53 protein-coding genes, 1 tRNA gene and 2 pseudogenes are annotated in these 50,110 nt (G+C 69.3%); 34 read left to right on the top strand and 22 right to left on the bottom strand.

All coding sequences use genetic code 11. The features are described from left to right. A partial coding sequence (locus tag AAW14_RS33300) for an RDD family protein (RefSeq protein WP_265568166.1) occupies nt 1-593 on the top strand: 593 nt, incomplete at its 5' end. 41 nt (nt 594-634) lie between these two features. On the opposite strand, the gene AAW14_RS33305 is transcribed toward AAW14_RS33300, so the two are convergent. Beyond that, a complete protein-coding gene (locus AAW14_RS33305) occupies nt 635-922 on the bottom strand; it encodes a hypothetical protein (RefSeq protein ID WP_265568167.1) in 288 nt (95 codons plus the stop codon). Nucleotides 923-1,559: 637 nt separating this feature from the next. On the opposite strand from AAW14_RS33305, the gene AAW14_RS33310 reads away from it, so the two are divergent. Then, entirely contained in the window at nt 1,560-1,889 is a 330-nt protein-coding gene (locus tag AAW14_RS33310) for a hypothetical protein (RefSeq protein ID WP_265568168.1), read from the top strand. A gap of 36 nt (nt 1,890-1,925) precedes the next feature. Here the strand turns inward: AAW14_RS33310 and AAW14_RS33315 are convergent, their stop codons facing one another. Both AAW14_RS33315 and AAW14_RS33320 read right to left on the bottom strand, forming a co-directional pair. Further along, on the bottom strand, nt 1,926-2,510 hold the full coding sequence (locus AAW14_RS33315; protein ID WP_265568169.1) for an isochorismatase family protein: 585 nt from the start codon (nt 2,508-2,510) through the stop codon (nt 1,926-1,928). A gap of 245 nt (nt 2,511-2,755) precedes the next feature. Continuing rightward, on the bottom strand, nt 2,756-4,108 hold the full coding sequence (locus AAW14_RS33320) for a nicotinate phosphoribosyltransferase (protein WP_265568170.1): 1,353 nt from the start codon (nt 4,106-4,108) through the stop codon (nt 2,756-2,758). A 126-nt stretch (nt 4,109-4,234) separates the two neighbouring features. On the opposite strand from AAW14_RS33320, the gene clpS reads away from it, so the two are divergent. From clpS to AAW14_RS33360, 9 genes and pseudogenes are all read left to right on the top strand, one after another. Next, nucleotides 4,235-4,552: an ATP-dependent Clp protease adapter ClpS gene (clpS, locus tag AAW14_RS33325; protein WP_265568171.1), complete on the top strand. Its 318-nt coding sequence runs from the start codon at nt 4,235-4,237 to the stop codon at nt 4,550-4,552. An 11-nt stretch (nt 4,553-4,563) separates the two neighbouring features. Continuing rightward, nucleotides 4,564-5,169 (top strand): DUF2017 domain-containing protein, encoded by a 606-nt coding sequence (locus AAW14_RS33330; protein WP_265568172.1) that lies wholly within the window; start codon nt 4,564-4,566, stop codon nt 5,167-5,169. 342 nt (nt 5,170-5,511) lie between these two features. Further along, nucleotides 5,512-6,959, top strand: a pseudogene (locus AAW14_RS33335) (amino acid permease). 75 nt (nt 6,960-7,034) lie between these two features. Continuing rightward, a complete protein-coding gene (locus tag AAW14_RS33340) occupies nt 7,035-7,457 on the top strand; it encodes a M67 family metallopeptidase (RefSeq protein WP_265568173.1) in 423 nt (140 codons plus the stop codon). Nucleotides 7,458-7,536: 79 nt separating this feature from the next. Continuing rightward, complete coding sequence (locus AAW14_RS39550) at nt 7,537-7,632, top strand: putative leader peptide (RefSeq protein WP_322741148.1); 96 nt, start codon at nt 7,537-7,539, stop codon at nt 7,630-7,632. Nucleotides 7,633-7,754: 122 nt separating this feature from the next. Next, nucleotides 7,755-8,096 (top strand): MoaD/ThiS family protein, encoded by a 342-nt coding sequence (locus AAW14_RS33345; protein ID WP_265568174.1) that lies wholly within the window; start codon nt 7,755-7,757, stop codon nt 8,094-8,096. A 6-nt stretch (nt 8,097-8,102) separates the two neighbouring features. After that, complete coding sequence (locus tag AAW14_RS33350) at nt 8,103-9,053, top strand: PLP-dependent cysteine synthase family protein (protein ID WP_265568175.1); 951 nt, start codon at nt 8,103-8,105, stop codon at nt 9,051-9,053. Between the two features lie 355 nt (nt 9,054-9,408). Continuing rightward, nucleotides 9,409-11,487, top strand: a complete 2,079-nt coding sequence (locus tag AAW14_RS33355; RefSeq protein WP_265568176.1) for a putative Ig domain-containing protein — start codon at nt 9,409-9,411, stop codon at nt 11,485-11,487. Nucleotides 11,488-11,633: 146 nt separating this feature from the next. Then, nucleotides 11,634-12,176, top strand: coding sequence for a hypothetical protein (locus AAW14_RS33360; RefSeq protein ID WP_265568177.1), 543 nt, complete (start codon nt 11,634-11,636; stop codon nt 12,174-12,176). Between the two features lie 6 nt (nt 12,177-12,182). Here AAW14_RS33360 and AAW14_RS33365 read toward each other — a convergent pair whose 3' ends face one another. Continuing rightward, nucleotides 12,183-12,623: a type II toxin-antitoxin system PemK/MazF family toxin gene (locus AAW14_RS33365; RefSeq protein WP_265568178.1), complete on the bottom strand. Its 441-nt coding sequence runs from the start codon at nt 12,621-12,623 to the stop codon at nt 12,183-12,185. 246 nt (nt 12,624-12,869) lie between these two features. Here AAW14_RS33365 and AAW14_RS33370 point away from each other — a divergent pair, with 246 nt between their 5' ends. Then, nucleotides 12,870-13,622, top strand: a complete 753-nt coding sequence (locus AAW14_RS33370; protein ID WP_265568179.1) for an MBL fold metallo-hydrolase — start codon at nt 12,870-12,872, stop codon at nt 13,620-13,622. A 63-nt stretch (nt 13,623-13,685) separates the two neighbouring features. Here the strand turns inward: AAW14_RS33370 and AAW14_RS33375 are convergent, their stop codons facing one another. Further along, nucleotides 13,686-14,942 (bottom strand): PTS transporter subunit EIIC, encoded by a 1,257-nt coding sequence (locus tag AAW14_RS33375; protein ID WP_265568180.1) that lies wholly within the window; start codon nt 14,940-14,942, stop codon nt 13,686-13,688. Nucleotides 14,943-15,109: 167 nt separating this feature from the next. Beyond that, entirely contained in the window at nt 15,110-16,405 is a 1,296-nt protein-coding gene (locus AAW14_RS33380; RefSeq protein ID WP_265568181.1) for a PTS transporter subunit EIIC, read from the bottom strand. Between the two features lie 166 nt (nt 16,406-16,571). Between AAW14_RS33380 and AAW14_RS33385 the strand changes: the two genes are divergently transcribed. The 4 genes from AAW14_RS33385 to rdgB all read left to right on the top strand — a co-directional run bounded on the left by AAW14_RS33385 (nt 16,572) and on the right by rdgB (nt 18,943). After that, nucleotides 16,572-16,805: a glucose PTS transporter subunit EIIB gene (locus tag AAW14_RS33385; RefSeq protein WP_055495256.1), complete on the top strand. Its 234-nt coding sequence runs from the start codon at nt 16,572-16,574 to the stop codon at nt 16,803-16,805. 96 nt (nt 16,806-16,901) lie between these two features. After that, a complete protein-coding gene (rph, locus tag AAW14_RS33390; RefSeq protein WP_265568182.1) occupies nt 16,902-17,633 on the top strand; it encodes a ribonuclease PH in 732 nt (243 codons plus the stop codon). Nucleotides 17,634-17,810: 177 nt separating this feature from the next. Next, a complete protein-coding gene (locus AAW14_RS33395; RefSeq protein ID WP_265568183.1) occupies nt 17,811-18,209 on the top strand; it encodes a hypothetical protein in 399 nt (132 codons plus the stop codon). A 131-nt stretch (nt 18,210-18,340) separates the two neighbouring features. After that, on the top strand, nt 18,341-18,943 hold the full coding sequence (rdgB, locus tag AAW14_RS33400; RefSeq protein WP_265568184.1) for an RdgB/HAM1 family non-canonical purine NTP pyrophosphatase: 603 nt from the start codon (nt 18,341-18,343) through the stop codon (nt 18,941-18,943). A 52-nt stretch (nt 18,944-18,995) separates the two neighbouring features. On the opposite strand, the gene AAW14_RS33405 is transcribed toward rdgB, so the two are convergent. From AAW14_RS33405 to AAW14_RS33415, 3 genes are all read right to left on the bottom strand, one after another. Then, a tRNA-Leu gene (locus tag AAW14_RS33405) sits at nt 18,996-19,079 on the bottom strand. Nucleotides 19,080-19,334: 255 nt separating this feature from the next. Continuing rightward, entirely contained in the window at nt 19,335-19,676 is a 342-nt protein-coding gene (locus AAW14_RS33410; RefSeq protein ID WP_265568185.1) for a GroES family chaperonin, read from the bottom strand. A gap of 43 nt (nt 19,677-19,719) precedes the next feature. Further along, on the bottom strand, nt 19,720-20,058 hold the full coding sequence (locus AAW14_RS33415; RefSeq protein ID WP_265568186.1) for a DUF3618 domain-containing protein: 339 nt from the start codon (nt 20,056-20,058) through the stop codon (nt 19,720-19,722). A gap of 164 nt (nt 20,059-20,222) precedes the next feature. On the opposite strand from AAW14_RS33415, the gene bcp reads away from it, so the two are divergent. Beyond that, entirely contained in the window at nt 20,223-20,690 is a 468-nt protein-coding gene (gene bcp, locus AAW14_RS33420) for a thioredoxin-dependent thiol peroxidase (protein WP_265568187.1), read from the top strand. Between the two features lie 93 nt (nt 20,691-20,783). On the opposite strand, the gene AAW14_RS33425 is transcribed toward bcp, so the two are convergent. Further along, nucleotides 20,784-23,270 (bottom strand): transglycosylase domain-containing protein, encoded by a 2,487-nt coding sequence (locus AAW14_RS33425; protein WP_265568188.1) that lies wholly within the window; start codon nt 23,268-23,270, stop codon nt 20,784-20,786. A gap of 202 nt (nt 23,271-23,472) precedes the next feature. On the opposite strand from AAW14_RS33425, the gene AAW14_RS33430 reads away from it, so the two are divergent. The 7 genes from AAW14_RS33430 (at nt 23,473) to AAW14_RS33460 (ending at nt 30,821) form a co-directional block, all read left to right on the top strand. Then, nucleotides 23,473-24,273, top strand: coding sequence for an ABC transporter permease (locus AAW14_RS33430; protein ID WP_265568189.1), 801 nt, complete (start codon nt 23,473-23,475; stop codon nt 24,271-24,273). Between the two features lie 88 nt (nt 24,274-24,361). Then, nucleotides 24,362-25,126: an ABC transporter permease gene (locus tag AAW14_RS33435; protein WP_265568213.1), complete on the top strand. Its 765-nt coding sequence runs from the start codon at nt 24,362-24,364 to the stop codon at nt 25,124-25,126. A 7-nt stretch (nt 25,127-25,133) separates the two neighbouring features. Beyond that, a complete protein-coding gene (locus AAW14_RS33440; RefSeq protein ID WP_265568190.1) occupies nt 25,134-26,132 on the top strand; it encodes an ABC transporter ATP-binding protein in 999 nt (332 codons plus the stop codon). A 33-nt stretch (nt 26,133-26,165) separates the two neighbouring features. Next, nucleotides 26,166-27,095, top strand: a complete 930-nt coding sequence (locus AAW14_RS33445) for a DUF1707 SHOCT-like domain-containing protein (RefSeq protein ID WP_265568191.1) — start codon at nt 26,166-26,168, stop codon at nt 27,093-27,095. A 284-nt stretch (nt 27,096-27,379) separates the two neighbouring features. Then, complete coding sequence (locus tag AAW14_RS33450; protein ID WP_265568192.1) at nt 27,380-28,753, top strand: DUF445 domain-containing protein; 1,374 nt, start codon at nt 27,380-27,382, stop codon at nt 28,751-28,753. 73 nt (nt 28,754-28,826) lie between these two features. Beyond that, nucleotides 28,827-30,293: an MFS transporter gene (locus AAW14_RS33455; protein WP_265568193.1), complete on the top strand. Its 1,467-nt coding sequence runs from the start codon at nt 28,827-28,829 to the stop codon at nt 30,291-30,293. Nucleotides 30,294-30,365: 72 nt separating this feature from the next. Continuing rightward, nucleotides 30,366-30,821 carry a hypothetical protein gene (locus tag AAW14_RS33460; RefSeq protein ID WP_265568194.1) on the top strand — a complete coding sequence of 152 codons (456 nt, stop codon included), beginning with the start codon at nt 30,366-30,368 and terminating at the stop codon, nt 30,819-30,821. Nucleotides 30,822-30,909: 88 nt separating this feature from the next. Here AAW14_RS33460 and AAW14_RS33465 read toward each other — a convergent pair whose 3' ends face one another. Further along, nucleotides 30,910-31,449 carry a levansucrase gene (locus AAW14_RS33465; protein WP_265568195.1) on the bottom strand — a complete coding sequence of 180 codons (540 nt, stop codon included), beginning with the start codon at nt 31,447-31,449 and terminating at the stop codon, nt 30,910-30,912. 35 nt (nt 31,450-31,484) lie between these two features. Next, nucleotides 31,485-31,940, bottom strand: a complete 456-nt coding sequence (locus AAW14_RS33470; RefSeq protein ID WP_265568196.1) for a DUF2269 family protein — start codon at nt 31,938-31,940, stop codon at nt 31,485-31,487. Between the two features lie 254 nt (nt 31,941-32,194). Between AAW14_RS33470 and AAW14_RS33475 the strand changes: the two genes are divergently transcribed. Beyond that, the gene (locus AAW14_RS33475; protein ID WP_265568197.1) at nt 32,195-33,166 is read left to right on the top strand and encodes a GlxA family transcriptional regulator; all 972 of its coding nucleotides are present in this window, start codon (nt 32,195-32,197) and stop codon (nt 33,164-33,166) included. A gap of 214 nt (nt 33,167-33,380) precedes the next feature. Here AAW14_RS33475 and AAW14_RS33480 read toward each other — a convergent pair whose 3' ends face one another. Beyond that, entirely contained in the window at nt 33,381-33,683 is a 303-nt protein-coding gene (locus tag AAW14_RS33480) for a hypothetical protein (protein ID WP_265568198.1), read from the bottom strand. Nucleotides 33,684-33,943: 260 nt separating this feature from the next. On the opposite strand from AAW14_RS33480, the gene AAW14_RS33485 reads away from it, so the two are divergent. Beyond that, entirely contained in the window at nt 33,944-34,417 is a 474-nt protein-coding gene (locus AAW14_RS33485; RefSeq protein ID WP_265568199.1) for a carboxymuconolactone decarboxylase family protein, read from the top strand. Between the two features lie 38 nt (nt 34,418-34,455). On the opposite strand, the gene AAW14_RS33490 is transcribed toward AAW14_RS33485, so the two are convergent. Beyond that, nucleotides 34,456-34,998 (bottom strand): ALF repeat-containing protein, encoded by a 543-nt coding sequence (locus AAW14_RS33490; protein ID WP_265568200.1) that lies wholly within the window; start codon nt 34,996-34,998, stop codon nt 34,456-34,458. Nucleotides 34,999-35,009: 11 nt separating this feature from the next. Continuing rightward, nucleotides 35,010-35,135 (bottom strand): annotated as a pseudogene (locus AAW14_RS39915) (IS701 family transposase); the annotation flags it as partial. A gap of 244 nt (nt 35,136-35,379) precedes the next feature. Between AAW14_RS39915 and AAW14_RS33500 the strand changes: the two are divergent. Beyond that, a complete protein-coding gene (locus AAW14_RS33500; protein ID WP_265568201.1) occupies nt 35,380-35,853 on the top strand; it encodes a hypothetical protein in 474 nt (157 codons plus the stop codon). Between the two features lie 136 nt (nt 35,854-35,989). Here the strand turns inward: AAW14_RS33500 and AAW14_RS33505 are convergent, their stop codons facing one another. The 4 genes from AAW14_RS33505 to AAW14_RS33520 form a co-directional block, all read right to left on the bottom strand. Continuing rightward, complete coding sequence (locus AAW14_RS33505; protein ID WP_265568214.1) at nt 35,990-36,166, bottom strand: DUF397 domain-containing protein; 177 nt, start codon at nt 36,164-36,166, stop codon at nt 35,990-35,992. Between the two features lie 32 nt (nt 36,167-36,198). Beyond that, nucleotides 36,199-37,047 carry a helix-turn-helix domain-containing protein gene (locus AAW14_RS33510; RefSeq protein WP_265568202.1) on the bottom strand — a complete coding sequence of 283 codons (849 nt, stop codon included), beginning with the start codon at nt 37,045-37,047 and terminating at the stop codon, nt 36,199-36,201. A 582-nt stretch (nt 37,048-37,629) separates the two neighbouring features. Beyond that, nucleotides 37,630-40,800: a DEAD/DEAH box helicase gene (locus AAW14_RS33515; protein ID WP_265568203.1), complete on the bottom strand. Its 3,171-nt coding sequence runs from the start codon at nt 40,798-40,800 to the stop codon at nt 37,630-37,632. A gap of 252 nt (nt 40,801-41,052) precedes the next feature. Continuing rightward, nucleotides 41,053-42,066: a hypothetical protein gene (locus AAW14_RS33520; protein ID WP_265568204.1), complete on the bottom strand. Its 1,014-nt coding sequence runs from the start codon at nt 42,064-42,066 to the stop codon at nt 41,053-41,055. A gap of 514 nt (nt 42,067-42,580) precedes the next feature. Between AAW14_RS33520 and AAW14_RS33525 the strand changes: the two genes are divergently transcribed. Continuing rightward, complete coding sequence (locus tag AAW14_RS33525; protein WP_265568205.1) at nt 42,581-43,378, top strand: hypothetical protein; 798 nt, start codon at nt 42,581-42,583, stop codon at nt 43,376-43,378. A gap of 66 nt (nt 43,379-43,444) precedes the next feature. On the opposite strand, the gene AAW14_RS33530 is transcribed toward AAW14_RS33525, so the two are convergent. Continuing rightward, nucleotides 43,445-43,780 (bottom strand): helix-turn-helix domain-containing protein, encoded by a 336-nt coding sequence (locus AAW14_RS33530; protein ID WP_265568206.1) that lies wholly within the window; start codon nt 43,778-43,780, stop codon nt 43,445-43,447. A 369-nt stretch (nt 43,781-44,149) separates the two neighbouring features. Here AAW14_RS33530 and AAW14_RS33535 point away from each other — a divergent pair, with 369 nt between their 5' ends. The 5 genes from AAW14_RS33535 (at nt 44,150) to AAW14_RS33555 (ending at nt 47,914) form a co-directional block, all read left to right on the top strand. Continuing rightward, on the top strand, nt 44,150-44,917 hold the full coding sequence (locus AAW14_RS33535) for a class E sortase (RefSeq protein ID WP_265568207.1): 768 nt from the start codon (nt 44,150-44,152) through the stop codon (nt 44,915-44,917). Between the two features lie 68 nt (nt 44,918-44,985). Further along, nucleotides 44,986-45,519, top strand: coding sequence for a winged helix-turn-helix transcriptional regulator (locus AAW14_RS33540; protein WP_265568208.1), 534 nt, complete (start codon nt 44,986-44,988; stop codon nt 45,517-45,519). A gap of 108 nt (nt 45,520-45,627) precedes the next feature. Beyond that, the gene (locus tag AAW14_RS33545; protein WP_265568215.1) at nt 45,628-45,939 is read left to right on the top strand and encodes a DUF6412 domain-containing protein; all 312 of its coding nucleotides are present in this window, start codon (nt 45,628-45,630) and stop codon (nt 45,937-45,939) included. Between the two features lie 254 nt (nt 45,940-46,193). Further along, nucleotides 46,194-46,904, top strand: coding sequence for a YidC/Oxa1 family membrane protein insertase (locus tag AAW14_RS33550; protein ID WP_265568216.1), 711 nt, complete (start codon nt 46,194-46,196; stop codon nt 46,902-46,904). Nucleotides 46,905-47,056: 152 nt separating this feature from the next. Continuing rightward, entirely contained in the window at nt 47,057-47,914 is an 858-nt protein-coding gene (locus tag AAW14_RS33555; protein ID WP_265568209.1) for a fumarylacetoacetate hydrolase family protein, read from the top strand. An 82-nt stretch (nt 47,915-47,996) separates the two neighbouring features. Here AAW14_RS33555 and AAW14_RS33560 read toward each other — a convergent pair whose 3' ends face one another. Beyond that, entirely contained in the window at nt 47,997-48,467 is a 471-nt protein-coding gene (locus AAW14_RS33560; protein ID WP_265568210.1) for a heme-degrading domain-containing protein, read from the bottom strand. Further along, nucleotides 48,464-49,549, bottom strand: a complete 1,086-nt coding sequence (locus tag AAW14_RS33565) for a Gfo/Idh/MocA family oxidoreductase (protein ID WP_265568211.1) — start codon at nt 49,547-49,549, stop codon at nt 48,464-48,466. The genes AAW14_RS33560 and AAW14_RS33565 overlap by 4 nt, the downstream gene beginning before the upstream one ends. A gap of 55 nt (nt 49,550-49,604) precedes the next feature. Between AAW14_RS33565 and AAW14_RS33570 the strand changes: the two genes are divergently transcribed. Further along, nucleotides 49,605-50,110 (top strand): MarR family transcriptional regulator (locus AAW14_RS33570; protein WP_416223416.1); only part of this gene is annotated, 506 nt, incomplete at its 3' end.

Raw genomic sequence — 50,110 nt, forward strand, 5'->3', positions numbered from 1 at the left:
CCGGTGGCCAGCCCCCACCCGGTGGCCAGCCCCCACCCGGTGGCGAGCCGCCCTACGGGGCCCCGCCACCCGGCGGGGGTCCCTACGGCGGTGGCGGACCGTACGACCCGTACGGCGGTACGGACCCGCTCGCGGGAATGCCCCCGCTCGCCGACAGCGGCAAGCGCGTCCTCGCCCGCATCATCGACATGATCATCGTCGGGGTGGCCGTCTGGCTGCTGTCCTGGGCGTTCCACACCACCCAGTACAGCGTCGACGCGCAGAGGGCCCAGTTCGGCAGGTCCTTCGGCCAGTCCGTGATCGCGGCCGTGCTCTACGTCGCCTACGACACCGTCCTGATCTCCAGGTCGGGGCAGACGATCGGTAAGAAGCTGCTGAACATGCGGGTGGCCAACCTCGACAACGGCGCGACCCCGTCCGTGGCGACCTCGCTGATCCGGGCGGCGGTGCTGTGGCTCCCGTTCGCGTTCTGCTGCGCCTGCATCTGGACCGCGATCTGCGGCGGCTGGAGCTTCTTCGACAAGCCCTACAAGCAGGGCCTGCACGACAAGGCGGCCAAGACGGTGGAGGTCGTCACGGTGCCGGAGGGCTGAGCCGCGCAGAGGCGTGCGGCAAGTGCTGCTGCGCGCTCGGTTCAGGGGTTTGCCGGCTCGTGCACCGACTTGGCGTTGGCGGATCGGACGGCCGCCGCCGTCCCGTGACCGGCCGGAGTCTGCCGTCGGCCCGCGGGACGCCCGGCGGCCGACGCGGACTTCGGCAGGGGGACGGTCACGGCGACGAGCAGCCCGAGCGCGAGCGCCGCGAGGGCGATCACGGCAATCCCCAGGCCCGAACTCGTCTGTGACAGCAACAGCATGGCGAGGGTGGAGAAGATCACGGTGCAGGAACCGTAGGCGAGCTGTGCGGCGTTCGGACGAGGCATGGCCATTCCTCGGGGTGGGAGCCTCCCCCCGGTGCCTCTCGCGATGGGGGAGGGCGCGGACAACGGCGGTGGAATACGGGGCACTTGGGGTGTAACCAAGAATCGTGGGGTGACAACGGTGTCGACAGGGCAATCCGTCGCCATTCCGACGCTCCGCCTGCCGACTCTATTCGCCCTCATGCCCGAGTGGAACGGCCGGTAAGCGTGACCTAACCCACGGTGCCGAAGCATAAGGGGCGCACGGAGTCATGCAGTCCACCAGCTGGACAGGCCTGCGCGCCGGTTGACATGCGACTATGCCGTTCGCATAGCGAACACCCCGCCCCGGTGAGAAGGATGGCGACGGGCCGGTCGACCGGTCGGGGTCGGCGGACGGCCGCCGTGCCGGACGCCGGCTTCCGTGCCGGACGCCGATACCCGCCTCCGAACGCCCGCGTATTGACAGTGGCGTGGCCGCCGTCGGCGCACAAGTCCCACGAACGATCACGCCGGTAGTGGCGCTGGTCACAAACGGAACAATGTCTTCGCAGGTCAGGGCATGATCGGCCAGAGCCCTCTGGCGGGTCGCGGCCGATCGTGTTTAGGTGCGTCCTGTGGCTCTCTTATTGACATCAGGTCTCACGGGGGTGTGACGCGTATGGCCGCAGGAGGTTTCTGCAAGCTGCCGAACGGCAGTGTGGTTGTGGCACTGAACCTGCCCAGCCCGGGTTCCGGCAGCGGTTCGGTCCGGGTGCTGGTCCTCGCCCAGAACCGTGCCCGCGCCCTGACGCGTCTGCGCAACCTGGGTCTGCGCGCGGTCTATCTCCGAGGCAACGCGGCCCCGCCCACCCCCGACGAGGTCACGGCGGTGCTCCACCACCCCGACGGCCTGATATGGCGCACGGCCCCGGAGAACGCAACGGAGCTCTCCCAGGAGCTGTGGCATCCGATCAGAGCGCTCCTGAGGCAGCGGACGGCCCACTCGTAGGAGCCGGGGCCAGGGACCGGGCCAGGGACGACGGCGTCACACCACCGGCTTGCCGGACAGTTCCACCCCGGCCTCCCGGAGCTCTTCCAGCGCGCGCTCCGTGGTCTCCTCCGAGACCCCGGCCGTGAGGTCCAGCAGAATCTGCGTCCGGAAGCCCTGGCGTACGGCGTCCAGGGCGGTTGCGCGCACGCAGTGGTCCGTGGCGATGCCCACGACGTCCACCTCGTCGATCTCCCGGGCCTGCAGCCAGTCGCCGAGCGACACCCCGTTCTCGTCGGCCCCCTCGAACCCGCTGTACGCCGCCGCGTAGGCCCCCTTGTCGAACACGGCGTCGATCGCGCCGGAGGCGACTGCCGGAGCGAAGTTCGGATGGAAGCCGACTCCCTCCGTGCCCGCGACACAGTGTGCGGGCCAGGAGTGGACGAAGTCGGGGTCGTCCGCGAAGTGCCCGCCCGGGGCGATGTGGTGGTCACGCGTGGCGACGACATGGCGGTAGCCGGCGGGGGCCTGCCCGATCAGCTCGGTGATCGCGGCGGCCACATCGGCACCTCCGGCCACCGCGAGGCTGCCGCCTTCACAGAAGTCGTTCTGCACGTCTACGACGATCAAGGCGCGGCGCATGGTCGGTGTCCTTCGGCTTGGCGGTGGTACGGAGTTGAGGGGTGCTGGCCCGGCCGTCTGTACGAACTACCGAGCCTAGAGACTTCCGCGGCCGGACGGGAGGGGGCATGGGGTGGTCGGTCGGGTGTGTGGGTGCGCTGCCGTTGCATTCCCACCGGCCGCCCGTTCATGCGCCGGCCCGTGAGGGGAGGCCGAAGCCGCACCCCGCCTCCACCCCCATGTCGTGCGGCCCGGTGACCGAGGGGTCACCCGCGCTCCGTCGCGCGTCCGGTCATGTACTCCGTCGGAATCACGGGTTCCCCGCGTGACAGCTGCGTCGCCGACAGCGGCAGATTGGCGCGTGCGGCGGCGTGCCGGTCGCGTGCGACGTCCAGCGGCTCCCGCGCCACCACCTCGCCGCCCTTGACCAGTTGGACCAGCAGCTGCCGGTCCGCCAGCTCCTCCGGCACCGGTCCGGTTCCGACGACCTCGGCCTCCGCCACCCCGTGCTCGTCCAGTCGCCGCGCCGCCCACTTGCGCCCGCCGATGGACGTCTTGCCGCCGACCGATTTCTTCGCCACCGGCATCAGGCGGGCCTTCGGGTCCGCCGACTCGGCGCGCGCCACCAGCTTGTAGACCATCGAGCAGGTCGGATGGCCGGATCCCGTCACCAGCTGGGTGCCGACGCCGTATGCGTCCACGGGCGCCGCCCGTAGCGAGGCGATGGCGTACTCGTCCAGGTCCGATGTGACGACGATCTTCGTCCGGGTCGCGCCCAGCTCGTCGAGCTGCTGCCGCACCCGGTGCGCGACCAGCAGCAGATCGCCGGAGTCGATGCGGACGGCGCCCAGCTCCGGCCCGGCGATGTCGACCGCCACCCGGACCGCCTCCGCGACGTCGAACGTGTCCACCAGCAGCGTGGTGCCCCGGCCCAGCGACTCGACCTGGGCCCGGAAGGCGTCCCGCTCGCTGTCGTGCAGGAGCGTGAAGGCGTGGGCCGACGTGCCGACCGTGGGGATGTCGTACCGGAAACCGGCGGCCAGGTCGGAGGTCGTGGTGAAGCCGCCGATGTACGCGGCGCGCGCGGCGGCCACGGCGGCCAGTTCATGGGTGCGCCGGGCGCCCATCTCGATCAGGCCCCGGCCGTCGGCGGCGGAGGACATGCGGGAGGCGGCGGCCGCGACAGCGGAGTCGTGGTTGAGGATCGAAAGGATCACCGTCTCCAGGAGCACGCTCTCCGCGAAGGAGCCCTCGACCCGCATGATCGGTGAGCCGGGGAAATACACCTCGCCCTCCGGGTAGCCCCAGATGTCGCCGTTGAAGCGGTAGTCGGCGAGCCAGTCCAGGGTCTCCTGGTCGACGATCCGGCGCTCCCGCAGGAAGCCGAGGACCCCCTCGTCGACGCGGAAGTTCTCGACCGCGTCCAGGACGCGTCCGGTGCCGGCCACGACGCCGTAGCGGCGGCCGTCGGGCAGCCGCCGGGTGAAGACCTCGAAGACGGAGCGCCGCCCGGCGGTGCCCGCCCTGAGAGCGGCCTGCAGCATCGTCAGCTCGTAGTGGTCGGTGAAGAGCGCCGTCGAGGGCACGTCCACCGGCAGCCCAAGGTCCGCTACGCCCACCAAAGCTCTCCTCACACGTGACTCCTCGGACGGTGACTGCCGATCGTACCCGCATCTCGTCAGTCTGACGATTTGTACAGGTGATCGCGTGGCTGGTTTGTGCGAGCCCCCGGGTGTGGTGGCAGCATGGGCCGTGTGACGGCTCCCGCACCCCTAGAGATCGAACAGACCGAATCGGCGGAGGAAGCGTTCGCCGTACCCGAGCCGGACGTCCCCTGGGTGACGATCGTCCACAACGACCCGGTCAACCTGATGAGCTATGTGACATACGTCTTCCAGGCGTACTTCGGTTATTCCAAGGACAAGGCGACCAAGCTCATGCTCGATGTCCACCACAAGGGCCGGGCCATCGTCTCCAGCGGTACCCGCGAGGAGATGGAACGCGACGTTCAGGCCATGCACGGTTACGGTTTGTGGGCCACCCTCCAGCAGGACCGGAAGTAACGACATCCCTGATGCCAGGACACTTCGAACCGCTCCCCGGCGGCGGCGCGGCCGTCGCGCTCGACGACGTCGAGATCTCCATCATCCGGTCGCTGGCCGTACAGCTGCTGGAACTCATCGGCCCGGGCCCCGCGGAGAACGCCCCCGACGACCCGCTCGCCGAGCTGTTCGCGGAGGGCCCCAGCGAGCCGCCCGCCGACCCGGTGCTGCGCCGGCTGTTCCCGGACGCGTACAGCGGACCCGGCGGTGAACACGCCTCGGCGCAGGAAGCGGAGGAACAGCGTGCCCACTCCGCCGAGTTCCGTCGCTTCACCGAGAACGACCTGCGCGCACGCAAACGCGACAACGCCCTCGCGGTGATCCGCTCGCTGGACGCGCTGACCTCGGTGAGTGAGGAGGGAGGGGTGCTCAAGCTGTCGCGCGAGGAGTCCGGGCAGTGGCTCGGCGCCCTCAACGACCTGCGCCTGGCGATCGGCTCGCGTCTCGAGGTCGCCGACGAGGACGACACCGACGAGCTCTACCGGCTGCCCGACGAGGATCCGCGCAAGCCGATGGTGATGGCCTATCTGTGGCTCGGCGGTCTCCAGGAAACCCTCGTCACCACCCTTATGCCCTGATCCGCGGCAATCGACCGCGGTCCGGCGGCCCTTCGGCGTTCGCTCAGCGGATGCTCAAATCCGGATAACGATCCTGTCACCGTTGCGGCCGCCAATATCCATTGAGGTGCATCTTTGTCCGGTTTTTCCTGTGCTGTGCGTCACAAGACGCACAGCCGATCAGTGTTGCGGGCGTGATAAATCTTCACGACCGCCCGACGGACACCACCCATGTTCCGGTCGGGTGCGCCACCGAGCCGACGGACCGTCGGCCTGGCACAGCTCCATCACATCCGGGGGGATCGGAACCCGGTCCGAAGCCATGGGACTGGCTCGGATCGGCGTGGAGAAAGGCGCACATACATGACCTCATCGCAGGTCGGTAAGCAGTACGACGGCAGTGAGGCCGTGGGCGACGCCCCCGAGGAGGGGTACGAGCGCGGGCTCGGCAGCCGTCAGGTCCAGATGATCGCGATCGGCGGCGCCATCGGCGTCGGCCTCTTCCTGGGTGCCGGGGCGAACATCGCCAAGGCCGGGCCCAGTCTGATCTTCATGTACGCCCTCGCGGGCGTGATCATCTTCTTCATCATGCGGGCGCTCGGCGAGCTGCTCCTGTACCGCCCGGTCTCGGGCTCCTTCGCCGAGTACTCCCGCGAGTTCCTCGGCCCGTTCTTCGGTTACTTCACCGCCTGGACGTACTGGCTGATGTGGGTGGTGACCGGCATGGCCGAGCTGACCGCCGCCGCATCTACGTCCACTACTGGTTCCCGTCCATCCCGCAGTGGGTGACGGCGCTGGTCTTCCTGGTGGTCCTGTTCGTGGCCAACCTGATCTCGGTGAAGCTGTTCGGTGAGATCGAGTTCTGGTTCTCGATGGTCAAGGTCACCGCGCTGGTCGGCATGATCGTGATCGGTCTCGGCGTGCTCACCTTCGGCTTCAGCGCCGCAGGTCCCACCGCTTCCGTCTCCAACCTCTGGCAGTTCCACGGCATCTTCCCGAACGGCATCGGCTCCTCGCTGATGACGCTGCAGGGCGTCATGTTCGCCTACCTCGCCGTCGAGCTCGTCGGTGTGACGGCCGGTGAGTCGGAGGACCCCGAGAAGACCCTCCCCAAGGCGATCAACACCCTGCCCTGGCGTATCGCGCTCTTCTACGTCGGCGCACTCACCGTCATCCTCTGCGTGGTGAAGTGGACCGAGTTCGCGCCCGGCGTGAGTCCCTTCGTCGAGGCCTTCGCGAAGATCGGCATCCCGGCCGGCGCCGGCATCGTCAACTTCGTGGTGCTGACCGCGGCCCTGTCCTCCTGCAACTCCGGCATGTACTCCACGGGCCGCATGCTCCGCACCCTCGCGGACAACGGCGAGGCCCCGCGGGCCTTCAGCAAGCTGTCGGCGTCGAGGACCCCGGCTCTCGGCATCACCGTCTCGGTCGCCTTCATGGGCATCGGCGTGATCCTGAACTACATCGTCCCGGAGAAGGCCTTCGGCTACGTCACCTCGGTGGCGACCGCGGCCGGCATCTGGACCTGGCTGATGATCCTGATCAGCCACGTCCTCTACCGCCGCGCGGTCGACGCCGGCCGGCTCCGCGCCTCCGCCTTCCCGGCGCCGGGCGGCGCGGTGTGCAGCTGGATCGCGATCGCGTTCCTGCTCTTCGTCACCGGCCTGATCGCGTACGACGCCGACTCCCGCATCTGCCTGTACGTGATGGGCGTGTGGGCGGCGGCGCTCGCCATCGGCTGGGCCGCGCTGAAGGCGCGCAACCCGCACGTCGCCGAACGGCGCGAGCCGGAGCTCGAGAGGGTCGGCTGACCCGGTAGCTCACCATGTGGGCCGTTCCGTACCACCCTTCGGTACGGAGCGGCCCTTCTGCTTATGCTGGCCGGCATGCTGACCATCACCCAGGCCCTGTACGACCGGATCGTCGCCCACGCCCGCCAGGACCACCCCGACGAGGCGTGCGGCGTGGTCGCGGGCCCGGTGGGCTCCGGCCGCCCCGAGCGCTTCATCCCGATGCTGAACGCGGCCCGCTCGCCCACGTTCTACGAGTTCGACTCCGGTGATCTGCTGAAGCTGTACCGGGAGATGGACGACCGTGACGAGGAGCCGGTGGTCATCTACCACTCCCACACCGCGACCGAGGCGTACCCGTCCCGCACGGACATCTCGTACGCCAACGAGCCGGGCGCGCACTACGTCCTGGTGTCGACGGCGGACACGGACGAGGCGGGTCCGTTCCAGTTCCGATCGTTCCGGATCGTGGCGGGCGAGGTGACGGAGGAGGAGGTCGAGGTGGTGGAGAGTTACTGATCTCGTACCGTGGATGAATTCAGTCCGAAGGGCGAGATCACATGCCAGGACCCGGACCGGGAATCGATACGATGACCCCATGGTTCTCCACGACGTGAGCGACAAGACGCCGGGCATGCTGCTCGTGGCGCGGCTGCACGTCGACCTGTGCAGGCTGAACAGCGCCATCTGTTGACGCTGCCCTGCCACCGTACGGCCGTGAGCCGCGGCCCCGCAGCCGGGCAACCGGCGTAGTTGATGTTCTCCGCGCCGCCGCGCGCCTACCGACCTGACTTCTCCCGACAGGAGCCCAAAGCCATGGCCATCGAGGTCCGCATCCCCACCATCCTCCGCCAGTACACCGACGGCCAGAAGGCGGTCGAGGGCAGTGGGGAGACCCTCGCCGAGCTGTTCGCCGACCTGGACACCCGCCACGCGGGCATCCAGGCCCGCATCGTGGACGAGGCCGCCGGCGGCGAACTGCGCCGCTTCGTGAACGTCTACCTGAACGACGAGGACGTCCGCTTCCTCGACGGCATCAACACCAAGGTCGCCGACGGCGACAACGTGACGATCCTGCCGGCCGTGGCAGGCGGTTCTGCGGCGGCGAAGCCGCGTCCGGCCGGGGCGGCGGCCGGGCTACGGGCGGGAACGGTCTGATCCTCCATGCGTTACGACTCTCCGCTCGCCGCGGTGGGCAACACCCCTCTGGTGCGCCTGCCGCGGCTCTCGCCGTCCCCCGACGTCCGTATCTGGGCCAAGCTGGAGGATCGCAACCCGACCGGCTCGGTCAAGGACCGCCCCGCGCTGCACATGATCGAGCAGGCGGAGAAGGACGGACGGCTGACCCCCGGTTGCACGATCCTGGAGCCCACCTCGGGCAACACCGGCATCTCCCTGGCCATGGCGGCGAAGCTCAAGGGATACCGCATGGTGTGCGTGATGCCGGAGAACACCTCGCAGGAGCGCCGTGACCTGCTGGGCATGTGGGGCGCCGAGATCATCTCAAGCCCGGCCGCGGGCGGCTCCAACACCGCCGTGCGCGTCGCCAAGGAGCTGGCGGCCGAGCACCCGGACTGGGTGATGCTGTACCAGTACGGCAACCCGGACAACGCGGGTGCGCACTATGCGACGACCGGGCCCGAGATCCTCGCCGACCTCCCCTCCATCACGCACTTCGTGGCCGGCCTCGGTACCACCGGCACGCTCATGGGCGTGGGCCGCTATCTGCGCGAGAACAAGCCCGACGTGAAGATCGTCGCCGCGGAACCGCGCTACGACGACCTGGTCTACGGCCTCCGGAACCTCGACGAGGGCTTCGTGCCGGAGCTGTACGACGCCTCCGTCCTCACCACCCGCTTCTCGGTCGGCTCGGCCGACGCGGTGACCCGTACCCGCGAACTCCTGCAGCAGGAGGGCATCTTCGCGGGTGTCTCCACGGGCGCCGCCCTGCACGCCGCCATCGGTGTCGGCGGGAAGGCCGTCAAGGCGGGCGACAGCGCCGACATCGTCTTCATCGTCGCCGACGGTGGTTGGAAGTACCTGTCGACGGGCGTCTACACGGCGGCCACGACGGAAGAGGCGATCGAGACGCTCAAGGGGCAGCTCTGGGCGTAACCCCTCATCACCGAGCCAACCCCCTCCCACGCGCCAACCCTCTCCTGTGAGGGGGTTTGGTGCGGGCTAATGAGGGGGCTAAGTGCGGGCTAATTAGCGGCAAAGATCTTCCCCCGCCACTGTCCGCCTTCTCCGGCGCGGGCTAGGTTCTGCCCGCGCCCCGTCATGTCACGCTCACTCGGCACGCGGGGTGCTCCAGGTGTCAATGTCATGTCCATGACTCGCGTCCCACCGCCGCTACGCGCGTCACGGCCTGTCACCAGCTCGTGAATCCCCACTTCCGGCTGTGGCTCCGCGTACGGCCCCACCCAGGTCTGCGCGGCGCCGGCCTCAAATCGAGAGAGGCAGCACCCCCATGCGTGAGTCACGCCCGAGCAAGCGGCGCAGGAGCCTGCGAAGACTCCTGACCGCCACCGTCCCTGCTCTCGCTCTCACCGTCGCCGGTCTCATGGCGGCACCCGTCGCCGGGGCGCAGAGCGCCCCCGACACCGCGCCGTCCTCACACGCGACCCGCACCACCCAGAACGCGAAGGCGCTGACCGACCCGCAGCGGCAGACCTTCCACGCGACCGGCAAGGCCGGCCAGAAGGTGCCGACCCAGCACCTGTGCGGCACGGCGAGCGCCGGTCACGCTTCCTGCTTCGCCCAGCGGCGCACCGACATACGGCAGCGGCTCGCCTCGGCGCTCGCGGCCGCCGCGCCCTCCGGCCTCAGCCCGGCCAATCTGCACAGCGCCTACAACCTGCCCTCGACCGGCGGCTCCGGTCTGACGGTCGCGGTGGTCGACGCGTACAACGACCCCAACGCCGAGTCGGACCTGGCCACCTACCGCTCGACGTACGGACTGTCTGCCTGCACCAAGGCCAACGGCTGCTTCAAGCAGGTCAGCCAGACCGGTTCGACGACGTCGCTGCCCACCAACGACACGGGCTGGGCGGGCGAGGAAGCGCTGGACATCGACATGGTCAGCGCCGTCTGCCCCAACTGCAGCATCATCCTCGTCGAGGCCAACTCGGCGACGGACAGCGACCTCGGCACCGCCGAGAACGAAGCGGTCACGCTGGGCGCCAAGTTCGTCTCCAACAGCTGGGGCGGCTCCGAGTCCTCCGCCCAGACCGGTGAGGACACCCAGTACTTCAAGCACCCTGGCGTCGCGATCACCGTCTCGGCGGGCGACTCCGGCTACGGCGCCGAGTACCCGGCCACCTCCCAGTACGTGACCGCCGTCGGCGGCACCGCGCTGACCACGGCCTCCAACTCCCGCGGCTGGACCGAGTCCGTCTGGAACACCAGCAGCACCGAGGGCACCGGATCCGGCTGCTCCGCATACGACCCGAAGCCCAGCTGGCAGACCGACAGCGGATGCTCCAAGCGCATGGAGGCCGACGTCTCCGCGGTCGCCGACCCGGCCACGGGCGTCGCGGTCTACGACACCTACGGCGGCTCCGGCTGGGCGGTCTACGGCGGCACCAGCGCCTCCGCCCCGATCATCGCCGGCGTCTACGCCCTCGCGGGCACCCCGGGCAGCGGCGACTACCCGGCGAAGTACCCCTACTCCCACACGTCGAACCTGTACGACGTGACCAGCGGCAGCAACGGCAGCTGCTCGACCTCGTACTTCTGCACCGCAGGCACCGGTTACGACGGCCCGACCGGCTGGGGCACCCCCAACGGCACGGCCGCCTTCTCCTCCGGCAGCAGCAGCGGCAACACCGTGACCGTCACCAACCCGGGCAACCAGTCCACCACGACCGGCGGCTCGGTCAGCCTGCAGATCCATGCGACGGACAGTGCGGGAGCGACCCTCACCTACAGCGCGACCGGTCTGCCGACCGGCCTGTCGATCAACAGCTCGACCGGCCTGATCTCCGGCACCGCCTCCACCGCGGGCACCTACAGCACCACGGTCGCCGCGAAGGACGCCACCGGCGCGTCCGGCTCGGCCTCCTTCACCTGGACGGTCGGCTCCTCCGGCGGCACCTGCACCGGGGCGCAGCTGCTCGGCAACCCGGGCTTCGAGTCGGGCAACACCACCTGGACCGCCACCAGCGGTGTCATCACCAACGACAGCGGTGAGGCGGCGCACGGCGGCTCGTACTACGCGTGGCTGGACGGCTACGGCTCCTCCCACACCGACACGCTCTCCCAGTCGGTGACGATCCCGTCCGGCTGCAAGGCCAAGCTGACCTTCTACCTGCACATCGACACCGCGGAGACCACCACCAGCACCCAGTACGACAAGCTGACGGTGACCGCCGGTTCGACCACGCTGGCGACGTACTCGAACCTGAACGCCGCCTCCGGCTACACCCAGAAGTCCTTCGACCTGTCCTCGTTCGCGGGCTCCACGGTCACCCTCAAGTTCAGCGGCGTGGAGGACTCCTCGCTGCAGACCAGCTTCGTCGTCGACGACACGGCCCTGACGACCAGCTGACATCCGCTCCACCCGTGCCCGGGCCCGGCCGTGAAAACGGCCGGGCCCTGTGGCGGTCGCGCGGGGATCCTGATGCGCTGGAGAAACGTCACATCAGGGCAAGGGCCAAGGACCGGAAACGAGTGAACAGGAAAGGCGGCCACCCCATGCGCCGTGCCACCCCCCAGCGGACCACCACCACCGTCGTCGCCGTCGCGGCGGCGCTCCTCCTCGCAGGCTGCGGCAGCCAGGGCGGCCGGGCCGGCAGCGGCTCGGTGTCACCGTCGGGTCCGGCGTCCGGGGCACCCTCGGGGTCGCCGTCGGCCAAGCCGTCCGAGCCGTCGTCCGTCCCGCCGTCGGGCGCGTCGTCCCCCACGTCGACCGGCACGGGCTGCGCACCCCGCGTGCAGCTCACCGCGGGCGACACGGGCCGTGTCGTCTGCCTGACCACCGGCGGCCGGATCAGCCTCACGCTGGACGGCACCCAGGACCGGCCCTGGACCCCCGTCCGCGCCACGGGCAGCGCGCTGAAGGCCAGCAACCCCGGCATCGCGGTACAGCCCGGCGACGCCGTCGCCGCGTTCGACGCGGTCACGCCCGGCACGGTACGGCTCACCTCGACCCGCCCCCTGTGCGCGAAGCGACCCGGCCAGAAGTCCTGCCTGGGCATCCAGGCGTGGACGATCACCGTGACGGTGACCAAGCAGTAGGGCCCCTTACCCGGCCAGATACCGCACCTGGTCCCACAGCGCCGGGTCCACCACCCCCACCCGGCGCCGGAAGTCCCACAGCGGCACGTCCCACAGCTCGTCCGTCTCCAGGAAGCTGGGCCGCCCGTGGGCATCGGCCACCGTCCCCGGCGGCAGCGGGATCACACCGGCCCGCTCGTCGTGGTACCTGCTCGTGATCCTCGCGATGGTCGCGCTGTCCCCGTGCACCGTCAGCACCAGACACGGCCGGTCCTTGCCGCCCGGCCGGTGGTCCCCGTAGGGCACGCTCGCCCACCAGATCTCCGCCGGCTTCGGATGCTCCCGGGCACGCCCCGGCGGACGCGCGGCAGCCCGGCGGCGGTGCCCGCGCCCCCAGCCGTCCACCAGCGTCGCGACGAGCGCGAGCAGCACCACCGCCGCCAGCGCCAGCCACCACGACGTGTCCATATGGTTGACGGTACCGGCGCCTCCGCGGAGCTGCCCGCCCTTCGCAACTCCCGTGCGCCCTGCCGTGCTCCACGCGCGCCCTTGTTCCAGCCGAACCGGTGACACCACGGGTGAGTTCCCCCACAACGGCCCCTGGCGGAGGAGCGACCCGCCCTTTTGCGCCTTACGCTCGACGGACCGCACGACCCCCGTCATCGTTCCCGTCCCTGCCTTCTGCACTTTCTGCCACGCGGAGGTTCCAGCTCTATGAAGCTCACCGTCGTCGGCTGCTCGGGGTCGTTTCCGTCCGCGGAATCGGCCTGCTCGAGCTACCTCGTCGAGGCCGACGGCTTCCGGCTGCTCCTCGACATGGGCAACGGCGCCCTGGGCGAGCTGCAGCGCCACTGCGGTCTCTACGACCTCGACGCGATCTTCCTCAGCCATCTGCACGCCGACCACTGCATCGACATGCTCGCCTACTTCGTCGCGCGCTACTACCGCCACGACGGCGGTCGCGCCGACTCGATCCCGGTCTACGGCCCGGAGGGCACCGAGCAGCGCCTGACCACCGCCTACGGCGACACCCCGTCCGCCTCCTCGATGAGCGAGGTCTTCGACTTCCACACGGTCAAGCCCGGCACCTTCGAGATCGGCCCCTTCACCGTCCACACGGAACTCCTGCGCCACCCCGTGGAGGCCTACGGCATCCGCATCGAGCACGGCGGCAGCTCGCTCACGTACTCGGGCGACACGGGCGTGAGCGAGGCCCTGGACGAACTTGCCCGTGACACGGACCTCTTCCTGTGCGAGGCGGCGTTCACCTACGGCAAGGAGGACATCCCGGACCTCCACCTCAACGGCCACGAGGCCGGCGAGGCGGCCGCCCGCGCCGGGGCCCGCCGTCTGGTCCTCACCCACATCCCGCCGTGGACGGACCCCGAGGTCAACCTGGCGGACGCCCGCGCCGTCTACAGCGGGCCGGTGGAACTGGCCGCGCCCCGGGCGTCGTACGAGATCTAGCCGCACACGGACGAAGGCCCCGGAACCACGGTGGGTTCCGGGGCCTTGCTGTACGGGGCGCGGCTACGCCTTGGTGAGGTCCTCGACCTCCTCCTCGGGCTCACGGCCCGGCGTGGTGAGGTTGAACTTGACGATGGCGAAGCGGAAGACGAAGTAGTAGATCGCGCCGAACACGAGGCCGATCGGGATGATCAGCCATGGCCTCGTGGCGAGGTTCCAGTTCAGGAGGTAGTCGATCGCACCGGCCGAGAACGTGAAGCCGGCGTGGACACCGAGCGCCCAGGTGACCGCCATGGACAGGGCGGTGAGGACCGCGTGGATCGCGTACAGCACCGGGGCGATGAACATGAACGAGAACTCGATCGGCTCGGTCACACCGGTCACGAAGGAGGTCAGCGCCACGGAGACCATGAGGCCCATGACGGCCTTGCGGCGCTCGGGGCGGGCGGTGTGCGCGATGGCGAGGGCGGCGGCCGGCAGACCGAACATCATGATCGGGAAGAAGCCCGACATGAACTGTCCGGCGGTCGGGTCACCGGCGAAGAAGCGGTTCAGGTCGCCGTGCACGATGGCGCCCGCGGAGTTCTTGTAGTCGCCGATCTGGAACCAGGAGACCGCGTTCACGAACTGGTGCATGCCGACCGGGATCAGCGCGCGGTTGACCAGACCGAACAGACCCGCGCCGACGGCTCCGAGGCCGGTGATCCACTTGCCCACGTCGGAGATGCCGTCACCGATCGGCTTCCAGACCAGCCCGAAGAAGACACCGACGAGCGTGCCGACGAAGGCCATCAGGATCGGGACGAGCCGGCGGCCGTTGAAGAAGCCCAGCCAGTCGACCAGCCTGGTGCGGTGGAACCGCTGCCACAGCACGGCGGACAGCAGACCGAGGAGGATGCCGCCGAGGACGCCCGGGTTGTTGTACGTGGCCTCGACGATCTTGCCGCTTTCTATGTGCTGCTCGGTCAGCGGGAACGCCTTCAGCACATTGCTGTAGACGAGGAAGCCGACCAGGGCCGCGAGCGCGGTGGAGCCGTCCGCCTTCTTGGCGAAGCCGATCGCCACGCCGACGCAGAACAGCAGCGCCAGGTTGTCGAACACGGCGCCGCCCGCCGTCGCGAAGACGGACGCCACCTTGTCCCAGCCGAGGCCGTCCTTGCCGAACACGTCCGGCTGACCGAGCCGGAGCAGGATGCCCGCCGCCGGCAGCACCGCGATCGGAAGCTGCAGGCTGCGGCCGACCTTCTGCAGGCCCTGGAACAGGCCTGATCCCCGCTTCTTCGCGGGGGCCGCCGAGGATGTCGCGGTGGCGGTGCTCATACTTCCTCCATCGGGTGGTGGTCTACACCACTCAGTGGTGTAGACCTGTTGTAGCAGATGAAGGACGGATAAGGAACCCGCGATTCGCGCTACCGATCCACTACGCGCAGTACCGACCCCGGAGGCGTCGAAGGCCCCCGAATCGGGGGCCTGGGCGGAGGGCGGCATCACGCCTTCGTGACGTCCTCGACCTCCTCCTCCCGCTCACGCCCCGCCGTCTTCAGATCGAACGCCGTGATGGTGAAACGGAAGATCCCGTAGTACACCGCCGCGAAGCACAACCCGATCGGGACGATCGCCCACGGCTTGGTCGCCAGGTTCCAGTTGATCACATAGTCGATCAGGCCCGCGGAGAAGCTGAAGCCGTCGTGCACCCCAAGGCCCCACGTCACCGCCATCGACACCCCCGTCAGCAGCGCGTGGACCGCGTACAGCAGGGGCGCGACGAACAGGAACGAGTACTCGAGGGGCTCCGTGATGCCCGTGACGAACGACGTCAGCGCCACCGACAGCATCAGGCCGCCCACCTCCTTGCGGCGGCTCGGCCTGGCGCAGTGCGTGATCGCCAGCGCGGCGGCGGGCAGCGCGAACATCATGATCGGGAAGAAGCCGGACGTGAACTGCCCCGCGTTCGGGTCGCCCGCCAGAAACATGTTGATGTCGCCGTGCACCACCGTGCCGTCGGGCTTGGTGTAGCTGCCGAACTGGAACCAGATCGGCACGTTCAGGAACTGGTGCAGGCCCACCACCAGCAGCGCGCGGTTCGCGACACCGAAGACGCCGGCGCCCCAGGCGCCCAGAGCGGTCAGCCAGTTGCTGAAGCTCTCCAGCCCCTGCCCGATCGGCGGCCAGACCCACAGGCACAGGGCCGCGACCACGATCGCCACGAACGACATGATGATCGGCACCAGACGGCGGCCGTTGAAGAAGCCCAGCCAGTCCACCAGCCGCGTCCGGTGGTAGCGCTGCCAGAAGAAGGCGGTCAGCAGACCCATCACGATCCCGCCGAAGACCCCCGGGTTCTGGAACGTGAAGGTGCTCAGCGTCCCACCGGTCGCCCGGCACCCGAAGCCCGGGATCACCTTCGACCCGCCCGGGCACTGCGGGAACTGGCGCAGCACGTTGTAGTAGACGAGGAATCCCGCCACCGCCGCGAGCGCCGTCGAACCGTCCGCCTTCCTCGCCATGCCGATGGCCACGCCGACACAGAAGAGAAGGGGAAGGCCGAGGGAACCGTCGAGGAGGGCGCCCCCCGCTCCCGCCATCACCTTGGACACGTTGGTCCAGCCCAGTCCCTGGTCGCCGAACACGTCCGGCTGCCCCAGCCGGTTCAGGATGCCCGCGGCCGGCAGCACGGCGATCGGCAGCTGAAGGCTGCGGCCCATCTTCTGCAGCCCCTGGAACAGGGTGTTCCAGTGGGGGCGCGCGGGGCTGACCGAACTGTCGGCGCTCTCGGCACTCATGGGGTCCTTCCGCGCGTTTGGCCACCGCCCGCACGGTGGTGTAGACCAGTTGGCGGACGGTTCCGCTGTCGTGACGCCATCATTCGGTACCCACGACACGACCGCTCGCGAAGATGGGCCAACTGTGGGTTACTGCGACAAGCGGTTCGGATCAGGGAGAGAAGACATGGCCAGCAAGGCTGAGAAGATCGTCGCCGGGCTCGGTGGCATCGACAACATCGACGAGATCGAGGGCTGCATCACCCGCCTGCGCACCGAGGTCAACGACCCCTCGCTGGTCGACGAGGCCGCCCTGAAGGCCGCCGGCGCCCACGGCGTCGTGAAGATGGGCACCGCCATCCAGGTCGTCATCGGCACCGACGCCGACCCCATCGCCGCGGAAATCGAAGACATGATGTGAACACGTGAACCCCGGACACCCTCCGGGATTCACCCCCAGGGGCCCCTTTCCACCGCGGGAGGGGCCCCTTCCGCACGGGGGACTAGGCTCGACGCCATGTCTCGAATCGACGGCCGCACCCCTGAACAGCTCCGCGCGATCACCATCGAGCGCGGCTGGAGCAAGCACGCCGAGGGCTCCGTCCTCGTCTCCTTCGGCGACACGAAGGTCTTCTGCACCGCCTCCGTCACCGAGGGGGTGCCGCGCTGGCGCAAGGGCAGCGGCGAGGGCTGGGTCACCGCCGAGTACGCCATGCTGCCCCGCTCCACCAACACCCGAGGCGACCGCGAGTCGGTCAAGGGAAAGATCGGCGGCCGTACCCACGAGATCAGCCGGCTCATCGGCCGCTCCCTGCGTGCCGTCATCGACTACAAGGCGCTCGGCGAGAACACGATCGTCCTCGACTGCGACGTCCTGCAGGCGGACGGCGGCACCCGCACCGCGGCGATCACCGGCGCGTACGTGGCCCTGGCCGACGCGGTGGCCTGGGCGCAGCGCAAAAAGCTGGTGAGGGCGGGACGGAAGCCGCTGACCGGCACGGTCTCGGCCGTCTCCGTGGGCATTGTGGACGGCGTACCACTGCTCGACCTCTGTTACGAGGAGGACGTCAGGGCCGAGACCGACATGAACGTCGTCTGCACCGGCGACGGCCGCTTCGTGGAGGTGCAGGGCACGGCAGAGGCGACCCCCTTCGACCGCAAGGAGCTCACCGCCCTGCTCGACCTGGCGGTCTCCGGCTGCGACCAACTGGCGGCGATGCAGCGTGCGGCGCTGGAGGCAACCGCCTAGGGGCCGTTCGGCGTTTTCAGGGATGGCCGCACTGTTGCGGTGCCGGGCGCACGGGAAATGCCGCGCGCCCGCCCGCAGTCCCGTACGCCCGTCGACGCGCCGACCGGGCCGGACCCGCCCGGCGCGTCGACGGCAGTAGGGGGCGTGCGGCACCGTCCACGGGGAGGGAACCGTTCCATGGTCGCGCGCCACCGCCGCCGCATTGCCAGCGCTGCGTTCGCCGCCGTCGCCGTACTCGCCGCCGGGGGTGCCGGCGCGGGCTGCGGCGCCGTCAACAAGGCGATCGACTGCGTGCAGACAGCCGACGCAATCGCCGACAACGTCACCGCACTCCAGCAGGCCGTCGAGAACGCGGCGAACGACCCCACGCGGACGAGCGAATCCCTGAACTCCATCGAGAAGAACCTCGACAAGATCGGCGACAGGACGGACAACGTCGACGTCAACAAGGCGGTCGATGGCCTCCGCAAGGCCGTCACCAACGTCCGCGGCGCCATGAGGCACGGCGACAGGACCCCCGACGTCGGCCCGGTCACGGACGCGGCCGGGGAACTGACGAAGGTCTGCACCTCATAGGGGCCCATACAGGACCCATATCGGAGATCCACACAGACCCATACCGGAGACCCGTACAGGACCCGTGGAACGCCGATGAACGGACGGGGTACGGCGCAGCGGCCACGGCCGCCCCACGGATACTGGTGGACATGACCCGCCTGATCCTCGCCACACGCAACGCCGGAAAGATCACCGAACTGAGGGCGATCCTCGCCGAAGCGGGCCTCCCGCACGACCTCGTCGGCGCGGACGCCCACCCCGACATCCCCGACGTGAAGGAAACGGGCGTCACCTTCGCCGAGAACGCCCTCCTGAAGGCCCACGCACTGGCCAAGGCGACGGGCCTGCCCGCGGTCGCCGACGACTCGGGCCTGTGCGTCGACGTGCTGAACGGCGCCCCGGGCATCTTCTCGGCCCGCTGGGCGGGCCGGCACGGCGACGACAAGGCGAACCTGGACCTGCTCCTGGCCCAGCTCGCGGACATCGACGACGCCCACCGCGGCGCCCACTTCGCCTGCGCGGCGGCCCTGGCCCTGCCCGACGGCACGGACCGGGTGGTCGAGGGCCGGCTGCGCGGCACCCTTCGCCACGCCCCGTCCGGCACGAACGGCTTCGGCTACGACCCGATCCTCCAGCCGGAGGGCGAGACGCGCACCTGCGCGGAACTGACCCCCGGGGAGAAGAACGCGATCAGCCACCGGGGGAAGGCGTTCCGCGCGCTGGTACCGGTGGTACGGGAGCTGCTGGGCTGACGACGGGGGTCCACCCGATCCCTGCTCCGGGTGGACCCCCTCATCGACGGTGTGCGGCCGGTGGGATTCGAACCCACACGGGCGTGAGCCCACTGGGACCTAAACCCAGCATGACTGCCAGTTCCATCACGGCCGCTCGCGCGGTCGGCGTGCTCGACCGCGGCGCCTCAGTCTACGGGCTGGCCCGGTCGCCCCGCGAGGGGCATCGCGGTCTGCGGGGGGCCTATGGTGCCGTCTGTGCACGGTAGTTCGGTCCCGGCGCGACGACGTCGTCGTGAGCCGCGTCGTGCGCCGTACCGATGGGCGGGGCGGGACGTCCCGGCATGCGCTCCAGCACGTAAAGGGGCCGGTGACGGTGGTCACCGGCCCTCTTCCCGGGTTCCCCGTCGATCTACAGGTACAGGCCCGTGGAGTCCTCCGACCCCTCGAAGCGGTCCGCCGCCACGGCGTGCAGGTCGCGTTCGCGCATCAGGACGTACGCGATTCCGCGCACCTCGACCTCGGCCCGGTCCTCCGGGTCGAACAGGACCCGGTCGCCCGGCTCCACGGTCCGTACGTTCTGCCCGACCGCGACGACCTCGGCCCAGGCGAGGCGCCGGCCGACGGCCGCGGTCGCGGGGATCAGGATGCCCCCGCCGGACCTGCGCTCGCCCTCGGCGGTGTCCTGCCGCACGAGCACGCGGTCGTGCAGCATCCGGATCGGCAACTTGTCGTGGTGGGTCTTCTCGCTCACGCCCTGAACCTACCTGCCTTCGACGGCTTCGCGCGCGACCGGGTCAGCCCTTGCGCCGCCGGGCACCGAGGGCCAGCAGCCCCACGAGCCCGACCACGACCAGCGCCACGGGTACGACGCGCTCCAGCCGCGGCGCGCCCTCCTCCGTGACCAGTTGCCCCTTCACCTCGCTGACGGCCCGGTTGACACCGACGTAGGCGCGTCCGAGCGTGTGGTCGACCTGGGAGACGACCTTGGCCTTGGCGTCCCCGACGATCGTCTTGGGGTGCACCCGGACGCCGATCTCGTCGAGCGTCTCGGCCAGCGTTTCGCGGCGGCGCCTGATGTCCGCCTCGATCTGCGCCGGAGTCCTGGTGTCCGGTGTGCTCGACGTGTCCGCCACCGCGCATCCTCCGTGGTCGTTTGCGACGTGTTCCGCGCAATTCCTGCATCTGTGGTCGACAGTCTGTCAGCTCCTTGCCGAACGCACTGCCCGGCACCCCTATGGAGCGGCCGGAAGCGGATTAGGCTCGTCGGGTAACCCGCCCCTTGCCACGTGAGGTACCGATGAGCGAGCGACTCCAGCCCGGCGACACCGCCCCCGCCTTCACCCTGCCGGACGCCGACGGCAACGAGGTCTCCCTGGCCGACCACAAGGGCCGTAAGGTCATCGTGTACTTCTACCCGGCCGCCCTCACACCGGGCTGCACCAAGCAGGCGTGCGACTTCACGGACAACCTGGAGCTGCTGGCGGGCGCCGGCTACGACGTCATCGGCATCTCCCCGGACAAGCCGGAGAAGCTCGCGAAGTTCCGCGAGAAGGAGTCCCTGAAGGTGACCCTCCTCGCCGACCCCGACAAGCAGGCCCTTGAGGCGTACGGCGCGTTCGGCGAGAAGAAGCTGTACGGCAAGACGGTCGTCGGCGTCATCCGCTCCACGGTGATCGTGGACGAGGAGGGCAAGGTCGAGCGTGCCCTGTACAACGTGAAGGCGACGGGGCACGTGGCGAAGATCATCAAGGATCTGGAGATCTGACGCCTGCCCTCGACGCGAACGGCCCGCACCGGTTCGATCCGGTGCGGGCCTTTCCGTGCCGGGGCCCTGCGACGGCGGCCCGGTCCGGGGGGCTCAGGCCCCCGTCCCGCCCGTTGTGCCGCCGTCGCCCGTGGTCCCGCCCGCGCCGGTCGTCGTCCCCCCGGCGCCGGTGGTGCCTCCCGTGCCGGTGGTGCCCCCCGCTCCGGTTGTGCCGCCGTCGCCCGTGGTCCCGCCGGTGCCGGCCGTCCCTCCGGTCCCCGTCGTGCCGCCCGTGTCGGTGCTGCCCCCGGTGGTTCCGGTCGTCGTGCCTTGGGTGCCGGGTGTGCCGCCGGTGCCGGTTCCCGTCGTGCCGTCCGTCCCGGCCGTGCCACCGTTGGCCTGCCCCTGGGTCTGGCCCTGGTCCTGGCCCTGAGTGGTCTGGTCGCCCGTCGTGCCGCCGTTGTCCTGGGTGCCCGTGGTACCCGGCTGCTGGTCCGTGGGGCCGGTGCTGGGCTCCACGGTCTGGTCCGCGCCGGGCTGCAGGCTGAGGTCGAAGTCCTTGACCGCCTGGTCCTGAAGGGCAGCCTGCGTGAACTGCGCCCAGATCTGCGCGGGCGCGCCGCCGCCGTTGATGCGGGGCAGGCCCATCGCGCCGTACAGCGACTCGTGCTTGCCGGTGTCCGGGTCCTGGCCCATCACCGAGACCACCGTGGCCAGGTCCGGGGTGTAGCCGGCGAACCAGGCCGCCTGGTCCTCCTCGGCCGTGCCCGTCTTGCCCGCGGCGGGCCGCCCGGCGGCCTGCGCGTTGGTCGCGGTGCCGTTGTCCACCACGCTCTGCAGTACCGCGGTGGTCGTGTCGGCCGCCTCGCGGCTCACGGCCTGCGTGGTCCCCTGCTGCGGCAGCTGGATGTCCTGCGTGCCCTCCTTGGAGACCTTCTCGACCAGCGTGTACGTACCGTGCTTGCCGTGGTTGGCGAGCGTCGCGTACGCCTGTGCCATGTCGAGCACGCTCGCGGTGGCCGTGCCGAGCGCGATCGACGGGTAGGGCTGCAGATCGGGCGTGTCCGCGGGGACGCCGAGGTCGGTCGCGGTCTTCTTGACCTTGGACGGGCCGACGTCCACCGCCATCTGCGCGTACACGGCGTTGACCGACTTGTCCGTGGCCTGACGGACGGTGATCGGTCCGTAGGACTTGTTGTCCTCGTTCTCGGGCGCGTACGGGCCGCCGCTCCAGCCCTGCACCGGGCGCTTGTCCGTGCCGTCGTACATCGTGTTCGGGGTGATCGTGACGCCGTCCTGCGTCCGGGCCCCGTTCTCCACGGCGGAGGTGAACACGAACGGCTTGAAGGTGGAGCCGACTTGATAGTCGCGGCGGGTCGCGTTGTTGACGTACTGCTTGGTGTAGTCGATGCCGCCGTACATCGCGAGGACCTTGCCGGTGGCCGGGTCCACGGCGGCGCCGCCCGCGCGGACGTACCGGTCGACCTTGTTGTTCTTCTTGTCGAGCCTGGCCGTCAGCTGGTCGTTGACGGCCTTGACGAAGGCGTCCTGCTTGGACCTCTGCAGGGTGGTGGTGATGCGGTAGCCGCCGCGGGCCAGGGTGTCCTCGTCGATGATCTTGTTCGTGGTGAGGTAGTCCTTGATCGCCTCGACCAGGTAGCCGCGCTGGCCGGACAGTCCGCTCCCGGCCACCTGCTGCCTGGGCGCGGGGAAGGTGACCTTCTGCCGCTCCGCCGCGCTCAGCCAGTTCTTCTTGACCATGCCGTCGAGGACGTAGTTCCAGCGGGCCAGGGCGGCGCCCTTGTTCTCGGGGTGCGCGATCACGTCGTACTCGCTCGGCGCGTTCAGCAGCGCCGCGAGGTACGCGCCCTGGCCGACCGTGAGGTTCTTCGCGTCGACGCCGTAGTAGGCCTGTGCGGCGGCCTGGATGCCGTACGCGTTGCGGCCGAAGAAGCTGGTGTTGAGGTAGCCCTCGAGGATGTCGCTCTTGCTCTTTTCGCGGTCGAGTTTGATCGCGATGAAGAACTCCTTCACCTTGCGGGTGACGGTCTGCTCCTGGCCCAGATAGTAGTTCTTCACGTACTGCTGGGTGATCGTCGAGCCGGACTGCTTGCCCTTGCCGGTGGCGGTGTTCCAGGCGGCGCGGACCATCGCCTTGGGGTCGACCGCGGACTCGGTGTAGAAGTCGCGGTCCTCGGCGGCGAGCGCCGCGTGCTGCGTGTCCTTGGAGATCTGCGCGAGCTGTACGTTCTCGCGGTTGACCGGGCCGACACGGGCCAGTTCGCTGCCGTCCGAGTACAGGTACACGTTGCTCTGCTGGGTCGCCGCCGCGTTCGCCGCCGGGATCTTGACCATGTAGTAGCCCAGCGCGAGGAGGCCGATCAGGAGCAGCAGCCCGGTGACACAGGTGGCCAGCACCGTCCGCCAGGTCGGGATCAGCCGGCGCCATCCGGTGCGCCCGGGCCGCTCCGGCCCCTCGCCGGAGGCCGCCCCGGAGGGCGCCCCGGAGGCCGCGGAGGGGGCCGCTCCGGAAGCCGCGGGCTGGGGCGGACTGGATGCCAAGCCCTGGCTGCTCTGCTGCGGCTGCGGCTCGTCGCTCATCGTGGTGCCGGACTCCCGTTTCGCGTCGTACGTTCCCGTACGCCCTCGTACGCCATCTGCGTCCCCTGATGAAGACTGTCGCACCTTCCGTTCCGTTCCCGGCACGAGGGACGTGTCGTTCAGGGAAAACGTGTGGAACGCCACTTCGCCCGCGCGCTAGGCTCCTGCGCTTCGCCCGGCACGCGTCGAAGGAGGGTTTCCCGTGGGGACAGGGCGGTTGTATGCCGCCGTTGCCGCCGGTGGTTTCCGGCGGTACGCGACCTATCGGACCGCGACCGCGGCGGGTGTGTTCACCAACACAGTCTTCGGGGTGATCTTGGCATACACGTACCTCGCCCTGTGGCACGAGCGGCCCCACCTCGGGGGGTACGACCAGGCGCAGGCGCTGACGTACGTGTGGATCGGGCAGGCTCTGCTCGTGGTGGTCTCGGTGATGGGCGGCGGCTTCGAGGACGAGCTGATGGAGCGCATCCGTACGGGCGACATCGCGATCGACCTGTACCGGCCCGCCGACCTGCAACTGTGGTGGCTGGCCGGGGACCTGGGCCGGGCCCTGTTCCAGCTGCTGGCGCGGGGCGTGATCCCGATGGCGGCCGGTGCGCTGCTGTTTCCGCTCGCCCTGCCCACCCGCCCGGGGACCTGGCTGGCGTTCCTGGTCGCCGTGGTGCTCGGCACGGTGGTGAGCTTCGCGATCCGCTTCCTGATCGCGCTGACCGCGTTCTGGCTGATGGACGGGGCCGGCGTCGCCCAGGTCTCCTGGATCACGGCGACGTTCTGCTCGGGCATGCTGCTGCCGCTCAATGTCTTTCCCGGTGTACTCGGCGAGATCGTGCGCGCCCTGCCCTGGGCCTCGTTGATCCAGGCCCCCGCGGACATCCTGCTGGGCGCGGCGGACCCGCTGACCGTGTACGCCCGTCAACTCCTCTGGGCGGCGGCGCTGTTGACCGCGGGACGGCTGCTCCAGTCGGCGGCGACGCGGCGGGTGGTGGTGGTGGGTGGCTGAGGCGACGGCCGACGAGGCGGTCGCGGGGCCGGAACCGTCGTACGGGCGGGTCCGTGAGGGGCTGCGCGCCTACCGGTTGATCATCGCGATGTGGATCCGCTCCACGATGGCCTACAGGGCCTCGTTCGTGATGAGCACCCTCGCGAACCTCGTGGCCACGGCCCTGGACTTCGTCGCGATCCTGCTGATGTTCTCGCAGGTCGACGTGCTCGGCGGGTACCGGCTGCCCGAGGTCGCCTTCCTTTACGGCCTCTCCGCGACCGCCTTCGGGCTCGCGGACCTCACGATCGGCTCCATGGACCGGCTCGGGCGGCGGGTGCGCGACGGCACGCTGGACACCCTCCTGGTGCGTCCCGCGCCCGTCCTCGCGCAGGTCGCCGCGGACCGCTTCGCGCTGCGCCGGCTCGGCCGGGTCACCCAGGGGGCGTGTGTCCTCGGGTACGCGCTCGCCGTGCTGCCCATCGCGTGGACCCCGTTGAAGGCGGCGATGATCCCGCTGATGCTGCTCAGCGGCGGCCTGATCTTCTGCGCGGTGTTCGTGGCGGGCGCGGCCTTCCAGTTCGTCGCGCAGGACGCCTCCGAGGTGCAGAACTCCTTCACCTACGGCGGTCAGACGCTGCTGCAGTACCCGCCGAGCGTCTTCGCGAAGGATCTGGTGCGCGGGGTGACCTTCGTGCTGCCCCTTGCCTTCGTCAACTGGCTGCCCGCGGTGTATGTGCTGGGGCGGCCGTATCCGCTCGGCCTGCCGGCGTGGGTCGCCTTCACCCCGCCGCTGGTGGCGGCGGGGTGCTGCGCGCTCGCGGGGCTGGCCTGGCGCACGGGACTTCGTTCGTACCGGAGTACGGGGAGCTGAGGGGCACATGGACGGTGCGTCGGTGGACGGCGGCTTCATCGAGCTGGAGCGGGTCGAGAAGGTCTTCGACGTGCGTAGGAGGACCGGGTTCCTGAAGAGCGAGCGGCGGCGGGTGCGGGCCGTCGACTCGATCTCCTTCACCGTGGCGCGCGGCGAGATGGTCGGCTACATCGGGCCGAACGGCGCCGGGAAGTCGACCACGATCAAGATGCTGACCGGGATCCTGACGCCGAGCGGCGGCCGGTTGCGGGTCGCGGGGATCGACCCCTCCCGGGAGCGGACGCGGCTGGCCCGGCGTATCGGGGTGGTGTTCGGGCAGCGCACGACCCTGTGGTGGGACCTGCCGCTGATCGACTCGTACCGGCTGATGCACCGCATGTACCGCATCCCGGACCTGCGTTACCGGCAGAACCTGGACCGCTGCGTCGAACTCCTCGAGCTGCGCGGCCTGTTGGACGTGCCTGTGCGGCAACTGTCGCTGGGACAGCGGATGCGCGGTGACATCGCCGCGGCACTGCTGCACGATCCCGAGGTGCTGTACCTCGACGAGCCGACGATCGGCCTCGATGTGATTTCCAAGGCCAAGGTGCGGGACTTCCTACGGGAGCTGAACGCCGAGCGCGGCACGACGGTGCTGCTGACCACCCACGATCTGCAGGACATCGAGCAGCTGTGCTCGCGAGTGATGGTCATCGACCACGGGCGCCTGATGTACGACGGCCCGCTCGCCGGACTGCACGAGGTGGGCGACAGCGAACGCACCCTCGTGGTCGACCTGGAGCGGGAGCTGCCGCCCATCGAGGTGCCGCCCGCGCGCGTGGTGCGGGTCGAGGGGTCGCGGCAGTGGCTCGCCTTCCCGGCGTCGGAGTCGGCGGCTCCGCTGGTGGCGCGTGTGGCGGCGGAGTATCCGCTGGTGGACCTGTCGGTGCGGGAGCCGGACATCGAGGCGGTCATCGCGAAGATGTACGCCGGGCAGGCGGGGCAGGCCGAGCGGGCGGTCTCGTAGCCCCGCGCCCGCGATCCTCGTAGGCTGGCGCCCATGACCGACGCCGTGTCCTCCGGGGGAAGCGACGATCGGCGGCTGACGCCGCGGGCCTCCGATTCCCCCACCCCCGAATCCCCTGTCCCCACCCCCGAGCTCCGCGCCTCCGACGCCGATCGTGAACGGGTCGCCGAGGTCCTGCGCGACGCCCTCGCGGAGGGGCGCCTCGACATGGAGGAGTTCGAGGAGCGGCTGGAGGCGACCTACACGGCCCGGACGTACGGGGAACTGGCCCCGATCACCCGGGACCTGCCGGCTGCGGGCGTCACCGCTCCCGCGGTGTCGCTGGTCAAGGAGCCCGCGGAGACCGGGGCCTGGGCGGAGCGGATCGTCGGCGGTGGCGGGTCGTCCTCGTGGGCCGTCGCCGTGATGTCGGGGTTCCAGCGCAAGGGGCGCTGGACGGTGCCGAAGCAGTTCAACTCATTCGCCTTCTGGGGCGGCGGTGAGATCGACCTGAGGGAGGCGTCCTTCGCGGACCGCGAGGTCGAGATCAACTGCATCGCGATCATGGGCGGGATGAACGTCATCGTGCCGCCCGGTGTCGAGGTGATCGTGCGCGGCATCGGGATCATGGGCGGTTTCGACCACCGTGAGGAGGGCGTGCCGGGGGAGCCGGGCGCGCCGCGCGTGATCGTCAACGGGTTTGCGTTCTGGGGCGGGGTCGGCGTCGAGCGCAAGCTGACCCGGGCCGAGCGGCAGCGGCTGAAGGAGGAGCGGCGCCAGGAGAAGCTGGACCGCAGGGCCGCGCGCAAGGAGCTGAACGCGTCGGGGCGGGACGAGCGTCAGGAGCAGTACGAGTCCCACCGCGAGATGCTCGAGGCGCACCGGGAACTGAGGCGTGAGCGGTACGAGGAGCGCCGGGAAATCCAGCGGGAGCGCCGTGAGGCGCGCCGCGAGGAGCGCGACAGGCGCCGTAACGGCTACTGACCGGCGCGCTGCGGCCACTGACCGGCGCTGCGGTGGCTCGCGAGCCCGGCGCACCGGGTTTCGCCGTGCCGCTTCGGCCCTGTTCTCCGCCCGCCTCGCCCGCCTCACGGCGTGCCATGAGGCGGATCGACATCGGAGCCTCGCGCTCCCAGGACCCCGCCAGGAACCCTGCCAGGACCCCCGAGAGGACCCTGACGAGACCCTGAAAGGCCCCGGAACTTCTCTATCCGGACAGCTGCCGGGAACTCCCGTTCCGTTCCAGGAGTCGGTCAGGAAGGGACAATGTGTACGGGGGACGCGAACGGGTGGAGTGGATGGAACGCACGAAATCGGATGAACCGGACGCGGTGGTCGCCACAGGGCAGGACAGCTCGGCTGCCGCCACGAACCGGGCGATGACCTCGTTCAGCCCCGCCGACGAGGAGAAGCGCAGGGGTGTACGCCGCATGAAGGGCATGGCGACCGGGCTGCTGTTCTTCGTGGCGCTGGTGTACGCACTCGCCAAGGGCGCACAGAACTCGGGCGCGGGCTCCTGGGCCGGCTATGTGGCGGCGGCCGCCGAGGCCGGTATGGTCGGCGCGCTCGCCGACTGGTTCGCGGTCACCGCGCTCTTCCGGCACCCGCTGGGCCTGCCCATCCCGCACACGGCGATCATCCCCAACAAGAAGGACCAGCTCGGTGTCTCCCTGGGCGAGTTCGTCGGCGAGAACTTCCTTTCCCGGGAGGTCGTACGGCAGCGTCTGCGCGCCGTCGGCATCAGCAGACGCCTGGGTGCCTGGCTCGCCGACCCGGAGCACGCCGACCGGGTGACCGCGGAGCTGGCGACGGCCCTGCGCGGAGCGCTCACCGTGCTGCGCGACTCGGACGTCCAGGCGGTGGTCGGCGAGGCCATCACCCGCCGCGCCGACGCCCAGGAGATAGCGCCGGGACTCGGCAAGATGCTGGAGAAGATCGTTGCGGACGGCGGCCACCGGCGGGTCGTGGACCTGATCTGCGTCCGTGCCCATGACTGGCTCGTGCTGCACGACGACCAGGTCATGGCCGCCGTCCAGGGCGGCGCCCCCGGCTGGACCCCCCGTTTCGTCGACAAGAAGGTCGGCGAGCGCGTCTACAAGGAGCTGCTCCGCTTCGTCACCGAGATGCGCGACGCGCCCTCGCACCCGGCGCGCGGCGCCCTGGACAGGTTCCTCGTCGACTTCGCCTCCGACCTGCAGTCCGACACCGACACCCGCGCGCGCGTGGAGCGGCTCAAGGGCGACGTGCTGGGCCGCGGCGAGGTCCAGGACCTGATCGCCTCCGCCTGGACGGCCGTACGGTCCATGATCGTGTCCGCCGCCGAGGACGAGCACAGCGAGCTGAGGCTGCGCGTGCGGGGCTCGCTGCTGTCGCTGGGCGCCCGTATGGCCACCGAGCCGAGGACCCAGGCCAAGGTCGACAAGTGGGTGGAGGGCGCGGCGGTGCACGTCGTGACGACGTACCGCAAGGAGATCACCTCCCTGATCACCGACACGGTGGCCGGCTGGGACGCCGCGCACACCACGCGGAAGATCGAGGCGCACATCGGCCGCGACCTGCAGTTCATCCGCATCAACGGCACGGTGGTGGGTTCGCTGGCCGGGCTGCTGATCTACACCGTGTCGCGGGCGCTCGGGGCGTAACCGGCGGACGAGCGGGAACTCGGGCGCCGTGCGGCCGGGTGTGAGGACACCCGGCACCCCTGAGGAGGCAGCCATGTCCGTCACCGCGCCCACCCCCGGCACGGTCACCACACAGATACCCGCCCGCCTCGATCGTCTGCCCTGGTCGCGCTGGCACTGGATGATCGTGATCGGACTCGGCACGGTATGGATCCTCGACGGCCTCGAGGTCACGGTCGTCGGCAGCATCGCGAGCCGTCTGTCGGAGCCCGGCAGCGGACTGGCGATCTCCTCCGGGCAGGTCACCGGCCTCGCGGCCGCGCTGTATGTGGCGGGCGCCTGTTCGGGCGCCCTCTTCTGGGGCCGCCTCACCGACCGCTACGGCCGCAAGAAGCTCTTCATGATCACCCTGGCGGTCTACCTGGGAGCCACGGCCCTGACGGCGGTCTCCTTCGCGCCCTGGTGGTTCTTCCTCTTCCGCTTCCTCACCGGCTTCGGTATCGGCGGCGAGTACGCGGCCATCAACTCCGCGATCGACGAGCTGATCCCGGCGAGCTACCGCGGTCGCGTCGACCTGATCATCAACGGCAGCTTCTGGATCGGCGCGGTCGGCGGGGCGCTGCTGTCGATCATCGCGCTGAACACGAACATCCTGCCGCAGGGCGTCGGCTGGCGGCTCACCTTCGCCCTGGGCGTCGTCCTCGGCCTGGTGATTCTCCTGGTGCGACGGCACGTCCCCGAGAGCCCGCGCTGGCTGCTGATCCACGGCAGGGAACAGGAAGCGGAACAGGTGGTTTCCGGGATCGAGCGGCGGGTCGAGGCGGAGAAGGGTGAGCCGCTTCCGGCCCCTCAGGGCGAGATCACCATCCATCAGCGCGAGAGCATCGGCTTCGGCACCATCGCCCGCACGATCTTCCACAAGTACCGCAAGCGCGCCGTCCTCGGCCTCTCCCTCTTCATCGGCCAGGCGTTCCTCTACAACGCGATCACCTTCGGCTTCGGCGCGATCCTGACCAAGTTCTTCAACATCCCCGCCGACCACACCGGCTACTACTTCGCCGTCATCGCCGTCGGCAACTTCCTCGGCCCGCTGCTGCTCGGCAAGCTCTTCGACACGGTCGGCCGCCGGGTCATGATCTCGTCGACGTATCTGCTCTCGGGTGTGCTGCTGTTCGTCACGGCCTGGCTGTTCGGCCGCGGTTCGCTGAGCGCGGGCACACTGACCGCCTGCTGGTGCGTGGTGCTGTTCTTCGCCTCGGCGGGCGCCTCCAGCGCGTACCTGACCGTCTCCGAGGTGTTCCCGATGGAGACGCGGGCCATGTCCATCGCCTTCTTCTACGCCATCGGCACAGCGGCCGGCGGCGTCAGCGGCCCGCTCCTGTTCGCGGATCTCACCAACACCGGCCGGGTCGGTGACACCGTCCTCGCCTTCCAGATCGGCGCCTCCCTGATGTGCGCTGCCGGGCTGGTCGCGGCGCTGCTGGCGGTCCGGGCGGAACGGCGGCCGCTGGAGGACATCGCCAGGCCGCTGACGGCGACGGCGCTGGAGGCGGCACCTTAGCGATCACCCTCCGGGGCGATCTGAGTATCCGTACTCTGTCCGCGCCGCCGCCCCGCGGGAACCCTCGTACACATGACCGAGAAGCTGCTCCGCCCCATGCGAACGCGCTCCCTGACCGCACGCTGGCTGATCCGCCTGCTCGGCGCCCTGCTCGCGGCCGGGGCGTATCTCCTGTGCCTGCCGTGGGACCTGCGCAACCGGCCGACGGCCCCCGGGGCCACCGAGGAGACGACCCCCGTGACGGTCACCGGGGTCGTCCTCCTCACGGTGGCCCTGCTGCTCCTCGCGGCCTACTTCGGCCACTGGGACGGGCTGGGCTGGCCCCTGCTGCTGGTGGCGGTGCCCCCGGCCGCGCTGATGCACGTCTCCTTCCGCACCCACCCGGAACAGGACGCCTCGCTGTGGCCCCTGGCCTGGGGCTTCTTCACCCTGCTGATCGCGGGCGGGGTGTATGTCACGGCGGGTGTGGCGCGGGCGTTCCGGGGGCAGTGGGCGAAGGAGGACCTGACGCTCTCGAATCCGCTGTGAGACGGCCGCTGTGAGACGGCCGCTGTGATTCGGAAGGACCGACGGGCCCGAGTGCCGGTGTACGGGCTCGGGCACCGGCGTGACGGGGTCAGGCGCCGTAGAAGTACCGCGTCCCCTTCTCGATGAAGTGGGACGCGTAGACGCGGCCGAGGGCGGGCTTGCCGCGGTACATGCCCACGTACTGGTGGGTGCTGTCGACCACGACGGGCCGGGCCATGCAGGCGAACCTGGTGCGCTGCTGAGCCTCCGCCCAGTGCACGGCGGCCGGTTCGACACTCTCGCCGACCAGCACGGGGAAGGCGCCGACGCCGGTCTGCAGGCCCACGGGCAGTCCGCTCTTGGTGTCCCGGGCATACTTCAGGACGCTGTCGGTGAAACTCTCGATGGTCCCCGCCGTGATCACGGGGACCGCCGCGGCCACCGTGAACAGATGCAGGTTCGTGGCCATCCAGCGCATCCGGAAGTCGGACCGCCGCCCGACCAGCACCTGGGTCCCGCCCCAGTCCTCCCACCGGGTGCTGCAGCCGTCGGCCGTCAGCCGGCTCTGGAGCGCGGCGAGATAGGCCGCGGACGCCGACTGCTGCTGCCCGTACCCCGCCGACTGCTGCCCATATGCCTGTCCGTACATGTGCGCGATCCTAGGCCCCGCATGTCTCCGGCCCGTCAGGCCCCCGTGGTGGAGCCCGGGCGCACGATCATCAGGATGGTCACGGCCGCCCACAGAAGGTTGAAGATCCCGGTCACCATGGCGAGCCGCACGGTCGCCCGCTCGTTCACCTCGCCCGCTTCGACGCCCTCCAGGATCGTCTCCTGCCGGGGCAGCACCAGGGCGGCGAGTACCGCCGAGGCGACCGTCGTCAGCACGATCGACACGATCAGCCAGGTGTCACCGAGGACACCCATGTTCTTCGCGGTGGCGAACCCGAACACCGGGACCACGACGCCCACCACGGCGTACACCCGGCGGATGCGGTGCAGGAGCGCAAGGGTGTGTCGACTCTCCTCCGGCTGGGCGACCGCCTTGCGTGCGGTGCGCGGGAACATGCTCGCGGCGACGGTGACGGGTCCGATGGCGATGATCGCGGCGAGGACGTGGACGGCGAGAAGGAACTTGGTCACGGGCCGACGCTAGGGACCGTGCGGATCTCGGGAAAGTGGCGAAATTGCCAGTACCCAGCGGATTCCCGCCCCTGTTTCCTGCCACCGTTCCTGCCTCAAGTTCCCGCGACAGCCTTGCCACGGCCTTGCCACGGCCTGCCGCTCAGGAGTCTTCGCCAGGATGACGGCGGCGTCGTCCAGGACCCCAGGATCTCCCACCACGACGTCCGCCGGCCCGACTTGGCCGTAACCCGGTGTACCCCTACGCTCTCGCCATGCACACCGTGGCCGTTCTGGCGCTCGACCAGGTGATCCCCTTCGACCTCTCGGCCCCGATCGAGGTCTTCTTGCGCACCCGCCTGCCGGACGGCCGGCCCGCCTACCGGGTGCACATCTGCGCGCCGACGGAGGAGGTGGACGCCGGCGCGTTCCGGATCCGGGCGCCGTACGGCCTCGACGCGCTCGCGGAGGCGGACACGATCATCCTGCCGGGCACGGCGGACCCGATGCTGCCGCTGCCGGAGGGCGTGTCCGAGGCCCTGCGCGCGGCCGCGGCGAACGGGACGCGCATCGCGTCCGTGTGCGTGGGAGCGTTCGTGTTCGCGGCGACGGGCCTGCTCGACGGACAGCGGGCCACGACCCACTGGGCGGCGGCGGCAATGCTGGCCGAGCGCCACCCGAAGGTCACGGTCGACCCGGACGTGCTGTACGTGGACGAGGGCCAGTTCCTCACTTCGGCGGGCGCCGCCGCCGCGCTCGACCTGTGTCTGCACATGATCCGCAAGGACCACGGCTCGGCGGTCGCGGCGGACGCGGCCCGGCTGTCGGTGATGCCGCTCGAACGGGAGGGCGGCCAGGCCCAGTTCATCGTCCACGCCCGGCCGCCGGCCCCCGCCGGGGCCACCCTGGAACCCTTGCTGAGCTGGCTGGAGGAGTACATGGGCCGAGATCTGACCCTGGACGACATCGCGGCCCGTGCGGGCATGAGCACCCGCACCCTGAACCGCCGCTTCCGCGAACAGACCGGCACGACGCCGTTGCAGTGGCTGCACCGGGCGCGGATCCGGCGCGCCCAGTACCTCCTCGAGACGACGACGTACCCCGTCGAGCGCATCGCGGCCCAGGCCGGCTTCGGCTCTCCCACGGCGTTCCGGGACCGCTTCAAGCGGGTGGTCGGCACCAGCCCGTACGCGTACCGGCGGGCGTTTCAGGGCGTACGGGTGCCTTCCGGGACGGCGGCTTCGTAGCGAGCCGCACTCCGGTCCGCGGGAGGCGGCGGCCTCGTCCTTGCCGGACCCCAAGGGCTGCCCCGTAATCCCCGGCGGGCGCACGACGACAGCTACGGCACCTCGCTGCGTTGTCGGATCGACCGAATACGCCCAGTATGGGGACGACCCTCCGCCTTGTGATGCACCGCATCCGACGCCGCGCGCCGATCCACCGGGGATTACGGGACAGCCCTTAGCCGCGCCGGTCGGCGACGGCCCAGGAGGCGAGCGCGACCGCCCCGGCCACCCCGAACACGGCGGGCCAGGCGCCCACCTTCTTGGCCAGCGGATGCGACCCGGCGAAGGCGGCGACATATGCCGCGCTCAGTGCCCCCGCCGCCGCGCCACCGGCCTGCCGCCGCCACTGCCGGGCCGCCGCGGCCCCGGCGACGGCCAGTACGGCCCCACCGAGCTGCCGCCTCTTGCTCCAGCGGGCGACTCCGTACCCGCCGACGAGCCCGCTTGCGGCCACCAGTGCCGTAGGAACCTTCGCCATCGCTGTCTGCCTCCCGTTGGTGCGTGTCCTCGCCTTGTGCGGCGAAGCCGGTGCGTGTCCTCGCCATTGCGGCGAAACGAGGCTAACTCCGCGCCGGGCCCCTCGCCCCGCGCCGGGCGCTGTGCCAGCCCCGCGAAGGCCGCACGGCCCTGCTGACACCAAGAGACGCACGTCACACTCGACCGGCACGGCCGCATGTCACATCTCGCCGTGCCGATCCGTCAGTGCTGTGTAACCGTCGACACGGCAAGGAGATCACCATGGACGCCCGTCTCAACCTCTACGGCAACCCCCTCGCGGCCAAGCTCGTGAAGCACATCAACTCGGCGGGCAAAGTCGTCGCGGACTCGACGCTGCCGGCCGCGACACAGGAACTGGTGAAGATCCGCGCCAGCCAGATCAACGGCTGCGGCTTCTGCACCGACATGCACACCAAGGACGCGGCCCACGCCGGGGAGACCTCGGTCCGCCTCAACCTGATCGCGGCCTGGCGGGAGGCCAAGGTCTTCACCGACGCCGAGCGGGCCGCCCTGGAGCTGACCGAGCAGGGCACGCGCATCGCCGACGCGGCCGGCGGTGTCACCGACGAGGCCTGGGCGAACGCCGCCAAGCACTACGACGAGGACCAACTCACCGCCTTGGTGGGCCTGATCGCCCTCATCAACACCTACAACCGCATGAACGTGATCATCCAGCAGCCGGCCGGCGACTACCAGCCGGGCCAGTTCGGCTGACCACAAGCAGGAAGGCCCGCAGGCGGGTGCCGACCCCCTCAGGGGAGCGGAACCCGCCTCCGTACTCGCACATCACCAACTCGCCGGAGTGCACCGACCTTTTCCGGCCTGTCACCGGCCGCGGTCCTGTGACTCCGGGACTCGTCGGCGTTGGCGGCGTTCTGGTCGGCTCGGTCGGCTGCGCTGCGGGCGGTCTTCGCGGAGTCCGCTGCCTGGTCGGCGCTTGTCTGTGCCTGGGCGGCCGACTTTTTCGCGTCCGCGGCGTACTTGCCTGCCTGGTCGGTGCTCTTCTGTGCCTCGGCAGCCGCCTTGTTCGCTTCGTCCTTCGCGTTCTTGGCGGTCGCGGCGGCCTTGGCGGCCAGCCAGCTGTCCTTGCGCGCCGAGGCGGCGATGCCGTCGGCTTCGTCGAGCAGCCGCTGCATCTGCGCGGTGTGGGCCTGGGCGAGCTTGTCCTTGCGGTCGGCCATGTACTGGCCGACCTCGAGGAACTCGTGCAGCTGGTCCGCGGGTCCGGTCAGGGCGATCTTCGCGGCCGCCTGCACCTCCGGACCGCCGTCATTGACCAGCTTGGACGCCAGCACCCGCTCATAGCGTCACCGGTGTGCTCGGCGATGGTCCAGCAGTTCTTGCGCGGCAGGTCCGACAGCATCCCGAGAACCAACTGCCGCACCCGGCGTCCGGGTTCGACCCGGGAGAACCGGCCGGCTATCCGGCCCATGAGTCCCTCGAATGTGTCCTGCCAACGGGTAAGCGCTACGCTGGCGCCCGAGGCTGCTGCATGATCATTGGTTGTCCACACAACACCGAATGATCAACGGCGGCCTCACCTGCTCGGACGCCACCGGAACCAGTAGTCGACCCCCGCGACCCGGTAGCGAGCGCCCGCGGGGACGGTTCGATCCGCCGATACGAGGCGATGTGCACGCCGATGGGCAAGGACTTGTCGTAAGGGGAGAGCTGGCATGGCGGGGGAACTGTGGGCATCGACTTTCTCGCTCGCAGGTGTTGCGCTCGGCGGTGCGCTGACGGCGTTCACACAGCGCGCTGCCCAGCGGTCGGCTGATCGGGCCGAGGAACGGCGACAGTCGGCGGCGACCGCCGAGATGCGCCGGGCCGAGCAGGTGCAGGCGATCAAGGAGTTCCTTGTGTGCGCCCAGGACGCCGAGCGGGCCGCCTACAGTCGCCCGGAACCCTGGGGTGACGACGAGGACGGCTGGATGACCCGCACACAAACAGTGATGACCAAGCTTTGGACTGCGGATCGCGGTGTCGTCCTGCTCTGCGACCCAGCCCTGGAGGCTCCCGCTCGTGCTTACGGGCGAGCGCTCAACCAGGCGGTCTGGCGGGAGATCGGTGGCATGGAGGTCAACGAGCACCTCGAAGAGCAGAAGAATGCCTTCATGATCGCAGCTCGCGCGAGCCTGGCCCTTACATGACCTCTTGTGGGGCCGGGCCTCACTGAAGCTCCTGTGAGACGAGACCGCCCGCACTCAGCCTTCGGTGAGATCACTCAACCTTCGGTGCGGCAGGACGGCAGCCTCCGCATCCGTGATCACGATCTACGGCTGGGTACTAAGTCAGGTCGCCCCGACTCAACGCATCTACAAAGCGACGCCAAGCACGGAGTGGAACCGAGACGACGGGACCTCTCACGTTCTTGGAGTCGCGTATGAGCGTGCCTTCGCTCGTGGCCGCACATTCGACGCATTCACCACCCGCACCATTGCTGTACGACGACGTGAACCACATCGGATGGTCGATGCCCTGGATCTCTGCGACGTTCAATTCGCGTATTCCTTCAGGATGGACTTGATCAGCTGACCGGAGCGTTGAGGGCTCAGGGCTGCGGCTCGCAGGCCGTCGAACGCCCTTGTGTATTCACGAACATGGTGCTCGCCCTCCAAGTAGATGGCATCCGTGATGCCGTCCCGGTACACGATGTCCGGATCTCCCTGATCGGGGAAGCCGAGCATGGTGAAAGAGCCCGTGGCCGGATAGGTGCCGGAGTCGAAGGGCAGGACCTGCAAGGTCACGCTGGGCAACTCCGCCGACTCCATTACACGTTCGACTTGCTCCCGCATCAGTGCTCGATCTCCGATGACGTTGCGCAGGGCGCCCTCGTTCACGACGAACCAGGCATCCGGAGGTGACAACTGGGTCAGCATCGTCTGGCGTTCCATGCGTACACGTACAGCGCGATCGATGTCCTCGGGAGACATATGTGCGCCTGCCTTATGGAGTTCAGTCGCGTACGCGGGCGTCTGCATGAGGCCGGGAACCAACTCGCACTGGTACTGGCGCAGTGCCGAGGCGTCCTGCTCAAGACCGATGTAGATGTTGAACCACTCGGGCACACCGGCACCATGGACTTGCCACCAACCTCGGGTCTTTGCCTGCCGAGCCAGTGACTTCAGGAACTCACGCAGTTCGCCGCTGGTGCCGTAGAACCGGCACAGGGCATCGATGTCGGAGGGTTGAACCCTGCCACTGCCCGTTTCCATCCGGTTGACCTTGGAACCGCTCCAGTCGAGGGCCTCGCCGACCTGAGCACAGGTGAGTGCGCTCTTTTCCCGAAGCTTCTTGAGCTCGATCGACAGCCGGCGGCGGCGTGCCGTCGGTGAACCGGCCATCTCAACCCTCTCAACCATCCGTCAGGTACAGGGCGTTCAGTCTTGCGCCAAGGGGTGCGCTTGCCAATCACTCGGAAGTGGGAATCCCTTCCTGCACATTGCACGACGGGATGCGCTGACGTCATTCTGTGCAGCGGTGGCACTGAGGGTGAGCACTTGTAACGCTCTGGTCATCCCGTGTCGAATCGTGCAACGAGAGGGGCCCCAGTGACGCAGGAAGCGTGCATGTCCCGAAGGCCGTGGGACCTGGCTTTTACGGCTGAGCCTGAGGAGGTGGCCGCACGTACGGCGGATACCAGACCGAGTGATCAAGTTCGACGCACCATTCGACACCGGATGTTAAAGATCAAGTTAGGGTCACGCGGGCCGAAGAACTGCTCGACCTGTACCGCAGGGAGCATCTGACCTCGTCCGGCTCCAGGAGTCTGAGAGCCGTCACCTCTGAGGAGGCGGCGATCCTTGTCATCGCCGACCTCCTCCACTGGTTGCGAGCCCATGGGCTGGACGCCGATGAAGTACTTGACCGGGCCCAGATGCGCTTCGATGCCGAAGTCGGCGGCTCGGGAAGCTGTGGGTGAGCCGTCATCCAGCGGCGATGGCCGAGTACGCCCACACGTCTGCCGGGATTTCGTGCTTCAGCCGCCAGGTGATGGCCATCGGCTTGCTCCCCCTGTGCTCGACGTAGTCGGCGGGGCCGAGCAGCATCCATGGCTGGGGGCCGCCGATGTCGGTGCTCTTGTAGCGGCGTACGAAGAGCAGGACATGACTGCCTTCGTCGGCATGACGCTGGTAGCGGAGGCCGGTGGCGGAGGTCTCCGACGTTTGGTTCTGGCACTCCCAGTGGAAGAGGGTCTCGCTGAGTGCGTAGTCGTGGTAGCGAGTCTGCGGAGAGAAGTCCTTCTCGTCTTTTTCCAAGGTGATGAGCAACGCGTCAGTCTTAATCGACTCGCACCACTTCACGCCCTCGCGGAAGTCGCCAGGCATAAAGCCACCGATGTATGACTGGCCGAGCGCGGGGAGTATCTCCTCACGGCTGTATGAGGCGTGGATGGTCAGTGGAACGTCGATGGGGCCGCCTATCCCGAGGAGGGGAACGGGCATGTGCTCGGTGTGGGCGAGGTTGTACTCCAGCACCTGCCTGAGCTCACTACGTACTGCGTGCTGGTTGCGAAGCGCCGCGAAGCCCGCGTCGTAGTCTGCGAAGTCCTTGCGAGTGATGCCTCCCAAGGGCCAGAGCTGAAAGAAGAGCATGCGAGCATAGGCCTGCTGCTGCTCGTCGAGTGCGCCGTAAGGCGGGGCGTTGTCCTCCAACATCCGTGTGTACGCGGCAACCCGCAGCGGATCGTCCACGTGGAGGAAGGCGGAAACCCTCTTGAGGAGCGCGGCCTCTCCCTCCGGTGCCTGACCTTTCAGTAGACCGGAGCGCCGGAGCAGGCCTGTCCATGAGTTCCCGTTGCCCCGGTAGAGCTCCTTGAGCTCACGCCCGCTCTCGTGGAGATAACTGCTCAACTTGGGTTCGGCATACTCGGCTACCTCACGCGCCAAAGCCGTGACATTGACGCCGATCTGGTCCTTGATGTTCGCGATGATCGTTTTCTTTGCCTTCTCCTCCAAGATGATCTGGCAGCCCGAGGGAAGTTGCGGGAAGTCGCGCTCGATGTTGTCCAGGAGTCGCTTGCGAGTCAAATTAGTGAGGGCCCGGAACTGGTTCTCGAAACGAAACTCCTTGCGGTGCTGGCCGATGAAGTCCAGTACGGTCAAGACAGATTTGTTCTCGCTGTGTCGCAGCCCACGGCCGAGTTGCTGAAGGAAGACGGTTGCGCTGGAGGTGGGGCGGAGCAGGAGTAGGGTATCTACGTCGGGGATGTCAAGGCCTTCGTTGAAGAGGTCGACAGAGAAGATCACCTGTAGTGCCCCGGATGCGAGGTCGTCGAGTGCTTTCTTGCGTCCCTTGTCAGGAGTCCCTCCTGACAGCGCCACCGCATCGATACCGGCGGCCCGAAAGTACTCCGCCATGAAGTGCGCGTGCGCGACCGATACGCAAAAGCCCAGTGCTCGCATGGTGCCAGGCTCGGCAATCTTCTCCTCTACTGCCTTAACGACCAGACGTGCTCGCGCATCATTGCCGGTCAGAACGTTGCTCAGAGCGCTCGCGTCGTAATCACCTCGCTTCCACTCGACCGCGCTCAGGTCGGTGTTGTCGCTGATGCCGAAGTAATGGAACGGGCTCAGGAGGTCATTCTCCAAGGCCTCCCACAGGCGCATCTCCGCAGCAATCCGGCCGTCGAAGAACTCGTCCTGAATGTTCTTGCCGTCCATGCGCTCGGGCGTTGCGGTCAGCCCCAGCAACTCCATCGGTTGGAAATGATCGAGGACCTTCCGATACGTTGGCGACGTGCCGTGGTGGAACTCATCGATCACGATCACGTCGAAGTGATCAGGAGTAAGACGATCCAAGGCGCGCGCGTTCAGCGACTGCACACTCGCGAAGACGTGTGTCCAGCGTTCAGGGATCTCTCCGCTGTGCAGGTGTTCGCCGAAGTTCGCATCGACCAGGACGTCTTGGTAAGTGCGGAGCGACTGCTGCAGGATTTCTTTGCGGTGGGCGACGAACAACAGCCGTAGGTCACGACCGTGCTTCTTGCGTAGTTGCTTGTAGTCGAGCGCTGCCATGACGGTCTTGCCGGTGCCTGTAGCCGCAACGAGCAGATTTCGATGCCGGTCATGGACCGTACGTTCGACCTCTAGCCGCTCCAGCATGTCGCGTTGGTGTGGATAGGGGCGTACCTCAAGGCCGGACAGCGTGATTCTGCGGTCCATTCCTGCTTTCGAAGAGGTGCCTGCCGCAACTGCCAGCGCTTCCTGGAGACGGCTTCCGTCGGTCACAGGGTCGTACGTCTCGAAGGACGGGTCGCTCCAGTACGCCTCGAAGGTGGCGTCGAACTTTCGTAGGACGTTGGGCGTAGCGACGGACGACAGCCGAACGTTCCACTCCAGCCCGTCCAGTAGCGCAGCCTTGGAGAGGTTGGAGCTGCCGACGTACGCCGTGTCGTAACCACTGTTACGGCGGAACAGCCAGGCCTTGGCGTGCAGCCGCGTGGACCGCGTCTCGTAGTTGACCTTCACTTGGGCGTTGAACTCGTGTACCAGCCTGTCCAGGGCCCGCCGCTCGGTCGCGCCGACATACGTGGTTGTGATGACGCGTATGTGCACGCCACGCTCGTGGGCCGCTCTCAATGACTGCTCTATGATTCGCAGCCCGTGCCACTTTACGAACGCGCACAGCAGGTCAATGCGGTCTGCCGTGGCAAGCTCCGCCCTCAACTCCGTCCCCAGGTTGGGGTCGTCCGGGGCGTTGGTGATCAACGCGGCCTCGGATAGCGGCGTAAGGGGCCGAATCGCGTAGACGCCGGCCGCTTCCTGCTCGGCGAGTGCGAGCAACTGCCGAGGACCGTCGGCGACGGCGCTGACCATCTGGTCGAGATCTGCGTCGGGAGCGCTGGCGGCCAGCGATCGTATGAGCTGGTTGGCGACTGCCACCTGCTGGTCGTGGGGTAGTTGACTCAGCCGGAGCCTCACAGCCTCGCCGATGTGAAGAGCCAGCACGTGCGGGGTGGACTCTTCGCTTACCTCCGCGTCGATGGCCTTCCAACCAGCCGCGTTCAACAGCCTCATCTGTGTCTGCAGGCGGTGAGTGATGAGCTTCTCGTACACGCCTGCGACAGGCTGTGACAGATCCCCTGGCTGCGTCACGCGCGCCCCCCTGATCGCTTGTGCGGCAACAACAGTTGTAACAGGGAGCACTGACACGCCGTGGGAGCTTGACTGGACCAGGGTCCACCTTGGGCGGGAATATCCGGTCGAAGCTCAAGAGGCACGGGAAGCACAAGATCCACTTGGACTACATTCGCTGGCACCGCGAGTGGTGGCTGGGTAGGACTGACCCCAGCGAGAAGTAGGGCTGGGGTCGCTGCCCGGGCGCGGTGTGGGATAAGGGCTGATCGACTACTCGGCCCCGTGACACCCCGCGTACGCCCGCCCCGACCCGCACCAGCACCCCGCCCCAGTCTCCGGTGGCCAGGTCACAGCGCGGCCCCGAGCCGCAAGAGTCGTCGCGTACTGGGGCAGGAGCGTCATGTCCGTCGGGGACGTGCCCTCCGATGCCGCGAACGCCTCGTACGACGGGACCGTGCCCGTCACGATGCCCAGGTTCGGCGTGCCGGAGGCCGCGAGCTCCCGCAGGGAGTCCTCTATGGTCGCCAGGTGCTCGTCGTGGGACGGGTACTCGCCGGCCAGCGACGGGTACGCCGACACCAGTTCCTGCAGCTCGGCCGAGGGCCAGTGGAGGATCGCCACCGGGAACGGGCGCGACAGCGCCTCCCGGTACGCGCCCAGCTCTGCCCGCAGGCGGCTGATCTCCGCCTCCAGTTCCGCCGGGTTGTCCGAGCCGAGGGACCAGATCCGCTTCGGGTCGTGGAGCTCGTCCAGGGAGACCGGGGAGGAGTGCAGGGCGTCCGCGAGGGCGTCCCACTCGTCGTGTGCCGCGCCCAGCATGCGGCGGACCCGGTGGCGGCCGTACAGGAGCGGGTGCATGGACTGCGAGGGTTCCGGGGCGTCGCCGAGCAGGAGCCGCAGCCCCTCCGTGAACGTCGCCTCCGCCGCCTCCAGCTCGTCGTGCGACTCCAGGGACTCCGCGACGATCACCCAGGGCGCCGCCTGCCGGGGGGAGGCCGCGCGGACTCCGTCGATGATCGCCCGCGCCTCCGCCTCGTGGTCGTACTCCCACAGGTTGGACGCCTTCAGGGCTCGTACGAGGTGGGGGTTGTCCAGCGGCTCGGGGGAGGACAGCAGGCGGTCGTACAGCGCGGTCGCGCCCGGGCGGTCGCCGGCCAGTTCCCGGTGGGCCGCGGCCTGCAACAGCAGGTGCTCCGCGTCCTCGGGGTACAGACCGGCAGTCCGCTCCAGGCGTGCTGCTTCGGCGTTGTGATCGACGTTCTCGGCAGGCGTGTCGGGGCGCATGGGGGACACCGTACTGCCGCGCAGCGACAAAGGAGAGAGATTCGCAGGCCAGAGCGGCGAAGGGTTCCCTTCCCGGGTCCTGCCCGGCCGGGGCGCGGTGCCCGGTCCCGGGCGCCGCATGGCGGCTCGCGCCGCGCCCAGACCGGGTCGCGACGCTCAGGTGGGCAGTGCTTCCGGCGTTGGACTCCGACGTCGGTGCCGGCCGAGCCGACCGGGTGATCAGCGGCGCCGACGTTTCCCAGGCGCCTGGCGAGAACTGCTCGACCGTGGCGAGGCCGTGGCGAGGCGGTGGCGAAGCACAAGTATGGCTGGATCGCCGCAGTCAGTGGCTGCTTGTTGCTCAAAGTAATGCCGCGGGGCGACGGCAGGTGACATCATCTGCGGTACTCGCGGCAGCCCTCTCGCTGCAGGCCTGCAGCGAGAGGGCTGGGCGCACACATGCCGAGGGGGAGCCCGCCTCACCTCTGCTCGCTTGCGACGGTCCTACCTGTCCATGCACGACTTGGGGCCGTTCATGACCTGGTATCACCACGGCTGGCTCGCCGGTTACGCGTTACCGGCTGCCTTCAGCGCCGGCCTTGCGTGGGTCGGCTTGGTCCGCCACTCCGTTGGGAAGGGCCGACTGCTGGGCAGCTGGAGGTCCGCCGCCCTGACACTCGCGGTTCTCGCTCTGACGGGCGCAGTCGGCATCGCTGCCGGGTTGGCGCTGCCGCACCTGGCCAAACTGCCTCCGAGCGCCGCGGGCCTGGCCACCGGTGTCACGACCATGCCTCGCAAGAGGCAGGACGATACGACCCAGCCCTACGTCAAGTTCATGACACTCGGCATTGCCTGGTTCAGGGAACGACTCGAGTACCGCATGCAGCTCGATGCTCTCAGCTGGTGCGACCGGTTCTTGGACGGCTTCGAGAAGTCAACGCAGCTGCGTGTGTTCGTGCACGAACTCAAGAACTACGTGACGGACCGGCATCCCACGGCCGTCAAAACGATCACCAACCTGTTCGACGCCGCCGACAAGGCCATGATCAATGCCCTTGAGGTGCAGACGACGACCGATGAGGCCCGCCGCGAGGTCCACATCGCCTGGATGCGGGAGCCGACCGACGAAGAGGTCTTTCAGTGCCGCAGTGCTTTCGGCGAAGCCCGCAACCGCTGCGGAGATCTGTTGCTGTATGCCTACGTGCACGGCCGCCGGACAGAACAGACCGAGCTTGAGGCACTGCGCGCCAAGGCACTGTCCAGCGACGCCTTCCACAGTGCGGCACTGCCGCAGCAACGGCGACGGTTCAGCCTCCGCCGCGACCTTCGTTAGCGGCGGCAACCCGGCCCGACCTGCACGCCCGCCGGTTCCCAGACCAGTCCGGCAGCCGGGACACGGTCAACGATGCGTCGCGATGCTGCTTCCACGCAAAGACGATGAGTCCCCACTGCTCACAGTGTGCCCCCCTGCGGTGTCCGGGCGGCGGGGAGAAAACCTGATCTCAACGTCGGCCCCCAGCGCTTCCGCTGCCGCAGCCAGAGTACGCACCGTCAGATTTGCGTCACCCGACATGATCTGGCTGACCCTGCCGGGGCTGACTCCCATGGCCTTGGCAAGGTCCGAACGTGTCTTTCCCAGCCCCGCCAACAAGCCTGCGAGAGAAGCCGTTGCCTGACGCGCCAACTGCGCACCGGCTAACTCGGCACTGCTCTCGCTGCGAGCGAAGAAGCTCATGATATGACCCCCAACTCAAGGAACTGCAGCGGGCGTTGCTGCTGCATCAAGGATGCCACCTTTAGGTCTAGCTAAACACTGAGTTGCCGCAAAATCTCTCGGCGTTACGGCGCGCATCGCTCCGTCAGTGTGCCCGTGACCTGCGATATGAGCTTCGCGCGGCAGTCGATCCGTGACTGATTCAACGTCACCCCAACGGGGGTATGCGGTGGCTCCGCTCGGGCGGTCCGTCGTCCCCGTCCTGACACTCGAACGTCAGGACTCCCGTCGTCGGCAGAGACCCGTTTCGTCGGCTACTCGAGCACGGGGCTGGTGAGTTGAAGGGGCGCCGCCTATCGTACGGGCGGCTCCGGCCGAGGAGGCGTACGCATGCGGGCTCCCGTCGTCCACCACGTCAACCGGCGGCGCCGGGCCCTGTGCCGTCGAATGCTCCGAAGTGGCGGGGAACTGCTCGTCACCGTCGGGGCCGTGCTGCTGTTGCTCGTCGTGCACCAGCTGTGGTGGACCAACCGTCAGGCCCGGCAGGGGGCCGAGCGGAAGGTGCAGGCGTTGGAGCGGGAGTGGGGTGGGTCCGGGGCGACCACGGGATCGCCGGCCGTCGGGGGCGCCGTTTCGCCGGCTGCCGGTGGTACCGGCCAGAGCCCCCGGCGGCAGGCCGTCGCCGTCGGCTCCGTCCGCCCCGCCCCCTCCCAGGCCTACGCCGTCCTCGTCATCCCCCGGCTCTCCCTGCGTGCCCCCGTCGCCGAAGGCATCAGCAAGGCCGGTGTGCTCAACAAGGGGTATGTCGGTCACTACCCGGGCACCGCCCAGGCCGGGCAGGCGGGCAACTTCGCGCTCGCCGGGCATCGCAACACCCATGGGGAGCCGTTCCGGTATCTCGACCGCCTCCGTCGGGGGGACGCCGTCGTCGTCGAGACCGGGGCCGCCGTATACACATACGTCGTCGGGCAGGTGCTTCCCGAGACCTCGGCCGGGGACGGGGGCGTCATCGCCGCCGTGCCGCGCAGCGACGTCAAGCCGTCCTACGGGTACGACCGTCCCGGCTACTACCTCACCCTCACCACCTGCACCCCCGAGTTCACCTCCCGGTACCGGCTCGTGGTGTGGGGCACGCTCTCCTCGGCTCGGCCCCGGTGACCTCGGGCCATGCGAATGTCAGTTCGGTCACTGAATCAAGGGGGTGGGAACTCGCTACAGTGGGGCCCATGGCTCTCGGCAAGGACTACGCGAGGCAGGAGTGCTCGATCGCTCGCGCGCTGGAGGTCGTGGGCGAGCGCTGGACGCTCCTCGTCGTGCGCGACGCGTTGTACGGCGTACGGCGCTACAACGACTTCCTGGTGCACCTCGGGATTCCGCGTGCCGTCCTCGCCGCCCGCCTCCAGACCCTCACCGCCGAGGGGATCCTGGAGAAGCGCCGCTACCAGGATTCCCCGCCGCGGGACGAGTACGTTCTCACCGACCGAGGCATCGCCCTGTGGCCGACCCTGCGGGCGCTCGGGCTGTGGGGCCGCGAGCACTTCACCGAGACACAGCTGCGGGCCTTCAGGCACGCGACGTGCGGCACGGAGCTGGAACTCGGGCCGTACGACGAGTGCCCCGCCTGTGGGACCGTCGTGCCCGTCCCGGACGTCGAAATGGTGCCGGGACCCGGACTCGACCCGGCCCCGGCCGACCCGGTCAGCCGGGCTCTGCTCAAACCGAAGAGGCTGCTGCAGCCGATCGAGACGGATCCCGCGTGACCGCTGCCGCACGGTGTTCCGTGTTCCTGTATAACGGCAGGGACCGTTAGGGAACCGTAGGGAACGGCAGTGCTCCACAAGGGCAGTTGCACGGGGGGAGGGCAGTTGGTGATCCGGACCTGCGCGAACCTGCGTCCCACCGCGCTGCTGCTGATCCTTCTCCTCGGGATCGCCGTCCTCGACGCCGGGAGCCTGCCCGCCGCCGTCGCCCTCGCCGCGACCGCCGCGGTCGGCTCCGCCCTCGCCGTCTGTGCGTCGATCGCCGCGCGCAGCGTGCCCGCCGTGCCGCCGACCAGCGTGCGCACGGCCATGCGGGACCGCGAGCGACGTACCGCGTTCCTGCCGCAACGGGACCCCGATGCCCCGGGCCGCAGGCGACCGCGGGCACCTGGGCGCGCCCTTCCGGCGATCATCGCGTAGGGCATCTCTTCCTCGTACGCCGCTGCGAACCGCCGTGGCGGGTACGTCTCTCCGTCGTACGTACGTCTGACCGTTGCGAGTACTTCCCACCGTCGCATGCGGATCTCCCCGCCGTACGTCTGCCCCGCGCGGGTCGTCATGCCGAAACCCCTCATCCCTTCCTGAACCCCGGCACGACTTCCTTCACCCGGTACGACGGCACCCCGGAGGGCTCATTCATGTCGACCTTCATGTCGACCCTCATGTCCGCATTCATGTCCGTGTTCGCAGGGCTGGTCGAGCGGCTGGCCGATCTGCTCCAGCCGTTCTTCCACGCCTCCGCGGCCGCTGCCTCGATCGTCCTGTTCACCGCGCTCGTACGACTTCTGGTCCACCCCCTGTCCCGGGCCGCGGCGCGCGGACAGCAGGCGCGCGCCAAGCTCCAGCCGAGGATCGCCGAGCTGCACAAGAAGCATGCGAAGAACCCGGAGAAGCTGCAGAAGGCCGTCCTCGAACTGCACGCCGAGGAACAGGTCTCCCCGCTGTCCGGCTGCCTGCCCAGCCTCCTCCAGGCGCCGGCCTTCTTCCTCCTCTACCACCTGTTCTCGAGCACGACGATCGGCGGCGAGAGCAACGACCTGCTCACGCATACGCTGTTGGCCGCGCCGCTCGGCGGCCGGTGGGCCGACGCGCTCGGCCACGGCGGCCCTCTCGGGCCGGCGGGGCTCGTCTACCTCGCGCTGTTCGCGCTCGTCGCGGCCGTCGCCGTCTTCAACTTCCGGCGTACGAAGCAGACGATGGCCGACGGTCCGGTTCCGGTCGGTGACGGCGAGCAGGTGCCCGGTCTCGGCGCGGTCAGCAAGGCGATGCCCTTCCTGTCCTTCTTCACCCTCGTCACCGTGGCGGTGGTGCCGTTGGCCGCCGGGCTGTATGTGATCACCAGTGCGACCTGGAGCGCGGTCGAGCGGGCGGTGCTGTACCGCTGAGCGCGGGGCGGTGGCGGTCCAGTCCGTGAACGGGGTATTGCGGACTGGACACCGACCTTGGAGGATCGACCAGTCCTCCGATGGCTGCGCCCAGGGCCGCACTCCGGCGCACCAGTCGGCCGGGCTGCCCACGATCGAGGGAGATTGTGATCATGAAGCTGCTGCGAGTCGGTACGGCGGGGGCGGAGCGGCCCGCGCTGCTCGACGCCGAGGGGACCCTGCGGGACCTGTCGGGTCTCGTCGCGGACATCGACGGACCGCTGCTCGCCGACGACGCGGCGCTCGGCCGTATCCGTGCTGCCGCAGACTCGGGAGAGCTGCCGCAGCTGGACGCCACCGGGCTGCGCATCGGACCGCCGGTCGCCGGTATCGGCAAGGTCGTCTGCATCGGCCTGAACTACCACGACCACGCCCGCGAGACCGGCGCCGAAGCGCCCGCCGAGCCGGTGATCTTCTTCAAGGCGGCGGACACGGTGGTCGGACCCCACGACACCGTGCTCGTGCCGCGCGGGTCCACCAAGACCGACTGGGAGGTCGAACTGGCGGTCGTCGTCGGCCGTACGGCCCGCTATCTGGAGTCGCGGGAGGAGGCGCTCGCGCATGTGGCCGGGTACGCGGTGGCGCACGACGTCTCCGAGCGCGAGTTCCAGATCGAGCGGGGCGGGACCTGGGACAAGGGGAAGAACTGCGAGACCTTCAATCCGCTGGGGCCGTGGCTGGTGACGGCGGACGAGGTGCCGGATCCGCAGAGCCTTTCGCTGAAGCTGTGGGTCAACGGGGAGCTGAAGCAGGACGGGACCACCGCCGAGCAGATCTTCCCGGTCGCCGAAGTGGTGCGGTACGTCAGCCAGTTCATGACCCTGTATCCGGGTGACGTCATCAACACCGGCACACCGGCGGGGGTTGCGCTCGGGCGGCCCGAGCCGAAGCCGTTCCTGCGGGCCGGGGACGTGGTGGAGCTGGAGATCGAGGGGCTCGGGCGGCAGCGGCAGGAGCTGAAAGACGCCTGAGGGATGGGGAACTGCGCGAGTTGGCGGCTGCGGGTTGTTCGTGGTTGGTCGCGCGGTTCCCCGCGCCCCTATGGGGCGCCCCTCACTCTTGGCCTTTGAACCTCTCCAGCGCCTCCACCACCAGCGCGTGGTCCTCCACCTGCGGCAGGCCCGAGACCACCACCGTGCCGATCACGCCAGCGCCCTCGACCGTGACCGGGAAGGCGCCGCCGTGGGCCGCGTACACATCGGGGTCGAGGCGGGAGGACTCCTCGAACGTCGTGCCCTTGGCGCGGAAGCGGGAGCCGACCAGCAGGGAGGAGCAGCCGTAGCGCTCGACGACGCGGCGCTTGCGGTCGATCCAGGCGTCGTTGTCCGGCGTCGAACCGGGCAGCGCCGCGTGGAAGAGCTGCTGGCCGCCGCGGCGGATGTCGATCGCGACCGGGGCCTTGCGGGCCCGCGCCAGCTCCACCAGCAGCGTCCCGAGGGCCCACGCGTCGTCGTAGGTGAAATGATGCAGCGTCAGACGGTGTTCCTGCGCCTCGAGTTCCGCGATGTCCCGTGCCGTCGTCACAGTGCCACCGCCACACCCTCGCGGGCCGAGCGCCGGGCCGCCTCGAGGACGTCCAGAGCCGCGGCCGCCTCGTGCGCGGTGACCGGGTTGGGGCCACCCTCCCGCAGGGCCTTCGCGATCGCCGCGTAGTACGCCGGGTAGTCGCCCCGGAGGGTCGGCACGGGGTGGCCGCCGCCGGTCAGCGGGGACTCGCCGGCGCCCACGCGACCCCACAGGGGCTCGGGTTCGGTGCCCCAGCCGCGGCCGGGGCGCTCGCCCGCGCGCAGCGCCGCCTCCTGCGGGTCCAGGCCGTACTTGACGTAACCCGCCCGGGAGCCCAGGACGCGGAAGCGCGGGCCGAGTTGGGCCGCCGTCGCGGAGGCATGGAGATGGGAACGGACGCCGCTGGTGTGCGTGAGCGCGATGAACGTGTCGTCGTCCGTCTGCGCACCCGGGCGGCGGATGTCCGACTCGGCGTACACGGAGGCGGCGGGACCGAAGAGGACCAGCGCCTGGTCGACGAGATGGCTGCCGAGGTCGTACAGCAGACCTCCGATCTCTTCCGGGTCGCCGGACTCGCGCCAGCCGCCCTTGGGCTGCGGGCGCCAGCGCTCGAAACGGGACTCGAACCGCCAGGTGTCGCCGAGTTCGCCCTCGGCCAGCAGCTTGCGGAGCGTGAGGAAGTCGTTGTCCCAGCGGCGGTTCTGGAAGACGGAGAGCAGCAGGCCGCGCTCCTCGGCCAGGGCCGCCAGGCTGCGCGCCTCGGCCGCCGTGCCCGCGATCGGCTTGTCGACCACGACCGGCAGGCCCGCCTTGAGGGCGGTGGTCGCGAGCGGAACGTGCGTCTTGTTCGGGGACGCGATGACGATCAGGTCCAGCTCGTCGGCGCGGGGCCACAGCTCGTCGGGCGTGGCGGCGAAGCGTACGCCGGGGAACTCGGCGCGGGCCTGCTCCCGCCGCTCCGGGTTCGAGGTGACGACCGTGTCGAGGACCAGGCCCTCGGCGGCGGCGATCAGCGGGGCGTGGAAGACGGAGCCCGCGAGGCCGTAGCCCACGAGGGCCACGCGGAGGGGGGTGTCGGTACCAGGGGCTGTGCCAGTCATGCCTCTACTTTCGCAACGCTGTTGCCAAAGTGCAAGCACGGGGGAGAATGGGTGTGTGAACACGACGTACGCGGGATCCGGTGGAGGCAGACGTGGGGTCGGGGGGACCGTGGCGGGCGGAGTGAACCTGCTGGCGCTGCGCAGTCACAACGCGGCGCTCGTGCTCGATCTGCTGCGGACGGCGGGGGAGAGCGGGATCAGCCGGCTGGAGCTGGCGGAGCGGACCGGGCTCACCCCGCAGGCCGTCAGCAAGATCACGGCCCGGCTGCGCACGGACGGCCTGGTCACGGAGGCTGGCCGCCGCGCCTCCACTGGCGGCAAGCCGCGGACCGTGCTGCGGCTGGTGCCCGGGGCCGGGTACGCGGTGGGGCTGCATCTGGACCGGGACGAACTGCGGGCCGTGCTGTGCGACCTCGCGGGCACGGTGGTCGCGGAGCGGCGGGCCCCACTGGACCTGGGCGCAGGCGCCGACGCCGTGCTGGAGGGGGCGGCCCGGGAGGTGGCGGGGCTGTCGGCCGGGGTCGTGGGGGCGGAGTCCGGGGCCGGGGTCGTGGCGGGGGC

Origin of the sequence: Streptomyces hygroscopicus (assembly GCF_026168105.1) — a bacterium.
GTDB classification, from domain to species: Bacteria; Actinomycetota; Actinomycetes; order Streptomycetales; family Streptomycetaceae; genus Streptomyces; species Streptomyces hygroscopicus_D.

What these genes read in the sequence shown, in the direction of transcription:
- AAW14_RS33435 (WP_265568213.1), top strand. Translation starts at nt 24,362, where the DNA reads ATGTGGATCCGCTCCACGATGGCCTACAGGGCCTCGTTCGTGATGAGC.
- AAW14_RS33440 (WP_265568190.1), top strand. Translation starts at nt 25,134, where the DNA reads ATGGACGGTGCGTCGGTGGACGGCGGCTTCATCGAGCTGGAGCGGGTC.
- AAW14_RS33455 (WP_265568193.1), top strand. Translation starts at nt 28,827, where the DNA reads ATGTCCGTCACCGCGCCCACCCCCGGCACGGTCACCACACAGATACCC.
- AAW14_RS33445 (WP_265568191.1), top strand. Translation starts at nt 26,166, where the DNA reads ATGACCGACGCCGTGTCCTCCGGGGGAAGCGACGATCGGCGGCTGACG.
- bcp (WP_265568187.1), top strand. Translation starts at nt 20,223, where the DNA reads ATGAGCGAGCGACTCCAGCCCGGCGACACCGCCCCCGCCTTCACCCTG.
- AAW14_RS33305 (WP_265568167.1), bottom strand. Translation starts at nt 922, where the DNA reads ATGCCTCGTCCGAACGCCGCACAGCTCGCCTACGGTTCCTGCACCGTG.
- AAW14_RS33395 (WP_265568183.1), top strand. Translation starts at nt 17,811, where the DNA reads ATGGTCGCGCGCCACCGCCGCCGCATTGCCAGCGCTGCGTTCGCCGCC.
- AAW14_RS33380 (WP_265568181.1), bottom strand. Translation starts at nt 16,405, where the DNA reads ATGAGTGCCGAGAGCGCCGACAGTTCGGTCAGCCCCGCGCGCCCCCAC.
- AAW14_RS33365 (WP_265568178.1), bottom strand. Translation starts at nt 12,623, where the DNA reads ATGGACACGTCGTGGTGGCTGGCGCTGGCGGCGGTGGTGCTGCTCGCG.
- AAW14_RS33505 (WP_265568214.1), bottom strand. Translation starts at nt 36,166, where the DNA reads ATGTGGTTCACGTCGTCGTACAGCAATGGTGCGGGTGGTGAATGCGTC.
- AAW14_RS33315 (WP_265568169.1), bottom strand. Translation starts at nt 2,510, where the DNA reads ATGCGCCGCGCCTTGATCGTCGTAGACGTGCAGAACGACTTCTGTGAA.
- AAW14_RS33345 (WP_265568174.1), top strand. Translation starts at nt 7,755, where the DNA reads ATGGCCATCGAGGTCCGCATCCCCACCATCCTCCGCCAGTACACCGAC.
- AAW14_RS33355 (WP_265568176.1), top strand. Translation starts at nt 9,409, where the DNA reads ATGCGTGAGTCACGCCCGAGCAAGCGGCGCAGGAGCCTGCGAAGACTC.
- AAW14_RS33460 (WP_265568194.1), top strand. Translation starts at nt 30,366, where the DNA reads ATGACCGAGAAGCTGCTCCGCCCCATGCGAACGCGCTCCCTGACCGCA.
- AAW14_RS33385 (WP_055495256.1), top strand. Translation starts at nt 16,572, where the DNA reads ATGGCCAGCAAGGCTGAGAAGATCGTCGCCGGGCTCGGTGGCATCGAC.
- AAW14_RS33485 (WP_265568199.1), top strand. Translation starts at nt 33,944, where the DNA reads ATGGACGCCCGTCTCAACCTCTACGGCAACCCCCTCGCGGCCAAGCTC.
- AAW14_RS33475 (WP_265568197.1), top strand. Translation starts at nt 32,195, where the DNA reads ATGCACACCGTGGCCGTTCTGGCGCTCGACCAGGTGATCCCCTTCGAC.
- AAW14_RS33510 (WP_265568202.1), bottom strand. Translation starts at nt 37,047, where the DNA reads ATGGCCGGTTCACCGACGGCACGCCGCCGCCGGCTGTCGATCGAGCTC.
- AAW14_RS33340 (WP_265568173.1), top strand. Translation starts at nt 7,035, where the DNA reads ATGCTGACCATCACCCAGGCCCTGTACGACCGGATCGTCGCCCACGCC.
- AAW14_RS33555 (WP_265568209.1), top strand. Translation starts at nt 47,057, where the DNA reads ATGAAGCTGCTGCGAGTCGGTACGGCGGGGGCGGAGCGGCCCGCGCTG.
- AAW14_RS33330 (WP_265568172.1), top strand. Translation starts at nt 4,564, where the DNA reads ATGCCAGGACACTTCGAACCGCTCCCCGGCGGCGGCGCGGCCGTCGCG.
- AAW14_RS33540 (WP_265568208.1), top strand. Translation starts at nt 44,986, where the DNA reads ATGGCTCTCGGCAAGGACTACGCGAGGCAGGAGTGCTCGATCGCTCGC.
- AAW14_RS33550 (WP_265568216.1), top strand. Translation starts at nt 46,194, where the DNA reads ATGTCCGTGTTCGCAGGGCTGGTCGAGCGGCTGGCCGATCTGCTCCAG.
- AAW14_RS33370 (WP_265568179.1), top strand. Translation starts at nt 12,870, where the DNA reads ATGAAGCTCACCGTCGTCGGCTGCTCGGGGTCGTTTCCGTCCGCGGAA.
- AAW14_RS33480 (WP_265568198.1), bottom strand. Translation starts at nt 33,683, where the DNA reads ATGGCGAAGGTTCCTACGGCACTGGTGGCCGCAAGCGGGCTCGTCGGC.
- AAW14_RS33565 (WP_265568211.1), bottom strand. Translation starts at nt 49,549, where the DNA reads ATGACTGGCACAGCCCCTGGTACCGACACCCCCCTCCGCGTGGCCCTC.
- rph (WP_265568182.1), top strand. Translation starts at nt 16,902, where the DNA reads ATGTCTCGAATCGACGGCCGCACCCCTGAACAGCTCCGCGCGATCACC.
- AAW14_RS33525 (WP_265568205.1), top strand. Translation starts at nt 42,581, where the DNA reads ATGACCTGGTATCACCACGGCTGGCTCGCCGGTTACGCGTTACCGGCT.
- AAW14_RS33500 (WP_265568201.1), top strand. Translation starts at nt 35,380, where the DNA reads ATGGCGGGGGAACTGTGGGCATCGACTTTCTCGCTCGCAGGTGTTGCG.
- AAW14_RS33530 (WP_265568206.1), bottom strand. Translation starts at nt 43,780, where the DNA reads ATGAGCTTCTTCGCTCGCAGCGAGAGCAGTGCCGAGTTAGCCGGTGCG.
- AAW14_RS33360 (WP_265568177.1), top strand. Translation starts at nt 11,634, where the DNA reads ATGCGCCGTGCCACCCCCCAGCGGACCACCACCACCGTCGTCGCCGTC.
- AAW14_RS39550 (WP_322741148.1), top strand. Translation starts at nt 7,537, where the DNA reads ATGGTTCTCCACGACGTGAGCGACAAGACGCCGGGCATGCTGCTCGTG.
- AAW14_RS33425 (WP_265568188.1), bottom strand. Translation starts at nt 23,270, where the DNA reads ATGAGCGACGAGCCGCAGCCGCAGCAGAGCAGCCAGGGCTTGGCATCC.
- AAW14_RS33350 (WP_265568175.1), top strand. Translation starts at nt 8,103, where the DNA reads ATGCGTTACGACTCTCCGCTCGCCGCGGTGGGCAACACCCCTCTGGTG.
- AAW14_RS33535 (WP_265568207.1), top strand. Translation starts at nt 44,150, where the DNA reads ATGCGGGCTCCCGTCGTCCACCACGTCAACCGGCGGCGCCGGGCCCTG.
- AAW14_RS33520 (WP_265568204.1), bottom strand. Translation starts at nt 42,066, where the DNA reads ATGCGCCCCGACACGCCTGCCGAGAACGTCGATCACAACGCCGAAGCA.
- rdgB (WP_265568184.1), top strand. Translation starts at nt 18,341, where the DNA reads ATGACCCGCCTGATCCTCGCCACACGCAACGCCGGAAAGATCACCGAA.
- AAW14_RS33375 (WP_265568180.1), bottom strand. Translation starts at nt 14,942, where the DNA reads ATGAGCACCGCCACCGCGACATCCTCGGCGGCCCCCGCGAAGAAGCGG.
- AAW14_RS33465 (WP_265568195.1), bottom strand. Translation starts at nt 31,449, where the DNA reads ATGTACGGACAGGCATATGGGCAGCAGTCGGCGGGGTACGGGCAGCAG.
- AAW14_RS33310 (WP_265568168.1), top strand. Translation starts at nt 1,560, where the DNA reads ATGGCCGCAGGAGGTTTCTGCAAGCTGCCGAACGGCAGTGTGGTTGTG.
- clpS (WP_265568171.1), top strand. Translation starts at nt 4,235, where the DNA reads ATGGGCCGTGTGACGGCTCCCGCACCCCTAGAGATCGAACAGACCGAA.